The organism is Streptomyces sp. NPDC048664 (assembly GCF_040650555.1).
Classification (GTDB): Bacteria; Actinomycetota; Actinomycetes; order Streptomycetales; family Streptomycetaceae; genus Streptomyces.
On record NZ_JBEZHK010000012.1, the window covers coordinates 1 to 56,015 of the forward strand.

A 56,015-nucleotide genomic window follows, 5' to 3' on the forward strand; every position below is an offset into this window, starting at 1 on the left:
GCGGCAGGATACGGAACCAACAGGGCTCCTGTGCTGCTGAGTTGAGACGTCGAACACCTCCCTCAACGGCACGGGAGCCCTGTCCGTTGCGCATTTCGACCTCACACCGCCCTGTCACCCGATCAGTGGCCCCGCTGAAAACGCTCACTGATCCCCACCGACCGCAGCGGTGCCGATCAGCCGTACTACTCGCAGAAACACAAGAAGCACGGCATGAACGTGCAGGTCATCGCCCGCCCTGCCGGCACACCACTGTGGTTCTCCCGCGCGACACCCGGCCGCACCCACGACCTGACCTCGGCCCGCGCCCACGGCATCGTCCAGGCATGCCTGACCCGGCAGATCCTTGTGCTGGCAGACCGCGCCTACCAGGGCGCCGGCGCCACCTTCCGCACCCCGTACCACCACCACAGCGAACAGCCCGAGCACTACCAGCAGTTCAACCGCGACCACGCCCGACTCCGAGCCCCCGGCGAACGTGCCTTCGCCCGACTCAAGTCCTGGCGCATCATGCGCAGAGCACGCTCCTCCACCCGCCGCGTCAGCCGCACCGTCCAAGCCATCCACGCACTACTGACCTGCGACTATTCAGGATGAAAGAGGTTCAGTGACCGTCATCGAGCGCCAGGAGACCCACCCGGTCCCCTTCGTTGGCCTCGTAAAAGGCCTTCGTGCCCCATTCCATACGACTCACTCAGTCCCCCTCTGAACGTTCGGGGCGAAACAGGTCTTGTCGCTGTCGTGGCCGCAGTCCCCGTACACGCAACAGGCGCAGGTGCATTCCGAGACGTGGAATCCCTCGGGGCCTGGACAGTGGTACGTGAAGTCCTCGCTGTACGAGTCCATCGCGGCGTCGTAGACGTCGGTCTCCCACGTGCTTCCGCACTGGATAATGGAGATGTACGGACTGTTGCCCGGCGCGACGTGCCTCAGCGGCAAGACCGCTCCCTCTTTTTAAATTCCGTGTGTCCTTGAACGGCATCAGACCCTCGCCGGGGTGAAGTCCGACGAGGGCCTGCGAGTGGGAGGGCACCGGAATCCTGGACGGCTCTGCTAATGCCTCAGGAATTCTCGGAGAGGGCTCGACTTTTTAAATTCCTGACTGGTTCACCTCGTTGGTGTACGCCTCCATCTGGATGCGTCGGCAGTACTCCCACCGGAGCGGATCGTCGGGGTCCAGGGCCAGCATCTGGACCGCCTCAGGGTCACCCTGCTGCCGCAGCTCCAGAGCCCGCCCGGAAGCCCTCTGGAAGCCCTGCGCGGTCAGCTCAAAGCCTTCCTCGGTCTCCGTCAGGCCGTGACGGCTCAGCGCTTCCTGGCGGGCTTCAGGGTTCACGGACGCTTCTCGTAGTCGACGGGCTCACCCTCGGGTCCGCCATCGATCAGGTTCCACTCGGGCTGGAAGTCGTCGTGGTCTTCGTACGCCGTGAGGAGTCTGGCGATCACCGGGGCACGGAAATACTCAGGGACAGCGGCGATCACATCCACGACCCCCTTCTGCCACAGGTTGAGTCCATGGGCCTCCGCGTTCGCCTTCCATGTTGCCCCCTGGTTGGCCTCCACCCAGGCCACGAGTCGGCGCTTGGCCTTCACATCGGCTAGAACCCGGTTCCGCAACGCTGCCACGCCCTCGTCCTTGCCAGGCTTCACTGCGCGAGCAGAGGCCCACCCTCTTCACCAAGTCCTGACCTCGATGCCCGGAGTCGGAGTCAGGACCGCCGCCGTCCTCCTGGTCACCGTCGGCGACGGCACCGGATTCCCCACCGCCGCCCACCTCGCCTCCTACGCCGGCCTCGCCCCCACAACCAAGTCATCGGGGACCTCGATCCACGGCGAACACGCACCACGAGGCGGAAACCGGCAGCTCAAACGCGCGATGTTCCTCTCCGCCTTCGCCTGCATGAACGCCGACCCCGCCTCCCGCACCTACTACGACCGGCAAAGAGCCCGCGGCAAAACCCACACTCAGGCGCTCCTGCGGCTTGCCCGCCAGCGCATCAGCGTCCTGTTCGCCATGCTCCGAGACGGCAGCTTCTACGAGTCCAGAACCCCCACAGTCACCCTCACCGCGTGACTTTCGCAAACACCCGCATACCAGGCACCACGTCCTTGACGAACGACATAGAGACACCCCCCGGCACCGTGCTGCGCTGGTCCGACCAGACTGGTGTCTCCGGCCTCCACACCGACGTGGCCACGTACTCGGCTCCGGGCGGCAGTACTCAGCTCGCCTTCCAGATCTGGGCGACCGTGGTGACTTGGTCCACTACGGGCAACGTGCAGTTCCGGTGGGCCCAGAACGCCTCGGACACCACCGCGACCATCGTGCGGACGAACTCATACCTACAGCTCACCCGCGTCGCCTGACGAGCTACAAGCCTGTCACCATCGGGTCCCAATGGGCCCTCGGCCCCCGAAGTTCTGCGGTGTGGTTCGCCCTGGGCCATGTTCCTTGATCACCCCTGTACCTGTACTGCACACGCAGCTACCGTCCCACCATGGACGATTCCCTCTCCTTCGAAAGCTTCCTCGAAGGTGCCAAGAAGGCTGCGTACAAGGCCATGCAGGACCACGGGCACGGCGAGTACGACGAGTTCGCTCTGCACGCCGGTGTCGCCGTAGAGCGGCTCGGCAAGGCGGTGCTTGTCTCGAAGAACCCTGTGTACCTACTGGACATGAACAAGGGGAACCCAGACCTACTGCTCTACTTCGGTGGCCACCTGGAGATGGCCGCGGACAAGGTCCGCACGGTCGGCGCCAAGGACGCCATAGCGCGTCTTCGTAAATTGGGAGTGCTCCGCCCTAGCACCCAGCTCGACAAGCTGATCGAACTTCGCAATGGCACTGCTCACGCGAGCAGTGGTGACGAGGCGAAGACGCTCTTGCCTACGCTTGCCGATAACGTCGCCGACTTGCTCTCGGCAATCGGCTTGGACCTGTTCAGCTTCTGGGGGCGCTGGACGAGCGCCATCAACCTCGCCGCAGACAGGCGGCGAAGTCAGGTCGAGCGGGAGGTCCAGGTTCGCATCAGGCAGGCTCGACACCGCCTTGAAGATCGCCTTAAAGGCCTACCCCTGCCAAAGGCATTGCGCAGGCCTGAAAGGTCCGGTTTCAACTTCTTCTTCGGGACGCCCGATCCCGACGCCGACGGAGAGGTGGTGTCAGTGACGGGCAATGCAGGCTGCCCGGCATGCGACCGGCAGGCAGTCGTGGAGGCGGCCCCCGACGCGACATCGCCCGGTACCCCTCTGATCGCTGTGGCTCTCAGTTGTCCGTGGTGCCAGCTCCAGTTGAATAGTGCGGACGAGGTACGTGCCTCGGGCATCGACGTGACAGATGCCTTGGAGGTCGCGTCTCACGTCATCTACGGCACCCCACTGCCAGACGAGCAAGAGGACGACGGGACGCAGGCAAGCTGAATCCCTCCGAAAGCCCCGGCCATCGTGCCAGGGCTCTCGCATGCCCCCCACAGCGCCGGACCCTCCTGCGCACACCTCGCTAGGAGGTCCCGTTGTTACTCCCTGAGCTGCTCAGACTCGCCGCAGCCGAGGACTCGGGCCCCGACGTCGGCAAACTGATAGGCAAGTTCGCCCAGTACGGCATCGTCGGTCTGGTCGTGGTCCTGCTGATCCTCGGCGTCATCGTCCTGAAGTACGTCATGACGTCCCTGACCGCCGACCGCGACAAGTGGCGAGAGGCGTTTGAAAAGGAGCGGGAGGCGCACCAGGCAACGTGAGAGCAACTCGCCAAGGCCGAGGAGCGCGGAGACGTCGCGGTCGAGCAGGGCAAGACGCTGACCCACCTCCTGGAAGAACTCGGCCACCGTCCCGCCCTGCCCGGGAGCGCATGACATGCGGCCCTTCACACGACGTACCAAGGATCGAGGACGAGAGCGGGGCGTACTGCCCGGAGCACGGCGTGACGATGCTGTGGACACCTCCGACCTTCGACTGGGACGCACTGCTCTCGGAGCCGGGGCTCTCGCACGACGCCCAGGAAACGGCTCCCGACGACCCTCAACAAGGCCCGTGAGGAGCGCCGTGCACAGCAGCGCCTTCCCCTGGTTGAGCAGCCTGACCGACGAGCAGGCGTACGACTTCCTGGACGAGGTGGTCCAGGCGGCTCAGGACGCGGGGACTCACACCGCCTTCCTCCACGCGCTCGATGTCCTCGTGGGCCAGCACGCGCCCACCCCCATACTCCTTCGCGGCGTTTTGCCCTAGCGGCTCCCCCAGGCCCCGTGAGGGAACAGAAGAGCCCCGGTCGACTTCGGACGGTCGGGGCTCTTCTTTGTCTCGCGTGTCCCACTTCATGGCGGATCACGGAGCGCGAAGACCGCCAAAGACTGTCCTCTAAAAAATGTCGGCGGCCCCACCTCGGGGTCGTCGGGGCCGACGGGGGCGAACCGCACGCCGTAGCCGTGCAGTTCGGCCACGCGCTCGGCCCAGGCGCGGAACTCGGCGCGCGTCCACTCGAAGCGGTGGTCGCCGTGGCGGGCGTGCCCGGTCGGCAGGGTCTCCCAGCGGACGTTGTACTCCACGTTCGGCGTCGTCACGACGACCGTCCTCGGGCGGGCCGCGCCGAACACCGCGTACTCCAGGGCGGGCAGCCGCGGCAGGTCCACGTGCTCGACGACCTCGCTGAGCACGGCGGCGTCGTATCCCTTGAGCCGGTTGTCGGTGTAGGCGAGCGAGCCCTGGAGCAGGGCGACTCGGGACGCCTGCCGCTCCCCCATGCGGTCCAGCCCCAGCCGCCGGGCGGCGATGGTGAGCGCCCGCACCGAGACGTCGACGCCGACGATCTCCGTGAACCGGGGGTCCTTCAGCAGCTCCCGCACCAACTGGCCCTCACCGCAGCCGAGGTCGAGGACGCGGGCGGCGCCGGCGGCGGTGAGCGCGGCGACGATCGCCTCCTTGCGCAGCACGGCGAGCGGCGTCGGCCCGGGCTCGGTCTCCTGCTCCTCCCCGACCGCGTTGTCGATCGCGTCGACCTCGCTGTCGTCCGCCTCGGCGAGCCTGACCAGTTCGAGGCGCCGCATCGCCTGCCGGGTCAGCGCCCAGCGGCGGGACAGATAGCGGCTGGTGATCAGCTTCTGCTCCGGGTGGGTGGGCAGCCAGCCCTCACCGGCCCGCAGCAGCTTGTCGACCTCGTCGGACGACACCCAGTAGTGCTTGGCGTCGTCGAGGACGGGGAGCAGTACGTAGAGATGGCGCAGCGCCTCGGACAGCGTGCACGCGGTGGACTCCAGCACGAGCCCGACGTACCGCGAGTCGCCCCACCCCGGGAACTCGACGTCCAGCGGCACCGGCTCGGCGCCGACGGTCCAGCCGAGCGGCTCGAACAGGCGCCGCACGAGGGCGGGGCCACCGCGGGCGGGCAGCGCGGGTATCTCGATCCTGAGCGGCAGCGGAAGCGCGGCACGCTCGGGCCGCGCCCTGCACACTCCGCGCATCGCGCTGGAGAACACGGCGCCGAGCGCCACGGCGAGCAGGGAGGACGCCGCGTAGGGGCGGTCGTTGACGTACTGCGCGAGCGCCGCGTCCGGTGCGCCCCCGCGCCCCTTGCCCCGGCCCTTGCGCATCAGCGCCTGTGTGTCGACGTCCAGCAGCATCGCGACGGTGCAGCGCCGCTCGTCCGCCTCGGGGTAGACGACATGCGCCGTCCCGTACGACGTCGAGAAGGCCTGCGGGTTGTCGGGATGCTTGTGCAACAGGAAGCTCAGGTCGGTGGCCGGGGTCTTCTCGTCGCCGGTGGTGGAGATCGTCAGGAACACACCGCCGAGTATCCCCGCCCTGTCCACCGCCCGGCCACGGGGTTTCCCGCCGGTGCGCGCCGGGCCGAGGGCACGGGCCCCCCGGCCCGGACGGCTGTCCGCACCCGGGCCGCGCGCCCCCGCCCGATCGTCCCGCCCCGCTCACCGCACGCGGGACCGCACGCGGAACTACAGCTGGGACTGCACTCGGGACGAGATCAGTTCGAGGTGGTCCAGGTCCTCCAGGTCCAGGATCTGGAGGTAGATCCGGCCGGCCCCGGCCTCGGCGTAGCGGCCGATCTTGTCGACCACCTCGCCGGGCGTGCCCGCCAGGCCGTTCTCCTTCAGCTCGTCCACCTCGCGGCCGATCGCGGCGGCGCGGCGGGCCACCTCCGCGTCGTCCTTGCCCACGCACGCCACGAGCGCGGCCGAGTACGTCAGGCTGTCCCCGGCCCGTCCGGCCTCCTCGGCGGCGGCGCGGACCCTGGCGAACTGGCGGGCGCTGTCCTCGATCGACGCGAACGGGATGTTGAACTCGTCGGCGTACCGCGCCGCGAGCCGGGGAGTGCGCGTCGGTCCGTGGCCGCCGATGACGACCGGGATCCTGCCCTGGGCCGGCTTGGGCAGGGCCGGCGAGTCGGTGAGGTGGTAGTGCTTCCCTTCGAACGTGTAGGTCTTGCCGGGCTCGGTCGCCCACAGGCCGGTGACGATCTCCAACTGCTCCTCGAGGCGGGCGAACTTGTCCTTGGGGAAGGGAATGCCGTACGCCTTGTGCTCCTGCTCGAACCAGCCCGCGCCGAGTCCGAGCTCCACGCGCCCGCCGGACATCTGGTCGACCTGGGCGACCTGGATGGCGAGCACGCCGGGGAGCCGGAAGGTGGCGGCCGTCATCAGGGTGCCGAGACGGATGCGCTTGGTCTCACGGGCGAGGCCCGCCAGGGTGATCCAGGCGTCGGTGGGACCGGGCAGGCCGTCCACGTCGCCCATCTTCAGATAGTGGTCCGAGCGGTAGAAGGCGTCGAATCCGAGGTCCTCGGTGGCCTTGGCCACCGAGAGGAGGGTGTCGTAGGTCGCCCCCTGCTGGGGCTCGGTGAAGATGCGAAGATCCATGCCTCCATCCTGCACGCTCCGGCGCGCCGCGCCCCGCACCCTGCCGCTCGCGGTCCGGCCGCCGTGCGCCCGCGCCGGTCAGCCCGCCGTCTGGTGGCGCTCCCTCACCTCGCCCTCTCGCGCCGCGAGTCTGCGCAGCATCTCGGTGACCCGGTCCCTCGACTCGTCCGCCGCGTCGATCGCCTCCATGCACTGCCAGTACGTGCCCTCCTCCTCTGCCGCGCTCGCGACCGCGACCAGGGCCATCGCCAGCTCCATGAGGAGCGTGCCGAGGTCCATCAGGGCGGTGCGCGCGTCGCCCAGGTCCGTCAGCCGCGCCGCGCGCAGGTCCGCGACATCGATGGCCGGCGTGTCCAGGACGCCGCAGCCCCTTCCGGCCAGCTCCGTCAACCCCAGTGCCTCGCCTCGCAGTTCGGGCGGGCCCGAGACCGCCAGCCTGCTGCCGATCGCCTGCGCCAGGGCGTACGCCTGCCACGCCTCCGTCATGACCCTCGGTCCGTCCTCGCTCTCCTCAAGGGCACGTCTGCTCGTCACGATGAGCCGCACCGCTTCCATGGGCTGCCCCCGCTCTGTCCTGACGTGCTGCCGCACGTCTGCCCGAACTCGGCCGTTCACTACCCAGAGTGAGGTAACCGTGGACGAAAAGCCAGAGGTAGCCCGAATTCTGTGGACAACATGCGGAGATGAGACAATGTCACCACTCCGGAGAGTGACATTCGTCCCGTCTCAGGGCGCTCCGGGAGCCGGAGGCAGTCTTCCGGGGACCGGGAACCGCGCCTCGTTGCGGTCGATCTTCGCCTCCAGCGCCGCGAGCGCGTCGACCCCGAGCACCTCGCACAGCTGGAGCAGGTACGCCAGCACGTCCGCGATCTCGTCGCTCACACGGTGCGCCGTACCCGGATCGTCCATCACCCGCGCCGACTCCTGCGGCGTCAGCCACTGGAAGATCTCGACCAGTTCGGACGCCTCCACACTCAGCGCGGACACCAGGTTCTTCGGTGTGTGGTAGGGCTGCCAGCCTCGCACGGCCGCGAACTCCGCGAGCCGCCGCTGGAGCCCGGCCACGTCCAGGTCGTCGATGCGCCTGCCCTGCTCTTCGGGTGCCACCGCCGCTCGCTTCAGCTCTTCCGGTTCTTCCGTCACGGGCCCAGGTCTACCACCGTCACCCCGTCCGCCGCCCCCGCCGAGCACACCCCCTCACCCAGCGCGCCCACCAGCCGGATGTGGCCGCGCTCGCACATCCGGGCCGCGAGCGACAGCAGTTCCCGCGTCTGCCGCGGGTCCATGCCGCGGCCGAGGTCGTCCGCGACCACCGTGAGCGTCTGCAGCGCCGCGGGCACCTCCGCCACCGGATCCACGTCCAGGACGCCGGGCCCCGTGAGCAGCACGAGCGCCAGTGCCAGGTACCGCAACTCGCCGTCACCGAGCAGCCCCAGCGGGGTGCGCACCCCGTCGCCCCGGTCGAGCAGGGCGCGGACCGTTCCGGCGCCGGCCGGTTCGACCAGCAGGTCGGTGACCCGGCCCGCGCACCCGGCCGCGACCGCCGCCGTCAGCAGCGCGTGCCGGCGGGAGCACTCCGCACGGGTGCGCAGCAGCACCGCGGCCAGATTGCCGCAGCCCGGCAGCAGTCGGCCGGTGCCCGGCGGCACGGCAGCCCGCATCGAGCCGGGGCTCGGGTCACAGGGGAAGACGGAGCGCAGCGCGATCACCATCTGCTCCGCCGCGGCCAGCACCCTGCGCTGCCCGTCCGTCCTGCCGGCCACACGCAACGGCAGCAGCGGCGTGCCGAGCCGATCGTCCGGAAAGGGCGCCCTGGTCACCGGCGCGGAGCCCGCCGTGTGCCAGGCCGCCTGCACCGAACGGCGCCCCGGATCACGCAGGGCCGTCTCCAGCAGCACGACACCGCCGCACGTCAACCGCTCCCCCACGACGCGGGGCCGGGGTTCGGCCTGGATCGCGATGTCGAGTCGTACGGGCCCCTGCGGGCCGTCGGACGTGCAGCCGATCCGGAATCCCCTGCGCCCCTGGCCGTCGGCGGGCGTCCGCTCGGGGACGCAGGCCGCCAGATCCCCGAACGCCTCCTCGAGTTCCGCGCCTGCGGCGAGCCGGGCCAGCGCCTCGTACGCCCGTAGCGCCTGCGACTTGCCCGAACCGCTGGGGCCGGTGAACAGGGTCAGCGGTCCCAGGGCGAACAGGGCCCGCCGATGCCCGGCGAACGCGGCGAGGCGCAGTTCGGTGACGCACGGACGGACGGGGCCCCCGTCCGTGATCCCGGACGGGTCCGGGGTCGCGGACGGGTCCGTGGTCGCGGCGCCGGCCGGGCCCGGGTGGTTCGGTAAGGACAACGCAGACATCGCGGTCATGTCCGAGACCGTAGGCCCGTGGCGCGGGGGCGAACCGTTTTGCCCCCGCACCCTTCCCACGAACGAGCGACGAAGCGGGCCCGGCGCGGGACTACATCCCCGGAACGCCCGCGCCCTCCATCAGCCCCCGCACCTCCGTACCGGCCGGGGTCAGCAGGAACACGTTCCGGTCGACCCGGTGCATGCCGCTCGCCAGCCCGAAGACCACACCCGTGCTGAAGTCCAGCACCCGCTTGGCGACCTCGGTCTCCGCGCCCGTGAGGTCGAGGAGCACCGGCACCCCCGCCATCAGCGTCTCGGCCACCTCGCGGGCGTCCGCGAACACATTGACCCGCAGCACCACGAAGCGGCGTCGCGCCTCGGTCTGCGCCTCGGGTATCGATCGGTGTCCGACGGACGACGGCCAGGCGTCCCGGCCACGCAACGGAACGACCTGAGCGAGCCCTTCCCACTGTTCGTCGGTGACATCGTGGCTGTTCACCGGCCCTCCCCGCCCTGGCTCGTACTCAAAGTCTGCACCGGGCAATTCTTACGCATGGTCACCCGATCGGCCCAACAGCGACACGGTCGCCGACGCGTTCCGGCCGCCACTCCTTCTTCCCGCCCCCCGAACACGCCGCGTCCACCGGGCCGGCGGCCGCCCGCACGGCTGCTTCTTACCGCGCTCACACCGGGCTCTTCACCGTGCGTGGGCGGCCGTTCATCGGGCGCACATACGTTCCGGTGCGTGCACCTGGCAGAACTGAAGCCTCCGACAGGCATCCGCCGGCCCCGTCCTCTCGCCTCGCGTGACGAGCCCGGCCAGGCCCCCCAGCAGTGGCACCGCGTCCTGACACTGCTGGCGGACATCAGCCTGTTCATCGGCACCCGCTCGGTGTGGGGGTCGGCCGCCAGTCACCAACTGGTGATCGCCGCGCTCATCTCCCTGTGCTACGCGTCGATCCTGGTCACCGGCGTGCTCACCCTCGTGGTGCGGCGTGCCCGGACCCTCGCGCGCCTGGACCTGGTCGTGCTGGTGACCGCGGTGACGCTCGTCTTCTGCGCGGTCCTCGTCCAGCACGCCTTCAGCGACGAGTCGGTCCTCACCACCCAGGCGGCCCGCGAACTGCTGCACGGCCACAGCGTGTACGGGCAGGAGTGGCCGTGGCTGTTCCGCCACGGGGTCGCCTACACGCCCACGGTCACCGGCGGCTACGACTTCACCTACGGCTATCCGCCGCTGACCATGCTGCTGACCGTGCCGCTGATGTGGCTCGGGCACGGCGCGCTGCCGGAGACCCTGGCCACCACCACCACGCTGGCCGTCGGCACCGTGGTCATGTGGCGGATGCTGCCGGTGCGGTGGCGTTCGGCGGCCACCATGGTGTGCCTCGGCTTCGGGATGATCCCCTCGTACGCCCGGCTCGGCTATCCGGCGGTCGTCGCGCTCGCCTTCCTGATCCCGGTGATGGTGCGCTGGACGCGCATGGGGCTCGGCGGCAGGGCCGACTGGGGCCGGGCCGCGTGTCTGGGCGCGGCCTGTGCCGCCCAGCAGCTGCCGTGGTTCCTGACGCCGTTCCTGCTCGCCGGCGTCTACGCGGTGCGGCGCGGCGACATCGGGGCTCGGGGAGCCGCCGTCGCGGTGGGACGGATCGCCGGCGTCGCCGCGGGGACCTGGCTGCTGATCAACGCGTACTACATCGTCAGCGAACCGGTGACCTGGCTGTCGGGCATCGCGCTGCCGATCACCCAGGGTGCCGTGATCCACGGCCAGGGCCTGGTGGGCATCTCGCTGTACTTCACCGACGGCAGTGACCGGCTGGAGTGGTACTCGCACGCCAGCATGCTGCTGGCGGCGGGGCTGCTCGCCGTGTTCGTGCTGTTCGTGCGGCGGCTGGGGCCGGCGGCGGCCGTGCTGCCGTGGTGCGCGTTCTTCCTGGCCACGCGCTCGCAGGACGGCTACTACCTGCTGATGACCCCGCTGTGGCTGGCGGCCGCGGTGACCGTGCCTCCCTCCGCGTTCGCCACCGCCTGGCAGCCCCGGCTGCTGCACGGCAGGCGGACGGCCCGTGCGGCGGTGGCCGCCGCGCTGGTGGCACCGTCGCTGGTCGCCGTGGCTCTCGCGGCGACCGGGAGGCCGCCCCTGCGGATGGAGGCGGTCGCCGACTCCCGTACCCCCCTGACCGTGAGGACGCTCGCGGTCCGGGTGAGCAACACCGGTGACGCGCCGCTCGAACCGCACTTCACGGTGACCACCGGCCAGGGCATGAGCCGTTACTGGAAGACGGTCGGCGGTCCCGCCTCGCTCGCCGCCCATACGACGGCCACCTACCGGATCCAGGCGCCCGACGGCCGCTTCGCCCTGCCCAGGAAGGGCGTCCGGATCCGGCTGCGGGCGTTCACGGCGACGCCGATGACACTGTCGAGCCAGGACATCCGTCTGGAGCGGGGGCCGGTCCCGGCCCGCCGGTGACGGATCCGCCACCGGCGGGCCGGGCCTTGCTCACTCCGTGCCGGAGGTGGCGCCGCGGCGTCCGCGGGCGAGCGCGAACGCCGCCGCGGCCAGGCCCAGGACGCCGACGACCAGGCCCCCGATGCCGAGGCCGCGGGCGGTGGAGTCGCTCGCGGAGGCGGACTTCGTCGTGGTGGCGCCCGCCTCGCCCTTCGCGGTGTCGCCCTTCCCGGCGGCCGCCCCGTCGCCCGCGGGAGAGGAGCCCTCCCCCTGCGCGCCCGAGCCCTCCGCCGTGCCCTTGGCGGTCAACTGGAGGGTGGGGGCCGGGTTCTCCGGCTCGTCCTCGCCCGCCTTGGGCTCCTGGATCCAGCGGGCGACGTTTCCGTCCGAGTAGGTCTGGAGCGTCTTGAACGCCAACGCGCCGGTGTCCTCGGGAAGCTGCCCGAAGGCGACGTCGAAGTCCTGGTACTGGCCGTGCCGGATGCGTCCGCCGGTCCAGGTGATCTCGGAGACCGCGTCGGTGATGGTGCCGTCGTCCGTCTTGACCGGGGTCTTGAGCTTGGTGGTGGTGACCTGCGCGGTCCAGCCCTGCTGCGGGCTGACCAGCACCCCGAGGATCGGGTGGTCGGTGGGCAGGAACACCTGCACCTTGGTGGTCGCGGCGGTGTCCTCCTCGTTGGGGACCCGGAAGGTCAGCACGCCGTCCGTGGCGCCCTTGGGGTAGCTGCCGGGGTGGACCGTGACATGGGCGAAGGCGGCGCCCGAGGCGGCGAGGACACCGGCGGCGGCGAGAGCGGTCACGGTGGCGGCGCGGCGCAGGGTGGTACGCGTCGAGGACATGGGTGGGAGAGCTCCGTACTCGTGTCAGGGGGTGGGTGGTCAGGCGGGGTACGGGAGTCCCGGGGGTGGGCCGCGCCGGTGCAGGGCGTGGCGGAGCAGCGCCTGCCGCAGGGGACGGCGGCCGTGGGCGCGGGGGCGGGGCGGTCCGGCGTACGAGGGTAGCGGCGCCGTACGCCAGCCGCGCCACCAGGAGCTGAGTGCCGGGGCGAACGCCGCGGCCTTGCGCAGCAGCGACCACAGCGCCGCCTCGCCGCGGCGCAGGCACCAGGAGGCGGCGAGGGCGGCGGCCAGATGGGCGCCCAGGGCATGCGGGGTCATCGCGTGCGCGTGGCCGCCCAGGTGCATGCTCATGTGCATGCCGGGGGCCATGGGTGTGCCGAGGGGCATGCCCGCCCCGTGCGCGGGTGTGTCCGCGGGTCCTGCCGCGTCGAAGGCGAGATGCAGTCCGCCCTGGACGGCGAGCATGGTGACGGCGATCCCGGGCAGCGCGCACTCGCGTCCGGCGAGCGCGGCGCTCGCGGCGAACACGGGCAGGAGTCCTGCCGCGTCCACCCACAGCGGCGGCGCGGAGCCGGTGGCCAGGGTGTGCCCTGCGGTGGCCAGCAGGACGCACACGACGGCGAACACCGCCGCGCGCACGCTGCGCACCGCCCAGGACACGTCCATGGCCCGGATCCTGTCATGCCGAGGGGTGGGGTCACTTCCTTCCCTGTGGATACGGCGTGTGACGGTCCTACGTTCACGCCGGGACGGATGCGAGCGGTGTCGCGGGGCGGCCTATCGTGGCGGGCATGCAGTCCTACACAATCGGCCAGGCCGCCCGGCTGCTGGGCGTGAGCCCGGACACCGCCCGGCGGTGGGCGGACGCGGGCCGGGTGGCGACCAGCCGTGACGAGAACGGCCGCCGCGTCATCGACGGCAAGGACCTGGCGGCGTTCTCCGTGGACCTGGCGCGCGGCGACGGCGAGGAGGACGCCCCCTCCCGCACCTCGGTCCGCAACGCCTTCCCGGGCATCGTCACGGCCGTGAAACTGGGGGACGTGGCGGCCCAGGTGGAGATCCAGGCCGGTCCGCACCGCCTGGTGTCCCTGCTGACCCGGGAGGCCGTGGAGGAACTGGGTCTCGAGGTCGGGATGGAGGCCACGGCCCGGGTGAAGTCGACCAACGTGCACATCGACCGGGCCTGACGCTCACGTCCAGGGGCCGTAGCTACCGTCCACCCGTATGGTGTCGACACCGCTGACGTAGCGCGCCCCGCAGCGGTCCTGCGGGAGGACGAGCTGGGGTCCGGGGCCTTCGAGCGAGGTGTCGTCGACACGGGTCGCCAGCAGCACGGGCGCGTGACCGAAGTCGGGGTCGATCTCGGCCCAGGACAGCAGGACATGGTGTCCGTCCGCGCCCGTGACGGCGATCAGGAAGCGCAGCCGGTCCTTGCGCCGTGCCGGGTCGAACACGGGGCCCGCGGCACGGAGCACGTCGTGCAGCAGGGGGCCGGCGAACCGGTGCCGCCGCACTCCGCTGGTGGCGCGTTCGAAGCTGACCCGCACCCGGTACTGCGGCCAGGCCGCGAGGTCGGACACGGACAGCCGGACCGGGCGGGCCAGGTCCCCGGTCAGGGTGAGTTCCGCGCTCGGCACGGTGTCGGCGAGCGGCTCCGTCGAGGACGTGCCCACGGTCACCACCTCCCGCAGGAGCGGTACCCGGACGGCGGCACCGCACAAACGCACATGCCGCTCCCATCGGAAGATCGCCCAGCTCATGCGATGGCACAGAAGACTTCCCGCTGGCATCTGCGTCAGTATGATCGTCGCCATGGAGGGGTCCGCGGGATCCCTGCCGACCCGACCTAGGGAGTGGACCCCGTGATGACCCGTTCCGTGCGCCGGACCCGCCGGATGCTCCAGGTGACCGGTGCGGGGGTCGCAGCACTGCTGGCCCTGAGCGCCTGCTCGTCCTCGTCCGACTCGGGCACCTCCCCCAAGTCCAGCTCCTCGACGGCCGCCACGTCGTCCGGCTCGTCGCCGAAGCTGTCCGGCACGGTCACGGTCTTCGCCGCCGCCTCCCTCAAGGAGAGCTTCACCCAGCTCGGCAAGGAGTTCGAGAAGGAGCACCCGGGCACCCACGTCACGTTCAACTTCGGCGGCAGCGACGCCCTCGCCGCGAGCATCACCAGCGGCGCCCCCGCCGACGTGTTCGCGTCGGCCAGCCCCAAGACGATGGCCGTCGTCACGGGCAGGAACGACGCGGTCGGCACCCCCGCCACGTTCGTGCGCAACCAGCTGGAGATCGCCACCCTGCCCGGCAACCCGGACAAGGTCTTCTCCCTGAAGGACCTCACGAAGTCCGGTCTCAAGGTCGTGCTGTGCGCCAGGACGGTGCCGTGCGGGGCCGCCGCGCAGAAGGCGCTGGACGCGAGCGGCCTCAAGCTCACCCCGGTGTCGTACGAGCAGGACGTCAAGGGCGCCCTGACCAAGGTGGAGCTGAAGGAGGCCGACGCCGCGGTCGTCTACAAGACCGATGTGAAATCGGCGGGTGACAAGGTGGAGGGCGTGGAGTTCCCCGAGTCGGCCAAGGCCATCAACGACTACCCGATCGTCCAGCTCAAGAACGCGCCCAACGCCGAGGCGGCCAATGCGTTCATCGCTCTGGTGCGGTCCGACGAGGGCGGCACGGTCCTCGACCAGGCGGGGTTCCTGAAGCCGTGACCCGGCTCGGCACCCCCGACGCCGCGGCCCGCACCCTGACGGGCGGGCCGCGGCGTGGGCGTGTCCGCCTCCGCCCGGGGGTTCCGCTGCCGCTGCTGGTGCCCGCGCTGGCCGGTCTGGCCTTTCTGCTGCTGCCCCTTGTCGCGCTGCTCGTGCGGGCACCGTGGCGCACCCTGCCCGACCAGCTGACCAGTACGCAGGTGTGGCAGGCGCTCCAGCTGTCCCTGGTGAGCGCGACCGCCGCGACCGGGGTGAGCCTGGTGGTGGGCGTACCACTGGCCTGGCTGCTGGCACGCACCGACTTTCCGGGGCGGGGTCTCGTCCGGGCCCTGGTGACGCTGCCGCTCGTCCTTCCGCCGGTGGTGGGCGGTGTGGCCCTGCTGCTGGCACTCGGGCGCAACGGTGTGGTGGGGCACTGGCTGGACGCCTGGTTCGGGATCACGCTGCCGTTCACGACGGCCGGGGTCGTGGTGGCCGAGGCGTTCGTGGCCATGCCGTTCCTCGTCATCAGCGTCGAGGGCACCCTGCGGGCAGCGGATCCGCGCTACGAGGAGGCCGCCACGACGCTGGGCGCCTCGCGCTTCACCGCGTTCCGGCGCGTCACCCTGCCGCTGACGGCGCCGGGTGTGGCGGCCGGTGCCGTGCTCGCGTGGGCGCGGGCCCTGGGCGAGTTCGGGGCGACGATCACCTTCGCGGGCAACTTCCCCGGCCGTACGCAGACCATGCCGCTGGCCGTCTACCTGGCCCTCCAGGACGACCCGGACGCGGCGATGGCGCTGAGCCTGGTGCTGCTGGCGGTGTCCGTCGCGGTCCTGGCGGGGCTGCGGGATCGGTGGATGACGGCGTCATGACCGACCTCGACGACCTCGACGGCGCGAAGGCCCCCCGGGCGGCCGGCGGCGCCCGGGACGAAGGTCTGGACGCGCGCATCGTGGTCGAGCGGGCCTCGTTCCGTCTCGACGTGGCGCTCACGGCGGCGCCCGGGGACGTCGTGGCGCTGCTCGGGCCCAACGGCGCCGGGAAGACCACCGCCCTGCGCGCGCTGGCCGGACTCGTCCCGCTCGGCGGGGGCCATGTGCGGCTCGACGGCGCCACCCTGGACCGCACACCGCCGGAGGAACGGCCGGTGGGCGTCGTCTTCCAGGACTACCTGCTCTTCCCCCATCTGAGCGCGCTCGACAACGTGGCGTTCGGTCCGCGGTGCCGGGGCGCGTCCAAGGGGCGGGCGCGGGAGATCGCCCGTACCTGGCTGGAGCACATGGGACTGGCCGACCACGCCGACGCCAGACCGCGCCGGCTGTCGGGCGGGCAGGCCCAGCGGGTGGCGCTCGCCCGGGCGCTGGCCATCCGTCCGCGGCTGCTGCTCCTGGACGAGCCGCTCGCCGCGCTCGACGCCCGCACCCGGCTCGAGGTGCGGGCCGGGCTGCGGCGCCATCTCGCCGCGTTCGAGGCGGTCGCGGTGCTCGTCACCCACGACCCGCTGGACGCGATGGTCCTGGCCGACCGGCTGGTGGTGCTGGAGCACGGCGAGGTGGTCCAGGAGGGCACGCCCCAGGAGATCGCCCGGCGCCCGCGGACGGACTACATCGCACGGCTCGTGGGCCTCAACCTGTACCGGGGGACGGCGACGGGGCACAGCGTCCGGCTCGACGCCGGCCCCGCCGTCACGACCACGGAGGACCTGTCCGGCCCGGTGTTCGTGGCGTTCCCGCCCGGCGCCGTCACGCTGCACCGGGAGCGGCCCGAGGGGGCGAGCGCGCGCAATGTGTGGCCGTGCGAGGTGGCGGGTCTGGAGACGTACGGCGACCAGATCCGTGCCGACCTCACCGGCGAGCTGCCGCTGGCGGCGGACCTGACCACGGTCGCGGCGGCCGAACTCGGCCTCGAACCGGGCGCGGCGGTCTGGGCGACCGTCAAGGCCGCGCAGACGCACGCGTATCCAGCCTGACGCGCCGCGCGGTGTCGGTCCCGAATCCGTCGTCGCGGGGTCAGCATAGGAGCGGACGCTGCCCTTCCCAGGTTCCGCGAGGCGAAGATGAGCATGAGCATGAGCATCCGCAATCGGCTTCCCGGCACGGTGACGGCCGTCGACGCGGGTGAGGTGATGGCGGCCGTCAAGGTCCGGCTGACGGGAGGGCAGGAGGTGACCGCGGCGATCACCAGGGAGGCCGTCGACGACCTGGGGCTCTCCCCCGGCGCCCCGGTGCACACCCTGGTGAAGTCCACGGAGGTGGCGCTCGCCACCGAGACCCTGTCGGGCGTCTCCATCCGCAATCAACTGCCCGGCACGGTCGAGGGAGTCGACACGGGCGGGGCGATGGCGGCGGTCAGGGTCGCGGTGGCCGGCGGGGCGCTGACGGCCGTGATCACGCGGAACGCCGCGGAGGAGCTGGCACTGGCACCCGGCTCGCCGGTCGTCGCGTTGATCAAGTCGACGGAGATGTCCCTCGCGACCGGCTGATCCGGGTCCGGCCGGGCCGGGGGCCGATCGGACGTCCGGTCGCCTCCCGTCGCGTTCACCCGTTCCGGTGATCACGGAAACACCCGCCACCCGACTATCGTCTACATTACAGTAGACAGTCTACAGATTTGTAGTCAGACGCCGGGTGCCGTCCTGCCGCACCCGGCTCCCTCCGGAAGGGCTCGCGACGATGGCCACCCCCTTGTCCTCCCCACCCGTGTCCCTGGCGGCACAGCTCGCGGTGAACGTGCTGGACGCCCAGTCCCTGCTCGCCGCCTTCGGCGTCCTGGGCGTGGGTGTCGTGATGTTCGCCGAGACGGGCCTGCTCATCGGCTTCTTCCTGCCCGGGGACTCCCTCCTGTTCACGGCGGGACTGCTGTGCTCGGGCTCGAGCCGGCAAGGCGTGACGCTGTCGCTGCCCCTGCTGCTGGTCTGCGCGGCGGTGGGCGCGCTGACCGGATCGCAGTGCGGCTATCTGATCGGGCGCAGGGCCGGGGGCACCCTGCTCGCGCGCAGCCGCTCGGTCCGGCTGAGGGAAGGCGCGCAGCGCGCCGAGGAGCTCCTGGAGAGATACGGGCACGCGAAGGCGATCGTCCTCGCCCGCTTCGTCCCCGTCGTGCGCACGGTGCTCAACCCCATGGCCGGCGCCCTGCGCGTGCCCCTGCGCACCTTCACCGTCTGGCAGACGGCGAGCGGCCTCGTGTGGACCCTCGGCCTCACCCTGGCCGGGTACGCGCTCGGTTCCTCGGTGCCGAACGTCGACCGGTACCTGCTGCCGATCATCGCGGTGATCGTCGCCCTGTCCCTGACACCGTTCGCGCTGGAGGTGCTGCGCTCGCGGCGGGCGGCGAAGGAGGGGGCCGGCGGCTGACGCGCCCCGGCGCCGACGGCGCGACACCGGCCGACGGAGCGTGCGGCGGGAGGGCCGGCCGGCTCTTCGGGAGGGCGTCGACCCCGGGCGCCCCCGCGCCGTCGGCCTTGATCCCGCCAGGGCGGTGGCCCGTCCGACGTGCGGCCCCCAGCGGGCGCGACGGGTCCTGGCGGCTCGCCGCGTCCGCGTGGACCCGGCGCGCGCACTCCTCGCGGCGGTCGCGGCCCGGCGCCCACGGTCACAGAACCCTGCGTCGCACGAGCAGTCCGAGCGTCACCAGCCCGGGCAGGAGGGGCAGCCACACCGTCAGCAGCCGGTACCCGAGCACCACGGACGCCGCCGCCACGGACGGCGCCCCGGCGAGCGTCAGGGCCACGGCGAGGGCCGCGTCCAGGGAGCCGATACCGCCGGGAGTGGGCAGCAGGACGGCCGCGCTGCTCGCCACGAGATAGGCCAGGGCGACCCGTTCGGGAGCCAGCGGCAGGCTCAGGGAGCGGCTGACCGCGATCACGACCAGGCAGTGCAGCAGGGCGAAGGCCAGCGAGCCGCCCCACAGGGCCACCGCGCGACCGGGCAGCCGGTGCACGGCCCGTAGGCCGCCGAGGACCGCGCGCACCGCGCGCCGCACCGGTCGGCACAGCGTCGCGCCGAGGGCCCCGAGCGCCGACAGCCCCGCCGCCACCGCGAGCGCGGAGCCGGGCGGAAGGCGCAGCAGCCCGGGAGCGCCCAGCGCGAGCACGGCGATCAGCACGCCACGGGACAGCGCCCCGGCGGTGGCCTTGACCGCGAGGGCGGTGGCCGCGCTGGTGACGGTCAGTCCGCACCGCGTCAGGAAGCGGAGGTTGACGGCACCCGCGCCGGCACCGGCGGGCAGCAGATGGTTGGCCGCGGACGCGCCGAACTGCGCGGCCACCAGCCGCCCCGCGGGCAGCGGCTCGGGCACGGCACCCTGCTGGGCCAGCGCCGAGACGGCCCAGGTGCACAGGGCGGCCGACGCGCCCAGCAGCAGCCAGCCCGGATCGGCGCCCGCCAGTCGGACGGCACCGGAGGCGATGACCGGCCAGTGCCGCACGGCGAGCAGGGCGCCGCACCCGAGCACGGCGAGACTCACCGCCGCGCGCCAGGGGAACCGGGCACGCGGATCCACCCGCCGGGCGGCCGGACTCCGCGCCGTGCCGCGTACCTCCCGCCCCGCCCGCTCCACCGGCGTGCCGGCCGCAGGCGTCATCCGCGCCCCTTCCCGGCCACCCGGGGTGCGACCCGGATGCGTACGCCCTCGAAGGGATGGGCGATCCACGCTCGCGCGTAGGACGGCGGCCGGCTGTCGGGCGTGCCCAGGTGGGCGACGGGCATGAGGGCGGCGGTGCGGGTGATGGCGGCCGGGGTGCTGTTGGCGTTGCTGCCGCTGGTGGCGGCCGAGGAGCAGCCGGCGTAGAAGGCGATCGGGACGGCCTGGTCGCCGGTCAGCAGGCACGGGGGCCGCACGCCGAGTCGGCGCAGTTCGGTGGCGGTGCGGGACCAGGCGCGGTGGTCCGCGGCGGTCCGCTCGACGGTGGTGTGCAGCACCGTGAACTGCACGGCCAGATGCGCGGCGAGCGCGAGCGCCACGACCGCCGCGGCGATCGGCCGCAGGCGGCCGTACGGCTCCGTGACGAGGTGGAGCAGGGCGTGGGCGACAGGGAGGGCGAGCAGGGCGTAGGCGGGCAGCAGGAAGCGGGGCGCGGCGTATCCGATCAGGAACAGATAGGGGAAGGCCGCCGTCGCCGCGCAGGCCAGCGGCACCAGGGTGCGGGCGGGGCGCGGTGGGCGCTGGGCCAGGAAGGCGACGCCGACGGCGAGCAGGGCGAGCAGCGGGAGCACGAACCACCAGGCGGTGACCGCCGGGTTCGGCAGGGGGCCGGTGCAGGGCCGGCACAGGGTGTGCCCGGCCAGGCCGCGCACCTGGTCGCCGAGGGGGACGTGCCAGCCGAGGCCGCCCTGGATCCGGGAGCCGTCGGACAGGCGGCGCAGGAGTCCGCCGTAGTCGCGGTACGCCTCGACGATCCACTGGGCGGCGCCGGCCGCCAGCCCGCCCACGAGCGCCACCACCAGGGACAGGCGGCGCCGGGGGCGCGCGAACAGCGGCAGGACGAGCAGCGGTGCCGCGGCCCACACCGCGTCGGTGGGCCGCATCCAGGTCATGAACGCCGCGCTGACGGCGACGCCCGCGAGGGCCCCGCGGTCGGCGCCGTCCTCGAGGACGCGCAGGAAGCAGCCGGTGCACGCGAGGGCGCCGATCGCGGCCCAGTAGTTGGGCATGGCCTGCGGGCCGTAGAACAGGGTGATCCACAGGCTCGCGAACAGCGCGCCGCCCAGGGCGACGCAGCGGGCGGAGAAGAGCCCGCGCCAGGCACGCAGGGCGAGGAACAGCGCGAGGCCCGACAGCACCGCGAGATAGACCCTGAGCATCGCGGTGGAGGAGGTCCAGGAGGCGACGGGGGCCACGAGCAGGGAGATGCCCCGGGAGCGCGGCGCGCTGAAGTAGGAGGCGGGGGCGTGCGCGCTGACCTGGCTGACGTAGACCGTCTCGTCCCAGCCGAGGCCCATGTGCGGCCCCACGAACAGCAACTGAAGGAGGGTGAAGGCGCAGGCGACGAGGGCGGAGAGGCCCTGGCCCCGGTCGCGCCAGGAGGTACCGGCCACGGTGAGGCCGTCCAGCCGGTGGACCCCGGCCAGGGCGGTGTTCGCGTTGGAGGCCATGCCCCTCCCTCATCCCCTGCGCGCCGTAGGGGCGTCACGCCTCGCGCCGCGCGGGGCGGGCGGTGGAGAGCGGGAAGCGACCGGCGGGAACGCGGGACAACGAAATCGGTGAAAACGTAGATCACGGACAAGTTAGCGCGATCATCCCGGTGGTGCGGTCCGGGACCGGCGCCCGTCCGGCAACCCGCGGCCACGGTTGCGCCAACCGGGTGGACGCTCCGGGCCGCCCGGACCGGACAACCGGCTCTGTCCGGGCCGCCGTCCGCTCCTCTCGCCGCCCTCGGCCCGTTCCCCTACGCGCTGTAAGGTTGCGGGCATGGCTGGCACAGGCGCGCAGGGCAGGGCTGAACGGCGCAGCGCCGGCGAACTGGAGAGCGAGGTGCTGGCGACGCTGTGGGCCGCCCCGCGGTCGCTGACCCCGGCCGAGATCCAGGCCGCGATCAACGGCGGCCTCGCCTACAACACCGTGCACACCATCCTCAGACGCCTGACCGACAAGGGACTTGTCCTGCGCGACGTGGACGGGCGGCGCGGCGCGTACCGGCCGGCGAAGAACGCGGCCGAACTGACGGCCGAGACCATGCACGAGGCCCTGTGCCGCGGCCCCGACCCGACGGCCGCGCTCCAGCACTTCGTCGGCCGCCTCAGCCCCGAGGAGGAGCAGACCCTTCGCGACCTGCTGTGCGGGAACCCGCGGACCGGCGCGGACCTCGGCGGGTCCCGGGGAGGGCACGCCTGAGCGGCACCGCGGTGCCGGGCCCCGTCGGGGTCAGTGCTCGTGCGGTCCGGGCCGGTGGACGGGGCCGTGGGCTTCGTCGCAGTGCTCGGGCCGCTCCGCGGGGGGCGCGCTGATCCGGAGCAGTCCGTCGTCGCCGAGGTCCTCGCCGAGGTGGTCGACCTGGAGCGTGGCGTGGCTGATGCCGTGCGCGTCGCGCAGCAGCCGGTGGAGCCCCCGGCGCACCGCGTGGCAGTCGCCGCCCGGCTCGACCAGGACGTGCGCGGAGAGGGCGGGCTGACCGGAGGTGATGGTCCACACGTGCAGGTCGTGGATCTCCACGACGGAGGGCTGTGCGGCGAGTTCGTCCCCGATGGCGTCGGGGTCGAGGCCGGCCGGGGCGGCTTCGAGGAAGATCCGGCCGGAGTCGCGGACGAGCCCGAACCCGGCCTTGGCCATGAGGACGACCACGACGAGGGTGGCGATGGCGTCGGCGCGTGCGAAGCCCGTCAGCACGACGACGAGCGCGGCGACGGCCGTACCGATGAAGGCGAACAGGTCGTTGAGGATGTGCTGGTAGGCGCCCTCGACGTTCAGGGAGGTGCGGTTGGCCCGGGAGATGCACCAGGCGGCGGCCACGTTGACGACGATGCCGGCGAGCGCGGTGGCCAGCATCAGTCCGCCCTCGACCGCGGGCGGACTGATCAGACGCCGTACGGCCTCGAACGCCAGCCAGGCGCCCAGCAGGAGCAGGGTGAGGCCGTTGGCCTGGGCGGAGAGGATCTCGGCGCGCTTGAGGCCGTAGGTGAAGCCGCCGCGGGCGGGGCGGGCGGCGAGCCGCATCGCGACGAGGGCGAGCACGATCGAGGCGGCGTCGGTCAGCATGTGCGCGGCGTCGGAGATGAGTGCCAGCGACCGCGCGATGACTCCGGCCGTCACCTCGGCCGCCATGAACACGGTGATCAGGGCGAGCGCGCCCGCGAGCCAGCGGCGGTCCGCGTCGGCCGACACCCCGTGCGCGTGGCCGGAGTGCCCGCCCGCGCCGTGGTCGTGGTCGTGCCCGTGATCGTGACTGTGGGTGCTCATGGGTGTGCGCCCTCCCCCTGCTGACGAATGCCTCGTTCCGCAGTCAAACCCATAGGTGAGCACATCGGCAAAGGTTGCACCGGTGACCGTTGTCATCTTCGGTAACGGCCCGCTGACCTGCGGTCCTCCACCGCCGCGCGAGAGTGGGGCGGTGAGGGCGGGGAGCCCCGCGGCGTCAGGCCGTCCAGCCGTGGCCGCCACCGCTGTGGAAGAGGGCCATGACCGCGGTGGTCACCACGAGTCCCTGGGTGACGCGCCGCCCCTGCGGGAACATGGCCGCGAGCGCCCAGGCGAAGGCCGCGTACCACGGCATGGACCAGGGCGCCGTCAGGATCCACGCGAAGGCGAGCGCGAACGGCACGGCACCGGCGGCCGGGGTGGCCGCTGGGACGCGGCGGCGCAGCACGGCGGCGAGCACGAGCATCAGCGCGGGCCACAGCAGGCCGATGAGCGCCGTGCACGCGCCGTGTCCGAGCAGCGCGGTGGCGTACCGCTCGAACACGGCCCACGCCGAGGGCCTGGAGACCTGGTGGGAGGCTGCGGAGAGCGGGGCGAGGGCGTGGGTGCCGTAGCAGCCGTAGAGAAGCAGCAGGGTCAGTGCGGCCGCGGCCGTCCGACGGGCCAGTCGCCCCCAGACACGGGAGCGCAGCAGCGGCCAGGCCAGTCCGACGCCGAGCAGGGCGGCACTGATCTTGACGCCGCAGGCCAGACCGACCAGCACCCCGACCAGCAGGTCGTGGCGCCGGGAGGTGGCGCGCGTGGCGAGGCGGACCGCGCAGACCGCCAGGCAGGCGACGAGGGTGTCCAGGTGCCCGCCGGCGACCATCAGGCCGATCAGGAGCGGGTTGGCGCTCCACAGCAGCGCGGCACGCACCGGATCGTCGGCGGTGCGTATCAGCAGGTGTCCGGTGGCCAGGAACACGGCCGCGCCCGCGAGCATCAGGACGGAGATGGTCAACCAGGGCCGGTCGCCGCCGACGGACGCCGCCGCCTCCTGCCACCAGGTCGCGACCGGTCCGTACACCGAGGGGGCGTCCCGCCACGCGACACCCACCAGGGCGGCGTAGGGGCCCCCGAGGTCGGCGGGGGTGGTGAGATAGGGGTCCTGGCCCAGGGCCGCGATCCGGCCGTAGGCGGCATAGCTGGCGGTGTCGGAGGAGCCGACCGGGGTGAGGAGGGCGATGCCCGCCGTCGCCACGGCACCGGCGAGGAAGAGCCGCCGCGGGCTGGGGTTCCAACCTCTCTGGCGCGCCCTGAGCAGGAGGAGGGTGCCCAGGCACGCGAGCGCGACGGCCGTCAGGGTGGCCGTCACGGACACCACGCCCGGCAGATGCGGCAGGCTGGGCGGGCCCAGCACGCGAAGCGGGCTCGTCGACGCCCGGAGCGTGTTGTTGTTGGGAGCGAGGGCGCCCACGAGCGCGAAGAGGACGAGTCCGGCGGCCGACATCCACACGCCCGCCCGCGGGGCGGGTACCACCCCGGTCTCCTGGGACTTCGGGGCGCTTGTCCTGACGTCGCCCGGGGAGCGCGGGGCTCTCTCGCCGTCGTCGGTCGTCAAGGTCACTGTTCGCCCCGGGCTGTCGCTGCTTCGGCCTGCCGCCGCCACGCTACCGCGCGCGGTACGGGGGAGGCCTCCCGCGCCCGTTCGGCAGGGGTTGCGCGCGACGCCCGCGTCAGGACAGGATCAGTCCTTCGTGAGCCAACACTTCGATGTCCTTGTTCTGGGAGCGGGCCCCGGCGGCTACACCGCGGCGGTCCGAAGCGCGCAACTCGGCCTGTCCACCGCGATCGTGGAGGAGCGCTACTGGGGCGGTGTCTGCCTCAACGTGGGCTGCATCCCCTCCAAGGCCCTGCTGCGCAACGCGGAGTTGGTGCAGTTCGTCACCCACGAGGCCAAGGCGTACGGGATCAGCGTGGGCGACGACGTCTCCGCGGACTACGGGGTCGCCCATCAGCGCAGCCGCAAGGTCGCCGACGGCCGGGTCAAGGGCGTCCACTTCCTGATGAAGAAGAACGCCATCACCCAGTTCGAGGGGCGCGGCGCCTTCACCGACGACCACAGCCTGACGGTGACCCGTCCGGACGGCGGCACCGAGACGGTGACCTTCGACCACTGCGTCATCGCGGCCGGCGCCACCCCGCGGCTGCTGCCGGGCACCGCGCTGTCGGACCGTGTGGTCACCTACGAGAGCCAGATCCTCAGCGAGACGCTGCCCGACAGCATCGTCATCGCGGGCGCCGGGGCGATCGGCGTGGAGTTCGCCTATGTGCTGCGCAGCTACGGCGTCGAGGTGACCGTCGTCGAGTTCCTGGACCGCGTGGTCCCCCTGGAGGACGAGGAGATCTCCAGGGAGCTCGCGAAGCAGTACCGCAAGCTCGGCATCGAGGTGCTCACGGGCACCGCGGTCGTGTCGATCGACGAGTCCGGCCCGCGCCTGCGCGTCACCGTCGACAAGGGCGGCGAGCGGCGGATCCTGGAGACGGACAAGGTGCTCCAGGCCATCGGCTTCGCCCCCAACGTCCAGGGCTACGGTCTGGAGAACACCGGGGTGCGGCTCACCGAGCGCGGCGCCGTCGACGTCGACGGGCGCTGCCGCACCAGCGTGCCGCACATCTTCGCGATCGGTGACGTCACCGCCAAGCTGATGCTGGCGCACGCCGCCGAGTCGATGGGCGTCGTGGCCGCCGAGACCATCGCCGACGCGGAGACCATGGAGCTGGACTACACCATGATCCCGCGGGCCACCTACTGCCAGCCGCAGGTGGCGAGCTTCGGCTACACCGAGGCGCAGGCGCGCGAGCGGGGCTTCGACGTCCAGGTGGTGAAGTTCCCCTTCTCCGCCAACGGCAAGGCGCACGGCCTCGGGCACCCCGTCGGCTTTGTGAAGATCATCAGCGATGGCACCCATGGCGAGCTGCTCGGCGCCCACCTCATCGGGCCCGAGGTCACCGAGCTGCTGCCGGAGCTGACGCTCGCGCAGCAGTGGGACCTGACCGTCCACGAGGTCGCCCGCAACGTCCACGCGCACCCCACGCTCGGCGAGGCGGTGAAGGAGGCCGTCCACGGCCTGGCCGGACACATGATCAACATGTGACGCCCGGAGGGCGCCGTCAGGGGGACCAACCGCCAACCAGCAATGCAGCGCCACGATCACGGTCGTCGACGGTCGTTGCTGGTCGTCGTTGGCCCCCTTCTGACGGCCCACAGACGGCCCAGCCTGACTGAGGACGCGACAGATTCACAGTGAGCCCAGGTCACCCCCTACGGCCTGCAGCTTTCCCAAGCTAGCGGCCGCCGGGGGAAGCAGAGTACCGAGTGGCTTGGCCGTGTGAGTACATCAGTTTGGGAAGCTGCGGGCATTCGGGGCCGGTTCGGGCGCTGACCTCGGCGAACGTTGGCGGGGTGGCCCCGTCGGGCTCGGCTGCTGTCACCGTGGTCCCCCGCTGTTCCCCGCCGGATCTGGTGCGCTTGTGGTGCGCGGAAACTCCGCAGCTGGATCAGACTGACTCATCAGGTAAGTCAACTCCGCTTCGGTGGCCTCAGGTCGGAGACGAACGTCGAAGGTATAGCCCTCGTCGCAGAACACCACGTCAAGGTGAGCCGGAGCGAGTCTGCGGAACACGATCGCCAGCCACACGGCGTCCGCCCGCCAGAGATCCAGGTACAGGCAGGTACCGTCCTCATGTAGGTATGCCCCGCCTGGGCCGTTCTCCGTCTCGAAGGACCAGCTGAAGCTTCGTGCACCGCTACGGTGAGTCGGGGCGATCTCAACGGGTGCCCATCGAGACCGCATCGCTGTCGTCAGTGCCTCAGCGTCGACTCGCCATGTGCCCGCCTCGCTGTCGGCAAGTGCCATGAACTGCGCCATGGCGGCTGTCTATCACCCGGGCAGCGGCCGACGGGCCTTGCCCCTCGTTGCACTCCGGGGTAGGCGCACGCTCTTCGCAGGGGTTCGGGGGACAGGTCAGACGGGGTACGCGTACGTCCATGAACGGTGGTAGCCGTGGGTAGACTGGACAAGGACCAGGACAACGAGTCCACCGATACCTGCTTTAGGGCCCGTAAAGAACAACCTGCTCTTCCCCGGGCACCCGCCAGGTCGTCCTGATCAACTGCCGCCGCACCGACTGCAGGCCCGGCAAGACCACGATCACCACCGTCTGCGCAGTGACCAGCCGGACCCCCGAGCAAGCCACCCCGCTCAGCTTGCACGACTGATCTGGGACCACTGGAAGATCGAGGCGCTGCACCACGTCCGCGACACGACCTTTGCCGAGGACGCCTCCCATCTGCGAACCGGCAACGCTCCACGCGCGTTGACGACCCGGTGTAATCTCGCCGTCGGCGCTCTCCAGCTCAGCGGCGTGAAGAACATCGCCGCCGGGCTCCGGCACAACGCGTGTGGCGCCCGCCACCCATCGAACTCCTCGGCCTCGCGTGATCACAATCGGACATCCGCCGACTACGCCGGAGTCTTGGGCTCCTCCGCCCCTGTTATAGTGCTCACGACCACCTGACTTACTGATCAGTAGCTAAGTTGCCTTTCCGGCACGGGGAATTGAAGCCGGTGCTCCGAACGATATTTGCGCGCGCCGGTCAAGGAATGCATGCACAACAATTTCAGATCACGGATCGCGGCGTTCTTCGTCGCCCTGGCCGTCACCCTCACGGGCTGCGTGGGTTCCGCGGCCAGCGCCCAGGCCGCGGAGCAGGGGCGAGTGGAACGGCTCGCGGAGATCGTCCGCAAGGTGGCCCAGTATGCGAACTGCGACCGTCTGCCCCTGCTTGAACGGCCCGTGTGCCTAAAGCAGTTCGCGGGCAAGGCCATCGCGCTGGGCGTCGGGGTCGGGGTGTTCCTCTACACCACGCAGGACGCCATGAAGGACCACGGAGCGAGCTTCAAGGACCTCGACAAGAACATCAAAGCAATTGAAGCCCTCAAGCCGCTGAACCTCGTGGATCCCAGCAAGTCACCGGATCCCGCGGAGCAGCTGAAGCTTCTGGAAAAGGCCGTCCAGACCTTCAAGAGCGCCCGGCCGCACCTGGACAAACTCCGGGAGAACCTCGCTAAGGCGGACTCCCTGCTCGGGACCCAGAACGACTCCCTGCTCGCCCTCACCTTCCTGACCGTCGCGCTGGGTGAGTACTTCCCCGAGCAGAAGAAATACCCGGAGGCGAAGCCGGTCTTCGACTTCGAGAAAGAGCTGAACGAGTTCAACGAGACGCTGGACCAGATCAACGCGGGTCTCGGCAAGATGAGCCGCGCCCTGGACACGATGAACTCGGGCGTCCGCGATGTCAACAAGGGCCTGGCCGAGGCCAACAAGGGCATCGACCAGGCCAACAAGGGAATGAAGGAGCTCAACGAGGGAATCCGCCAGGCCAACAAGGGAGTCGACGAGGCGAACAAGCACGTACCCGGCATCAAGAAGGGCGCGGAGAAACTCCGTGACATGTCGGGGCTCGACTTCGACTTCTCCGGCCTCGGGGACACCTGGGCCTCCGGAAAGTCCCTCCTGGACGACGCCGAGCAGCAGCGAAGGATGTCACTGCTGCTGGACCTGCTGCCCGGGGTTGGCGACGGCAAGGGCGTGGTCGAGGCGCTCGTCGGCAAGGACCTGGTCACCGGCCAGAAGCTGACCACCGAAGAACGCTTGCTCGGCGGCGCGTCCGTGCTGAGTTGGCTACGGACCGGCGACCGGCTGCTCACGGCGGACCAGATACGCAAGGCCCGCAAGGGTGAACAAGCCGTCACCTGCAACAGCTTCCCCAACGGCACCAGGGTACTGATGGCGGACGGCTCTCAGGTGCCCATCGAACAGGTCCGGGAAGGGGATCGCGTCCTGGCCGCCGATCGCGACACCGGCCGCCGGCAGCCCGAGCCGGTCACGGATCTGATCACCGGTCAGGGCGAGAAGAACCTCGTCGACGTCACCCTGCAGACCGACCAAGGGCCTGCCACGGTCACGGCCACGGACGAACACCCGTTCTGGGTGGACGACCTCGGAGCCTGGGCGACCGCAGACCAGCTGCGACCGGGAGCCTGGCTCCGAACCAGCGCGGGTACCCGGGTGCAGGTCGGCGCGGTGAGAGCCTGGACCGCTTCCGACCAGAAGGTCCGCAACCTCTCCGTCGATGATCTGCACACCTTCTACGTCATGGCCGGCAGCACATCGCTGCTGGTTCACAACACCAACGGCTGCGGCAAGTGGAAGGCCGAGTTCGACGCTCTCCCCAACGGCAAGCAGAGTCATGTGAAGGAGATCTCGACCGCCGCGGAGCTCCGCAAGACCTTCGAGCGGTGGACCGAGGACGCCAAGCGGCTGCCCGCCCGCGGACCGAAGATCCCGGATGTGTACCAGCTCCCCGACGGCACGATCATCCAGTGGCGTGCATCATCGGCCTCGGGTGGCGAGACCATCGATATCTTCCCCGTCACAGGCAAGGGAAAGAAGGTGCACCTGCCGTCATGAGCATGGAGTTCATCATCGGCGAGCTGCTGGAGGAAGGGCTGGACGACTGGGTGCCCATCGACCGCCTGATCGGGCTCGCACAGGAGACGGCCGAACAGTCCGGCCGCGATTTCCGGGTCGTGGCCGTGGAAGTACTCACTGAGTTGCTGAGCGGTGGGCTGATGGCCGTGGGAGACCTAGGCCACAGCGGTTTCGAGGCGTGGAGCGGGAGCCCCGAGGCTCTGGTGCGGCGGGTCGTCGCCATGCTCGACGGATTCGACTGGCGACCCCAGGGCGGTGCCTGCTGGCTCGCCAACACCCCACCCGGCACCAGCGAGGGGCGCCGCCAGCGCGTGTAACTCTGACGGGCTGGTCAGTTGATCGCATGTGCCTGTCCGATCAGTGAACCTCTTTCATCCTGAATGGTCGCAGGTCAGTAGTACGTGGATGGCTTGGACGGTGCGGCTGACGCGGCGGGTGGAGGAGCGTGCTCTGCGCATGATGCGCCAGGACTTGAGTCGGGCGAAGGCACGTTCGCCGGGGGCTCGGAGTCGGGCGTGGTCGCGGTTGAACTGCTGGTAGTGCTCGGGCTGTTCGCTGTGGTGGTGAGGCAGGTCGAGTGCGGCAGGATACGGAACCAACAGGGCTCCTGTGCTGCTGAGTTGAGACGTCGAACACCTCCCTCAACGGCACGGGAGCCCTGTCCGTTGCGCATTCCGACCTCACACCGCCCTGTCACCCGATCAGTGGCCCCGCTGAAAACGCTCAGTGAGTAGTGGAACAGGGCAGCGTCCGCTCCCACGAGATCGTAGATCTCTATGGCTTCGCCTTGCGCTACGACCTTGTTCGGTCGGATCGAGTAGTACCCGAAGAAGGCGTCTTCCTGATTGATCACGTAGAGCTTGAAGAACTGTGTCCCGCTGTGGACACGACACGCACGCTGACCTTCGCTTCATTGACCAGTCCGAGCACGCTGAGCTCGTGCATGGTGTTCGCGATGCTGCGGGTGAAGCTGACCATCATGTCGTGCATGCGGGCCCGAAGCCGCGGGTCGTCGCTGCCGTCCTCGCGCCGGACCGGCGCGGCCTGGGGCACTGACATGTCTGGCATCAGGATGCGGATGTTGATGGTCGACGGGGTCAGGCGGCCGATCCGAATCTTGTCGATCGGCTCTTGAAGCGCGCCGTGCAGCGTCTCACTGGAGAACCCCGCGAAGTCGATCGACACATTCTCGCTGGCGAAGGCCTGTTCCACGTGCGGCCGCAGACCCGCCGGCCGTTCGGTGCGGTTGCGTACGTACACGCCACTGCCCTTGCGAGAGACGATCAGGCCCTCGTCCTCCAGCTCGCGGAGCGCACGTTGGATCGTGGCACGGGCGAACCCGTACGCCTCCGTTAGTTCCTTTTGCGACGGGATCTTGTCGCCGCGACCCAGCTTCCGGGTCCGGATGGCGGCACTCAGAGTGATCGCCACCTGCTCGTACGGCGGCCGGTCATCGTCCGGGTCCAAAGGTTCGGGCGTGGAGAACATCAAGGCTGTCAGCGAGTACCTGGGACACGCTGACCCCACGATGACACTGAGGGTGTATGCGCACCTCATGCCCAGCAGCCAGGACCGAGCCCGGCGAGCCTTCGATACGGTGTTCCGGAACGCCGCGGAGAACGCCTGATGGCCCGTGGGCGGCCCACAGAGGCGGGGAATTCTCCGGCTAGCGGCATCACCGCTGGTCAGAGACTCCCCCCGGGGTCAGCCCTCGACCCAGCCGCGCTTCTTGGCGAACTGGAGCAGCTCGCCCCGGATCTGGACGATCTGCGTGCCCGTCAGCGTGGGCGCCGCCGCGAGGAGGAGTTCCGTGACGTCGGTGGTGAAGTCCTCGGCCGGCAGCACGTCGCACAGCTCGTCGTCGTGGGCGAGCGTCCGGGGCAGGCCCACCGGTGCGCCCGAGGGCACCAGGGGGGCGACCGCGGCGTTCTGGGGCAGCCGCACGGACGCCGCCTTCGGCCCCCGCTCGCCCTCCACGATCTCGAACTCCACGAGCGTGCCCGTGCGGATGTACGCCTCGGAGATCATCATGTCGTTCGCGTGGAGGAACACGTCCTCACCGCCCCCCTCGGGGGAGATGAACCCGTAACCCCTGGCACCGTCGTAACGGATCACACGTCCAACTGCCACTGCGGAACCCCCAGACACCTCGGACCCTTTGTCCGAATCACCACCAAACGCCAGAGGGTACTACCACCCCGGCCGCCGCGCGGTCACCGCCCCCCTCGCCGCCCCGGCACCGGTGCCGGGCCCGCGTGGTAGGCGCCGTCGGCGAAGAGGAGGGCGCGGCGGGCGGTGCGGGCGTGGTGCTCGACGGCGCCCAGCAGGAGCAGATGGTCGCCCGCGGGCACGATGCCCGCGTTCCGGCAGCACAGGGTGGCCGCGGCACCGGGTAGCAGCGGCTCCTCGTGCGGCCCGGGCACGGTGGCCAGTCCCGCGAACCGGTCGCCGGGCCCCGAGAACCGTGCCGCCAGGTCCCGCTGGTCGGCGGCGAGGACATGGACGGCGAAGTGCTCGGCGGCGGTGAAGGCGGGCAGGCCGCGCGAGGAGCGGGCCAGACACCACAGGATCAGGGGCGGGTCGAGGGAGACGGAGGTGAACGAGTTGACCGTCATCCCGGCCGGCTCGCCCCCCGCTCCCCGGCAGGTGACCACGGCGACCCCGGTGGCGTAGCGCCCGAGCACGGCACGCAGCGCCCGCCCCGCGTCACCGTCGGGCCCACCGCCACCGGGTCCACCGCCGGGTCCGCCGTCGGCGGGCGCGGCGGCGCCGTCCCAGCCGCCCGGTCCCGCACCCTTCGGTGCCGGACCGGGCGCGTCCCCGGGCGCCGTCACGGCGCCCGGCACTGTGGTCACGGGGCGGCCGGGCTCTCGCGCAGCGCGGTGAGCGCGGCGGCGATGTCCGCGTCCTCCGGGTCGAGGACCGCCGCCAGTTCCAGGTCGGCGAGGGCCTCCGGCCGGCTGCCGGTCTCCCCGTACAGGAAGGCGCGGTTGTAGCGCAGCGCGGCGTCCTTCGGGTCGAGTTCGACCGCCCGGCACAGGTCCTCCAGCGCGTCCTGCGGCCGTCCCGCGTCGTAGCGGACGCCCGCGCGGCCGGACAGGGCGCTGACCAGGTCCGGGTCCCCGGCCACCGCGCGGTCGTAGGCGGCCTCCGCCCCGGCGAGGTCGCCCTCCTCGGCGAGCGCCTGCCCGACTGCGGCGTGCAGATGGGCGTTGTCGGGTTCGAGCCGCAGACCGGTGCGGGCGTCGGCGAGGGCCGCGGCCGTGTCCCCCGCTTCGAGGTGGATGCCCGCGCGGTTGATGTAGGCGTCCACGAACTCCGGGTCCTGCTCGATGACGTAGCTGAAGTCGGCGAGCGCCCCGTCCACGTCGCCCGCGCTCAGCCGCAGGTCGCCCCGGTTGTAGTAGATCTCCGGGAAGGGCGGTGAGAGGCGGATGGCGCGGGCGTAGTCGGCCAGCGCCTCCTCGGTGCGGCCGAGCCGGCGCAGCAGGTTGCCGCGTTCGAGGTAGTGCTCCGCGTGGTTGGGGTCCTCCTCGATGACGATCGCGTAGTCGGCGAGCGCGTCGTCGAGCCGGCCGAGGCCGGTGTAGACGCGGGCGCGGTTGTTCTTGAGCACGGAGCGGTGCAGCCGGTGTTCGTCGGGCGTGAGCTTCGCGTCGAGGTCGTCGACGCACTCGGTGACCAGCCGCAGCGCCTCCTGCGGATCGCCGAGGTTGACCTCCACCAGGGCGCGGCCGTTCTTGTAGAAGGCGCTCTGGAAGGCCCGCTCCACCCGGCCCTCCAGCAGGGAGGCGGTGGCGATGGCCCCGTTCAGAAGCGCCTTGGCCTTCTTCTCGTCGCGGTCGGCGGGGTCGTTGTGCCGGGTGTAGAGCATGGCGGTGGAGTAGGCGCAGGCCATGTGGACCACCGGGTCGGTCGACAGCAGCCGCGCCTCGTCGTAGACCGCCTCGGCCTCCTTGGTGCGGCTGAGGATGGACAGGGCGAGGCCGAGCTGTACGGCGAACTTCCACCACTGCCGGGTGTCGGCCCGGCCGTCCACCAGGGCCAGGCCCCGGCGGCCGTAGTCGACGACCGCCGGGTAGAAGCCGTTCACCAGGCAGTGGTCGGAGGCGGCCCACAGGGCGGCCACGGCCTCGGTCTCGGGGGCGCTGCCGCGTTCCAGGTGGTACGGGAGCGCGCCGAGGGTGAGGGTGAACTCCGCCGCCTCGCGCAGCTGCGCGGCCCGCCGGTCGTGCAGGGCGGCGCGCTCGGCGGTGGGCAGGGCCTCGTAGGCGGTGAGCGCGGCCTCGGCGTCGGGGCCGTCGAGCAGGCCGTCCGCGGCGACCCAGCGCCAGGCGGCCTCCTCCGGACCGGCCGGCGGCGCGGTGCCGGCCGCCGTCACGGGGAGCACGGTGGTGTGCCGCCCGAGCACCGGGGCCAGGTCGCCGTCGGGGTCCGGGGGCTCGGTGCCGCACAGGACGACGGTGAGGGTGCCCGGGTCGACGCGGCGCACCAGCGTGGCGAGGAACTCCTCGTCGGTGACCTCCGCGTGGTCGGTGTTCTCCACCACCAGGCACCTGGGCCCGTCGTGGCCGAGGACGGGCAGCGCGTCCCGGACGAATTCCACCAGGCCGTTGGATATACGGCGGGTACGCAGCCGGGCGTAGTAGCGGGTGCGTTCGGTGGGCAGCGCCATGGAGGTGAGCGTCTGACGGGAGTTGGGCATGATGGACGCCAACTCGGGTGCCACGGAGAGGATTTCGATGTCGTGGCGGCGCAGCAGGTCGGGGTCGCGGGTGAGCACCTCGGGGACGAGGGCGCGTACGACGGCACCGGCGGCGGTATAGGGGCCGCGCAGCCTGCGGTGGGCGTCGACGGTGGGCAGGAGTCGGGGCGGCAGGGAGCAGGTGTCCAGGGTGGCGGCCCGGTCGTGGCGGGTCGCGCCGTAGGCCCTGCGGTGGCCGGGGACGGCGGGGTCAGCCTGCTGCATGCGCGGTTTCCTTTGCGGTCGGAACGGACGGGCGGGCGCGGCGGCGCCAGGCGCGATAGGCCAGGTAGGCGGCGAAGACCGGCTCCCAGAAGTTGATGACGAGGAACGTGAGCACGTCGGCCGCGTTGACCGGGGACAGGTCCGTGCTCAGCTTGTGGACGGCCAGTTCGGTCAGGCGCACCCCGGTGGGGATGGCGGCCGTCAGCAGGGTGACGGTGAGGAAGCCGTACCCGGCGAGCATCAGCCACGAGTACCAGCGGGCGATCTGGCGGTCGCGCTCGTGCCAGGTGCTCTCGTCCACCATGCGCTCGGGCCGGCGCAGCACCCGCATCAGCCGGTTGCGCAGCATCTGGCGGGCCGTGGTCTGCAGGTCGTTGCAGCCCAGGACCGTGATGGCGAGGTAGTACAGGTCGGTGCGCAGGAAGAAGTAGAACTGCCACACCAGTCGGAGCACGACCGCGAAGGCCATCGACAGCAGCAGCCGGTACACCACTCCGGCGGCGCCGGCCGATCCGCTGAGAGCGGCGGCGACGAGGGTCAGACCGCAGATGACCAGGACGTCGCAGACCATGCCGGCGAGCATCGGCAGATAGCGCTTGCGGCGGGGCACCGCGACCAGGCCGTCCAGGGCGGTCACGAAGACCACGTAGTAGAAGCGGCGGCTGATCGACAGCGTGGAGTTGAGGCCGAGCCGGCGGCCCGCGAGGGCGTGGGCGCTCTCGTGCAGCAGGATCCACGGCAGCTGGCCCAGGACGATGCCGAGGGTGAGCAGCACCAGGGAGCGGTGGGTGAAGAACAGGTTCTGGTAGTGCGGGGCCAGTTCGGGGCGGCGGACCATGGCGACGACACCGGCCGCCGCGACCAGCGCGTACAGGACCCACGCCACCGGCGAGTAGACGGCGGCTCCCAGCCGCTGCCAGCGCACCGGGCCGGCGGGCGCGGCCACCTGCTCGCCGTCCTTGACCAACAGGTCCAGTTCTTCCAGGACTTCGAGGAACTCGCCGATGTCCACCTGCTCGCCGTACTGCTCGGTGTACCAGCGCGCCGCCTCGCTCGGCGGCACTCCCGCCTCGAGGCGGCGCAGCAACTCGGCCCCGTCGGGCGGGAAGAGGCCGTAGGAGTCGATGTCGGCACGGCCGACGGTGACCTCGTCGCCCTCCTCCAGATAGGTGAGCGGGTGCAGACGCACAGGTTGGTCCGGATCTGGGGACGGCGAAGTCGTCACTGCCTCACTCACCTCACGGGTTGGCGACCGGTGTACGGTGCGCGCCGGACCGGGGGTCCGGCGCGCACCCGCCTGGGATCAGGCGTTGGCGCCGCAGCAGTACGCGGACGCGGCGGCGGAGGTCAGACGGACGGTCCCGGCCTTGCGCACGGCGATCTTCTTCATGGGGATCTCCTTCTCTGCGAAGTGGTGCACACCGCCGCCGGGGTCCCGGACGGCGTACCCGATTGCTCGGGCGCTCATGGGAGAAGACGAGAATTAGCGCCTGAAAACACAGGCATTTCCTTTCGGAAATTCGCTCGTGTGCTGTGGAAAAACCGTGACAACAAACCGTCGACACACCTCCTGATCGACTGAAAGGCCTTTCGGAACCGCCTTCCAACGGCTCCGCGATTCCGCCCTCCAAATCGACGCTCGACAGATTTACATCCTGCGGACAGGCATGTCAACGGCCCGGGCGTGGGCGTGAGCACGCATCGACAAGCGCTCCACCAGCCCTATGAGCAAGGGGAATTGAACGTTCTGTCATGACCCCCATGGACGGTGGACATCCCTTCCCGGGCGAGCCATAGTCAGCGCGTCGCACACGGCTTCAGGCGGGCGCGCATGAATCTTTGTCTCATGTGGTCCGGCCGGTGCGGCATTAACACCGGCGCCGGGATTGGGGAATCCGGGCGCGGATTGAGGGGGCTCATGGAATACGAGCTGGCTCGACGGCTGGTACCGGACGAGATGTGGGGGGTGGTCGAACCACTGCTGCCCGGCTTCACGGGGCGGCGGCAGGGCGGGGGAACGGCGCCGCTGAACGAGCGGCGGACTTTCACCGCGGTCGTCTACGTCCTCGCCTCCGGCTGCACCTGGCGGCAGTTACCGTCCTGGTTCGCCGTCTCGGCGGCCACGGCGCACCGCCGCTTCATCGCGTGGACGCGTTCGTCCCTGTGGGACCGGCTGGAAGAGGCCGCCGCCGGGCATCCCGACGAGCCGTGGATCCACGACATCGCGACGGCGGCCCGTGCGCGAGGTGGGCCACGGGCGGATTGCGACGGCGGGTGATACCTGCCACGTGAGATGCCCGGAATGACCGACATGGCGGGCTGTGCGGCCGCCGGGGCGCACCGAGCGCGCCCCGGCACCGGCGGCCCCGGGAGACCCCCGGGGCCGCCGGCCCGGTCACCGCCCGTGACGACAGGGGGGATTCAGTCCAGCACGGCCGGCGTGAGATCGGCCTCCTCGCCCCCGGAGCGGATCAGCTCCAGGACGGCGTCGGCGACGTACTCGGCGCTGTGCGGGGCCGAGCCGCCGGGAGCGTCCGCGATCCCGCGGCCGGCGCGCAGGGTGTCGTGGAACTCGGTGGCGGTGACGAAGGGGTAGAGCGTGGAGACCGCGATCCCGTCGCCGGCCAGCTCCCGCCAGGCCACCGCGGACAGCATGTTCAGTGCCGCCTTGCTCGCGGCGTAGGCGCCGAGGCCGGGCAGCACCATCCGGGTCGTCGTGGAACTGACGTTCACCACGCTGCCGCCGCCCTGGGCACGCATCACCGGCACCACGGCCCGCATGGCCGTCAGCGGGGCGACGACATTGAGGTCCAGGACGGCCCGGAAGTCCTCGGGGGTGACCTCTTCCAGCGGTACGTGCAGGCCCTGTCCGGCGTTGTTGACCAGCACGTCGACCCGCCCGAAGCGGTCCAGGGCCGCTTGGACCACGTCCTGGACCTGGAGGGGGTCGGTGACGTCCGCCGTCACCGCGAGGGCCGAGGGAAGCCGGGCGGCCAGGGCCCGGACCCGTTCGGTGCGGCGGGCGGCCAGTACGAGCCGGGCCCCCTCCCGCGCGGCGGCGCCCGCCACGGCCGCCCCGATGCCGGAAGAGGCCCCGGTGATCAGGACGACCCTGTCGGTGATCCCACGCCGTCGCGCCCCGCGCCGTCCCCGGCACCCGGCTGATCGCCACCCTGCCCCGGCGGCTGGTGGCCCCGCACACCGGCGACCCGGAGCTGCGGCAGGTGACCGCGCCGCCGGAGATCGGGGCGATGACCTACCGCATGATCTGGCATCCGCGACTGGACGGCGACCCGGCCCAGAACTGGCTCCGGACCGCCGTCCGGTCGGTCACGGCCGCACTGCCCGGCGTCCCCGTCAGCCGCGGTAGCGGAAGATGATCCGGCCTCGGGTGAGGTCGTAGGGGCTGAGCTCGATCAGCACCCGGTCGTACGGCAGGATCCTGATGCGGTGCTTGCGGATCTTTCCGCTGATGTGCGCGAGCACCTGGTGCCCGTTCTCCAACTCCACCTTGAAGGTGGCGTTGCGCAGGCACTCCAGGACCGTGCCCTCGGTCTCGATGCCGTGTGTCGTCTTCGCCATGCTCCTCGTTTCTCTCTCATCTCTTCGGTTCGGTCGCGACGCCGTCCGGTTCGGCAGGGGGCGGGCGATCAGCGCAGGACCAACTCCACGTTCCCGCGCACCCGCTGGGCCCCGATGCCGTCGAGCAGCGCCCTGGCCGCCTGGTTGGACTCGCCGACCTCGGCCCATGCCGTCCGGACACCGCGCCCGTGCAGCTCACCCAGCACCTGGGCCAGCAACGCCCGCGAGACACCGCGCCGCTGCTGGTCGGCCCGGACCGCGACCAGGCCGAGCCGCGGCTGCCGTGCCGGCCCGGTCACCCGGAGAAGTCCCACGTAGTCACCGGACCGCACCGCCACCGCGTACCTCGACGGGTCCACCACGGACCCGGTGTCCGGGCCGGGCAGCACCTGGGCCGGCATCTCCTGCCATCCGACGGTGGCCTCCACCTCGTCGCGGATCATCCCGTACAACGCGCGCAGCGGTCCCTCCTGTGCCGCGCCGAGCGGCACGATCGTGACGCCCTGCGGTGGCACCGGGTCGAGCCCCGTCGTCCGCGGGTCGGTGGGCACGAGGCACTCCCACTCGCGGCGCCGGCTCGCGAAGCCGACGCGCTCCCAGCGGGACGCCAGGTCCGCGTCGGTCTCGTCCACCATCGTGTACAGCGGCCGAGGCAGCGCCGCGGCCATCGCGTCGGCGAGTTGGTCGAACACGGCTCCGCGCCAGGAGTCGACGCTGACGAACAGCCTGCCGTCGGGCCTGTGCCACGCGTCGCCCCGGCCGACCAGCCGGTCGTCCTCCAGCGCGTGCCACTCCCCCTGCGCGACATGCGTGACGACGGCCGGGCACCCGTCCGTACCGGACGTGAAGTCTGTGGATCGCATAGGTCTTCACCTTTCGGGATCGCCTGCTCACGGCGCTCCCGGCGACCTGTGTCAATCGCCCGACCGTGACGACGAGGGGAGCACCCACATCGATACAGCGTTCATGGGTCTCACCTCCTGCGGATCCGTCGCGGTCCCTGGCAGGCTAACAGCGCACGCGCCGTCGCTCCACCGAATTGACGCCTCTCACCTCCCGCAGGGGCGCCCGAGCGGGGTCGCGCGCCCCGACGGGGCGCGGGGAACCGCGCGACCAGCCACGACGCCGCCGCACACGAACGACGGGCGCCGGGACGGGCGCGGGGCCGCGCGCGACGACACGCCACCGCGCTCCCGGGCCACCACCCGGGTCGGTCACCCGGATGGCCGCACCGCCCGTCCGTTCCCTATGCTGCGCCACATGACCTCAGGGTTTACGCAGTTCATCACCAAGAAGGGCCGCGCCCCACTCGCCTGGGCCGCGCTGCTGGCCACCGGACTCCTCCTCACCGGCTGCAAGGACGTGCCCTCGTCCACGGGCGGCGGGTCCTCCGGTTCCGCCGCCCCGGCCCCGGGCGACGGCCGGGCCGTGAGTCCGCTGGACAATCCGGCCGGGACGAAGCCGGGGCTGGCGGCGATCACCTCGGCCGCGGACAAGTCGTCGGCCCGAGCCCTGATCGGGAAGGTGGCCACCAAGGGCCGCGGCCCGAAGACGGGGTACTCCCGGGACCAGTTCGGCTACGCCTGGATGGACTCGGCCCCCGGCGGCGTCCCCTTCGCGCACAACGGCTGCGACTCGCGGAACGACCTGCTCAAGCGCGACGGCGAGCAGGTCCGCTTCCGCGGTGGATCGAACTGTGTCGTCGTCTCGATGACCCTGCACGACCCGTACACCGGCAGGACCATCGTCTGGACGAAGGCGCACGCCGCGAAGGTCCAGATCGACCATGTGATGCCGCTGTCCTACGACTGGCAGATGGGTGCCGCCCACTGGTCGAAGGACAAGCGGGAGGACATCGCCAACGACCCGCTGAACCTCATCCCGGTGGACGGCCCGACCAACGGCGCCAAGAGCGACTCCGGTCCGGCGAGCTGGCTTCCGCCCGACCCGCGGATCCGCTGCTCCTACGCGGTGCGTGTCGCCCAGGTGTCCCTGAAGTACGGCCTGCCGGTCACGGCGCCCGACAAGGAGGCGATGCTGAAGCAGTGCGCCGGGTGAACCGCGAAGCCCTCAGCGCGTGTTCGGGCCGGTGACGACCGGCCCGTCCCGGGCGTCCACGGGGGCGGCGACGGGAACCAGGGTGACCAGGGCCGAGGCGGCGCAGCAGACGGCCAGCACGGGGAGCAGCGCACGAGCGCGCCACGACGAGAGACGCACGGGCCGCTCGATCAGCCGGTAGCCGGCCGTGGCGAGCACGACGGACGCGCAGACGGCCACGGACACCTTCACGGCCTGACTCCACTCCGGGTGCTCGACACCGAGGTAGACCCACACGGGCCAGTGCCACAGGTAGAGCCCGTAGCTGCGGTGCCCGAGCCAGACGAGAGGGCGGTACGACAACACCCGCAGCGGCCGGGCCCCGTGCGCGGCGGCGTCGATCAGCGTCACTCCCGCGATCCCCGCCAAGGGCAGCTGCCAGGCGTAGAAGGCGGCCGAGTCGAGGTCCGCGACGCACCACAGCCAGCCGAGGACCGCCACCGCCGGCGGCCAGAACCGGCGGAACAGCCCTGGGCGCACGGCGGTGGAGGCCCCCAGCAGCAGCGCCCCGGCCCGGGTGTCGGTGCCCATGTAGGCGCGCTCGAAGGCGCCGGGAACATGGAGAAGGTGCGCCAGCAGATAGCAGAGGGCGGCGGTGGCGAGCAGGAGCGTGTGCAGCGACGGACGCGGACGCCGCACCCGTCCCCTGCCCGAGGCCACGAGCGCGATCAGCAGGAGCGGCCAGACCAGGTAGAACTGCTCCTCCACGGCGAGGGACCACAAGTGGTTCAGGGGCGCCTGCTCCTGGGTCACGTCCCAGTATCCGACATGGCCGGCCACCGCATACCAGTTGGAGGTGTAGGTGAGGGCGGCCAGCGTCTGCGCGTTCACCGTGCGGTGCAGGCCCGGAGGGTCCTCCAGGAGCATCCACGCCTGGACGGACGCGACCACGAGCAGGACGGCCGGGAGCAGTCGTTTGACCCGCCGGAACCAGAAGCCGCCCAGTGCGGGGCGCGGGGTGCGGGCCTGTTCCGTCAGGAGCAGCCGGGTGATGACGAAGCCGGAGATGACGAAGAACAGGTCGACGCCGAGGAAGCCGCCGTCGAGCCCGAGCCCGTAGTGGAACGCCATGACCGCGGCGACGGCGACGGCCCGCAGGCCGTCGATCGCGTCGATCCTTCCGTGTCCCTCGTCAGGTGCCGGTCCTTCGGTTGTCGCCGGGCGCTGTTCGAGGGCCAGCGACACCTCAGACACCGCCCTTGGCGAACATGGCGTCGAGAGCCCAGTTGGCCAGCCGTGCGCGGGCGGGCTTGGTGGGGTGGGCGGTCGGGTCGTAGACCTCGGTGCCCGCGAGCACCCGAGGGCATCCGGCGTCGTTGCACAACTGCCCGCGCAGGTCGAGCAGTCGCACCCCGGGACGGGTCGCGGCGGCCGTCCTGAGCACCCGGTTCATGACCAGGGCGGAGGAGTGGTACGTCGGATTGCCCACCTGGTGCGACGTCATCAGGAACAGCGGGGTGTGACGGCGGGTCAGCAGGGTGATCGCCTGGTTCAGACGGTCGCGGAAGGCCTTCTCGTGCGCGGGCGCCGTCAGGTCCGAGGCCGTGTGCTCCCCCGCCAGCCGCTGGGGGGTGACGTCCCAGAAGCCGACCGTCAGCAAGATGGCGTCGGGCCGGTACTTCTCCACGTAGGACGGCCACTGGCTCGGCCAGCGACGGCAGGCCTGTGGCGTCTCCTCGCCCACGGGCAGCAGAATGCCGCAGCCGCCGAGCCCCGCGTTCACCACGGTGTTGCGGGCGGCGGCCACTTCGCTCATGCCCCGGCCGATGCTGGCGGACCAGGAGTCCCCCACCACCAGGACGGTCTTGCCGGTCACCGCGGAGGAGAGGACGGGCGAGCCGAGAGGGGGAACGGCGGAACCATAACGCGGTTCACCGGCACTGCCCGGGACCGCTCCCGAACGCCCCGCCGCGCCCTTCTCCGCACGTGTGTCCCGATGCGTGTCCCCCCGTGTGTCCGCGTGCGGTGCGGCGCAGCCGCACAGAACCAGCGCCATGACCGCGGCGGCACGGAGTCGACGGCTTCCCCGGCTTCTTCCTCGGCCTTTTCCTCGCACCATGCCCACCAACCGAATTCTCGCGACTTCCTGGGACCGCCCACCGGGAGACTAGCTCGCCACCCGCCGTCCCGAAGTGCTGGCACGCCCACCACAACGCCATGCCGAGGCAAACTCCCGGGCCTCTTGCGCTGATCCGGTGAAACACCGGCCGGCCGAGCCGTGCCGACCGGTTCCGCCACCGCCCGCCGGTAGGGTCCGAGGCCGTTGCGCGCATTCTCGGAAACCACTGGCGAACCGTGTGCGGATTCCACGGGGAGGGATGGGCGACATGCCTGTGCGAGAGGTACTGAAAGGCGCCTTCCTGTGCCTGACGGCTTGCGTCATGGGCTGGCCGAACGGAACGCCTTCGAGCGCGCTGGAATTCGGACCGGCGCATTCACCCATCCCCTGCTACGCCAACGCGTGCACGTTCCCCGAGAGGTCCGCCTCCCGGCGCAACATCGGTCTGCCCCCGTGGGGGTCGCCGACCCTCCTGCCGGGCGCGGAAGGGAAGAAGGTGCTGGTGGTCGGGGATTCCTGGGCGCGGGACGCGGCCACCGGGATCACGGCCTCCTTCGCCGGAAAGGGACAGGTGAAGGACGCCGCGGCGCTCGCCTGCGGCATTCGCGAGCCGTTCAACCCGCTGCCGAACAAGCACTGTCCGAAGTGGCGGACCGAGTGGCCCTCCCTGATGGAGAAGGTGCGCCCGGACGCGGTTCTGATGAGCGTTCAGTGGGATGCCGCGGAGCAGCAGATCGACCCGCGCGGAAATCCGGTGACGATTCGCGACGACAAGGCGCGGAAGAAGTTCGTCACCAACCTCGACCGGGCGATCCGCATCCTCTCCGTGAGGCGGACCCCGGTCTATGTGTTCGGGTCCACCTTCGCCCATGTTCCGGGCTCGGTGGCCGTCCTCCTGTCCGGGATTCTCCTGGAGTTCTCCAGGAAATACCCCGGGGTGCACTACCTGGATCTCTACCACCAGCTCTGCAACGACCTGAACCAGTGCCCGAGGACGATCTCCGGATTCCCGGTCTACGGCACCGATGTGCACACCAGCAAGGAGACCAAGGTGCGCCTGGGGAACTGGATTCTCAACTCGATGTTCCACCACAGCCGGCGGCACGCGTAAGACGTCCGAGGAGACGGGAGCCATGGAGATGATGGGCACGAAGCTGGCACGAGCGGCGGGCCCCGGCCTGCTGGCCGCCGCTCTGCTGACACTGCCGATGTCCGCGCACGCGGCCGGAGGCGACTTCTACTGGAGCACGTCCGGCGTCGGCGGCCAGGACGGCGTCCTGACCTCCCCGAAGCCGGGCCACTGCTACACCCTCAGGGGCAGCAACCCCCCGTTCTACGCGTCGAACAGCACCTCCCGCACGGTCCGTTCGTACCGGCGACGGGGCTGCAAGGGCGCGGTCCGCAGCAGCATCGAGCCCGGTGCCGTGGGACACGTCTACAGGTACGTGAAGTTCAGGTAGCCGAGCCCGGCCGGCGTCCTGGGACAGCCCCTGAGGCGCCGGCCCTGTGAGGCGGTGCGGAAAACGCCTGGGCAGCAAGTCGATGATCTTGGGCATCCGTAGACAGGTGAACCGTCGTCCCTGTCCCCGGAGGAAGCCAGCATGACCATACCCGTGCGCCCTGTACGACCGATACGACCCGTGGACCGTGACCGTCGTTTCGATCTGCGCACCACCGCCTGGTTCTTCCTCCTGCTGGCGATCATCCTGTGCGTGCTGGCGTTCCTCGCGCGCACCGCGGCGGGCGTCGTCGAGCGCCGCCCCGCCTGGGCGGCCGTGCTGGTGGTGCTGGCTGTCACATCGGCCCTGGCTCTTCGGCCCCGCTGGCGGCGGTTCTCCGCCGCACGCTGCGCGCGACGGGCCACCCGGGCACTGGAGGAAGCGGCTCAGAAGGCGTCCCGCAGCCTCGCCGCCCCGGCGCCCGGCCAGGTCCCCGCGTCCCCGGTCGGAGTTCCGGCCCCGCAGGCGCCCGACCCCGGCCTCCCGCTCGGCCCGGACGCGACGCAGGCCCTCACGGTGCCGCTCCACCCCGGCGGCGACGAGGCGACCGTGCCCCTGGACGACGTGCTCGACTACAGCGCGCTCGACCCCGACGGCTTCGAGCGGGCGATAGCCGACCTGTGCGCACGCGACGACTGCCGGGAGGTGGAGGTGGTGGGAGGCGCGGGCGACCTGGGAGCCGATGTCACCGCGCTCACCGCGGACGGGCGGCGCGTCGTCATCCAGTGCAAGCAGTACGGCGAGACCAACAAGGTCGGCTCGCAGGACATGCAGCGATTCGGGGGGACCTGCTTCGCCGTGCACGAGGCCGACGTCGCGGCCGTCGTCACGACGAGCGACTTCACCGAACCGGCTCTCGCGTACGCCGAGCAGTGCGGAATCCTGTGCGTCAACGGGGAGGAACTGGCCGCGTGGACGGACGGCACGGGACCGGGCCCCTGGGAGCGGGAGATCGGCTGACGCCGACGGGTGAACCGGCCCTGGCCGTCTGCCTGACGGTCGGGGCTCGGCCACCGGGGTGAGCGCCGGCGGACGCCGGTGCGGCGGTGGGGGTGGGGCTGCTGCCGGAGGCGTGGGTGCTGGGCTCGCCGTACGTGGCCGCGCGCGCCGACGGCGCGGACCGCCGGACGGCGCGCCGATCCGCCGTGCGGACCCCGGTGCCGGTGCCGGTGCGCCGGCTGGTCCTCCACGAGCTGCGCGCTCGCGTCGCTGGTGGGTGCGTCCCGGAGATGTCGCCGCCCCGTACACCGGACCGCAGACGGCGGTGACGTACGGGCAGCTCCCTGGAGCTGAGCCGGCCGGGTCGAGGCGGCCGAAAACGTGCGCGGCCGCCACCGGAGGTGGCGGCCGCGCACGGGACGGCGTTCAGGAGGTGCTGAGCATGCCCTCGCGCAGTCGGGACACGATGCGGGTGATCAGCCGGGAGACGTGCATCTGCGAGACGCCGAGGCGTTCGCCGATCTGGGCCTGGGTGAGTTCCTCGACGAAGCGCCAGTGGATGATCTTGCGGTCGCGTCCGTCGAGTTCGGCGATCATGGGGGCGAGGGCGTGGAAGTCCTCGACCAGGCCGAGCGCGGCGTCCTCGTCGCCGATGAACTCCGCCAGCGCGGCCTCACCGTCGTCGCTGCCGCCGATGGCCGCGTCCAGGGAGGCCGACCGGTAGCCGTTGGAGGCGAGCTGAGCCTCCATGACCTCGCCCTCCGAAAGGCTCATCAATTCGGACAGTTCCCTGGTCGTCGGAGTCCGGCCCAGCCGGCTGCGCAGTTCCTCGCCCGCGCGGGCGAGTTCGACACGGGCCTCCTGGAGCCGCCGGGGCACGTGCACGGCCCAGGAGGTGTCACGGAAGAAACGCTTGATCTCGCCGACGATGTAGGGGACGGCGAAGGAGGTGAACTCGACCTCGCGGGACAGGTCGAACCGGTCGATCGCCTTGATCAGGCCGATCATGCCGACCTGGACGATGTCCTCCATCTCCTCCGGCCCCCGGCTGCGGAACCGGCCGGCCGCGTAGCGGACCAGGGACATGTTCATCTCGATGAGCGTGTTGCGCGTGAACTGGTATTCGGGCGTGCCCTCCTCCAGCCCCGACAGCCGGTCGAAGAACAGCCTCGACAGCTCCCGTGCGTCCCTGGGCGCGACCTTGGAGGGGTCCGCGATGACCGGAACCTCCACCGTCCGTCCAGCAGTTCCCACGGTCGTCGTCGTCATGATGCGTCCCTCCCAGTCGCCAGGCTCGGTCCACGCCGATCCTCGTCCGTCGGCACGCGTGTACCCCGATCACCGACGGACACACCTGGCCTGAGAACTTCTTTCAGTCCTCGCCCTTGTCCCCGTGGCTTCGCACGATCTCCTTCACCTTGGCGACCGCGAACCCCCAGCCCTGCTCGACGGTCGGCTTGGCCGGGACGGCGATCTCCTCGGGGTTGGTCAGGACGTCGAGCAGGACCGGGCCGGGGCTGCGGAAGGCGCGGCGCACGGCACTCTCCACGTCCGCGGGGTCGGTGACCCGGATACCGGTGATGCCCATGGCCTCGGCCACGGCGGCGAAGTCCGGGTTGTCGAGCTCGGTGCCGAACTCGGGCAGACCCGCCTGCTCCTGTTCGAGCTTCACCATGCCCAGACGGCGGTTGTCGAAGACGACGAGTTTGACGGGGAGGCGGTACGTCTTCAGGGTCATCAGGTCGCCCAGGAGCATGCTGAGCCCGCCGTCACCGCAGAAGGCGACGACCTGGCGCTCGCGGTCGAGGCCCTGGGCGCCCAGGGCGTGGGGCATGGCGTTGGCCATCGAGCCGAGGTTGTACGAACCGATGAGGCGCCGTTCGCCGCGCATCTCGACGAAGCGCGACAGCCACACCGTGGCCATGCCCGTGTCGGAGGTGAAGACGGCGTCGTCGGCGGCGATCCGGTCGACGGCCGCGGCCAGCGCCTCCGGGCGGATGTCGTGGGCGCGGTTGTCCAGGACGGAGCGGATGCGGCCCGTGATGCCCTTGTCGTGCGACGGGTCGGCGAGCCGGGCCTGGCCCGCACGCCAGCGGTCGAACCGTGCGCGCGCCTTCTCCAGGTGCGAGCGGTCCCGGGTGCCTTCCGCCCCCTCCGGCACGACCGGGAGATGGTCCAGGAGGTCGCGTACGGTCGCGCCGGTGTCGCCCACCAGCCCCATGTCGACCGGCACCCGGCGTCCTATGTGGGTGGCCTCGGTGTCGACCTGGATCACCGTCCGGCCCTCGGGATACCAGTCCCGGTAGGGGAAGTCGGTGCCGAGCAGCAGAAGGGTGTCCGCGTCGTCCAGGGCCGAGGCGGCGGCCGGATTGCCGATCAGGCCCGTCTGCCCGACCTGGAAGGGGTTCGTGTCGCCCTCGAAGCCCGCCTTGGCCTTGAGGGTGAGCACCATCGGCGCGGCCAGCCGGTCGGCGAGGGCGAGGACGTCCTCGCGGGCGGCGCGGGCCCCTTGGCCGACGAGGAGGGTGACCCGCTCGGAGCGTGCGAGGAGTTCCGCGGCGGAGCGGACGGCGGACTCCTCCGGTCGGCTCACCGGCGCGCGCAGGGAGAACCGGGCCGGCCGGTCGGCGGTCACCTCCATGTCGCCGAGGTCGCCCGGCACGGTGAGGACGGCCACGCCCTTGCGGCCCAGCGCGGCGCGCACCGCCGTCTCCAGCATCTGCGGCAGCTGGTCCGGCGAGGTGATGGTCGCGCGGAAGACGGCCACGTCGTCGAAGAGGGAGTCGTTGTCGACCTCCTGGAAGTAGTCGCTGCCGAGTTCGGCGAGCGGCACCTGGCCGGCGATCGCGAGGACCGGGGTGTGGCTCTTGGCCGCGTCGTACAGCCCGTTGAGCAGATGGACGGAGCCGGGTCCCACGGTTCCCATGCACACGCCGAGGGTGCCGCTGAGCTGCGACTGGGCGCTCGCCGCGAACGCCGCCGCCTCCTCGTGCCGGCACCCGACCCACTCCAGGTCCTCGGTGGTGCGGATGGCGTCCGTCAGGGGGTTGAGCGCGTCTCCCACGACGCCGAACACCTGGCGTACGCCGAGGTCGCTCAGCGCGTCCACGATGAGGCGGGCAACAGTACGGGCCACGGGGATTCTCCAGTTCACACGGTGAAACGGTCAGGGTCGGCGGTCTTCCAGTCGGCCGCCCAGGACTCGGGCGGCTCCACGAGCAACTGCCCCGGCTCCAGCCACTCGTACATCTCGGCGTAGGAGCGCTCGGTGACGGGGTCGACGCGCCGGCGGAGCATGTGCGGGCGCAGGTGCGCGGGGTCGGTGACCCCCATGGAGGCCATGATCTGCAGCGCGCCGGCGACCGTCGCCTCCTGGAAGCGCTGGACGCGGGGCGCCTTGTCGCCGACGTCGAGGGCTCGGGCCCGGCGGGGGTCCTGGGTCGTCACACCGGTGGGGCAGGTGTTCGTGTGGCACCTCTGCGCCTGGATGCAGCCGACGGCGAACATCATCGCCCGCGCCGCGTTGCCGTAGTCGGCCCCCTGCACCATGCGCTTGACCAGATCGGCGGCGGTGGCGATCTTTCCGCCGGCGCCGATCCGGACCCGGTCGCGCAGCCCCGCGCCGACGAGGGCGTTGTGCACGGTGAGCAGCCCCTCGGTGAGCGGAGCGCCCACATGGTCCGCGAACTCCAGCGGCGCCGCGCCGGTCCCGCCCTCGGCCCCGTCCACCACGATGAAGTCGGGCGCCGTGCCCTCCTCCAGCATGGCCTTGCACACCGCGAGGAACTGCGCGCGCGAGCCCACGCACAGCTTGAACCCGGCGGGCTTGCCTCCGGACAGCTCCCGCATCCGTGCGATGAACCGCACGAGTTCACGCGGAGTGGAGAACTCCCGGTGATACGGCGGGGAGATGACGGTCCGCCCTTCGGGAACGCCCCGGACCCGGGCGATCTCTGCGTTCACCTTGGCGCCCGGAAGGACTCCGCCGATCCCGGGCTTGGCGCCCTGCGAGAGCTTGAGGGAGACGCACTTGACGTGGTCGTGGGCTGCCTTGTCGGCGAACTGGGCCGCGTCGAAGGCGCCTTCGTCGGTGCGGCAGCCGAAGTACCCGGTGCCGATCTCCCATATGAGATCGCCACCCGGCCGCAGGTGGTACTCGGACAGGCCGCCCTCACCGGTGTCCTGGGCGAACCCCCCGGCCGCCGCGCCCGCGTTGAGCGCGAGCACGGCGTTGGACGACAGCGAACCGAAGCTCATCGCCGAGACGTTCAGCAGCGCCATGTCGTACGGACGGGCGCAGTCCGGGCCGCCCACCCGCACCCGTGGCGGCTCCTTGGGCACCGGGCACGGCGCCATCGAGGGGACAAGGTACTCGTACCCCGAGCGGTACACGTCCCGTTCGGTGCCGAAGGGCTCCTCCGCGTCGGTGCCCTTCGCACGCTCGTAGACGATGCTGCGCACGTCCCGGTCGAAGGGGCGCCCGTCGTAGTTCCGCTCGATGAAGTACTGCTGGAGTTCGGGGCGTATCGCCTCCATGAGGAAGCGGGCATGGCCGAGGACGGGATAGTTGCGCAGCACCGCGTGCCGGCGCTGGAGCAGATCCCGGGCTCCCAGCGCTCCGACACACACGAGCGGGACGGCCGCGCACCACCACAGGGGCGACACCCCGACCGCCGCCACGACGGATCCGAGGCCGGCCACCAGGAAGAGAAGGACGATTCCAACACGAGTCACATCTCGCGCATTGCCGCGTTCCCGCCAACCATGCCCGCCCGCTTCGCACCGGGTCACGTCACGAGAGCCAGGAGCCGGCATCCTTGACCGAGGCCGAGCCCGGCTTGTTCAGCCTGCTCCATGCGTGACAGGGCCCAGGCCGGAGGGCAGACGGCGGACAGCCGCCGACACGGCCTCCTCTGCCGTCGGCGCCTCGGCCAGCGCCTCTCCCATCAGCTGGGCACTGACGGTGTACGGCTTCTGGCGGTAGGCATTCACACACAGCGGAACAACGCTGAGACGCGGACGGGTACTGGTGGAGAACCGCAGCGTCCAGTGGCTGGTGAAGGGGTAGAGCCCCCGTAGCGCCGGCTCGGCGTACGCCGCCTCGATGAGCGCGCGGTACTCGGGCCAGTCGACCTCGCCGGCTTCCGTGCGCAGGTGTTGCCACTCGGACTCGGTCAGCTGCACCGGGTCGTGGTCCGCCACCTCGAAGCGCCCGGTGAGGTGCACGAAAGGCGCGGCGCGGTGCAGGGCCGCGAGTTCCGCGCCGTCATGCCAGGCCTGTGCGGCCCGAGCGACCTGGGCCAGGTCGTCGGTGTCGCCGTCGACGAGCGTCATGCCCTGGGACGGCTCGCTCCCGCGGATCGACCAACGGCGCTCGACCGCCCAGGCGCTGATGGACAGAACCGTCCGGTGCGGGACGGTGCTCGTGACGGAGGCATCTCGCAGCGGGTCGGACTCGGAGGCGCTGAACGAGACGCCCAGGCCGTCCCTGGTCGCGACGGCCTGGAGCGCGGCGGCGAGGCTCCCCGCAGTCGCGATGTCGGGATAGAGAGTGGAGGGATCACTGGGTGCGGCCATGAGTCACGATTGTGCCCCGGCCGCCCCCCTCGGCGTAACCGGTTCGAGGAGCTTCGACGCCGGTGACAGGTACGAGCATGGCGACGAGTGCCGCGCAGCCGCAGGTGGCGCCGAGGGCGAGCCAGACCGGGTCGTAGGTGCCGAGAGCGTCCCGGGCCACGCCACCGAGAAGCGCGGCCGCACCGGCCCCGATCTGGTGGGCGGCGTTGACCCAGCCGAAGACGATGGCGCTGTCCTCGCCGTGGAAGGCGCGGCACAGGGCGATGACCGGAGGCACGGTGGCGAGGTCCAGGAGGCCGAAGGCGACCACGAAGACCATCATGGGCGGGGTGACGGTGGCCGCCATCGTCACGGGCAGGAGCGCGAGCAGGATGCCGCGGAGTGTGAAGTGGACCGCGAGCAGGCGGCGGGAGTCCATGCGGTCGGTGAGCCAGCCGGAGCCGACGGTGCCCGCGACATTGAAGACGCCGATGAGGGCGAGCAGCTCGGACGAGGTGGTGACGGCCATGCCGTGGTCGTGGGCCGCGGGGGTGAAGTGCGTCCACATGATGCCGTTGGTGGTGGCGCCGCAGATCGCGAACATGCCGGCCAGCAGCCAGAAGGGTGCGGTGCGGGCGGAGTCGCGGAGCACGGTGAGGGTGCGCCGGGCGGCCCCGGCGATCGGGGGCGGCTTGGGCACGAACTCGCCGCTGCCGTAAGGGCGCTGCCCGAGATCCGCGGGGTGGTCGCGCAGGACCAGCCAGGCGAGCGGGGCCACGGCCGACGCGGCAAGGGCGAGGGTGACCAGGGCGGGGCGCCAGTCGTAGTGGTCGATGGTCCAGGACAGAGCGGGCAGGAACACCATCTGGCCGAGGACGCTGCCGGAGGAGAGGACGCCGGTGACGAGGCCGCGCCGGGTGGTGAACCAGCGGGTGGTGACGGTGGCCCCGAACGTCATGGAGAGGGAGCCGGTGCCGAGGCCGACGAGGAACCCCCAGAAGAGGGTGAACTGCCAGGGGACGTTCATCACCGTGGTGAGCAGAGAGCCTGACGCCACGGTCGCCAGGGCCGCTACGGCCACGCGGCGGACGCCGAAGCGGTCCATGAGCGACGCGGCGAACGGCGCGGCGAGCCCGTACAGCACCATGTTCGCCGAGGAGGCGACGACCACGGTGCCGCGCGTCCAGTGGAACTCGCGCTGGAGCGGGCTCTGCAGGATGCCGGGCATCGTGGAGAAGGATCCGGCGACGACGATGGCCAGAGCCGCCACCGCCGCGACCCACCAGGCACGGTGCAGCGTGCGGCGTGGTCCGGAGTCGGGAGAACGACGGCGGTCGTGTTCCTGCCGGTGCCCGGGATGTCCGATCGTCGTGTCGTCCATGCGCTCCATCCTTCGTGCGGTGAGGGACGCATGACCATGGGCCAGATGGACGCGTAGTGAAAGAGTCCGGCCATGGCTGAGATGAAGGGGACGGAACCGCATCGCGTGGTCACCCTGGTTCGTCCAGGGTTGCTGCCGATGGAACTGGGCATCGTCCACCGCTTGTTCGGCACCGCCGTCGATGCCCGAGGCCGACCGCTGTACTCGGTGACGACCTGCGCGCCGGAGCCCGGCGAGCTGGCGACGGACGCGGACTTCACCGTGAACGTCGCCCACGGACCGGAGGCGCTCGGCGACGCCGGCACCGTGCTCGTGCCGGCCGCCGAAGAGGACTACCGGCCCCAGCAGCGGGGACGGTTGGACGAGTCCGTGCGCCGGGCGCTCGGGTACATCCGGGCGGGGACCCGGGTGGCTTCGATCTGCACCGGATCGTTCGTGCTGGCGGCGGCCGGGCTTCTCGCGGGACGGCGGGCCACGACGCACTGGAAGTCGTGCGACGAGTTGCGGAGCCTCTATCCGGAGATCGCCGTGGATCCCGATGTGCTGTACACGGACGACCGGGGCGTGCTGACCTCCGCGGGCGTCGCCGCCGGTGTCGACCTGTGCCTGCACATGATCCGGAGCGACCACGGTGCCGACGTGGCGAACGCGGTGGCACGCCGAACCGTCGTGCCACCGCACCGGGAGGGCGGACAGGCCCAGTACATCGAGCAGCCGGTGCCCGCGCCCGGGAGCAGTTCGACGGCAGCCGCCCGCGCCTACGCTCTCGGCCACCTGGGAGAGCCGCTGCTCCTGGAGGATCTGGCGCGGGAGGCGTCGGTGAGCGTGCGGACCCTGAGCCGGCGCTTTCTGCTGGAGACGGGAACGACCCCGATGCGCTGGCTGGCCGAGCAGAGGTTGCAGCACGCTCGTCGCCTCCTGGAGCGCACCGACGAGCCCGTGGACCGCATCGCCTCGGTGGCGGGCTTCGGCACCGGCACGGCGATGCGCCAGCACTTCCGGGAGACGTTGGGCATCTCACCGCGCGTGTACCGCAACACGTTCCGGGGGGCGGGTTGAGCGAGGCCAGGCTCGCACGAGCCGTTCACTTTATGTGACAACCACCAGGTGGATAGGGTACGGCGCAGCAACGAGCAGGCGACCGGACCGGGCGGATCGGGGGACGGTAGGTGGGATGGCGCGAGGAGATCGCCTCGGCACTCGGCGAGTGGATCGCCGTCGAAGGAGGCGCGGGCAAGCAGCCGCGCTGGCAGCTCGTCGGGCGGGCGGCCCGGAGCGGCGACCTGCGCCGGTACGTGGTCGATCTACGGGGCTCCGACATCGGACCCGAACAGCTGGACTCACTGAGGCTGGCCGGGCCGGACGACGACGGCATCGAGACCAAGGGCTTCGCCGTCTCCGAAGCCGTGCAGAACGGCTCCCTGCTCACCCTGCTGGCACCGAGGTTCGCCGAGATCGCCGACCCTCATCTGTGGATGCTCAAGCAGCCGCCCACCTTCCTGATCGAGGCCCTGCGTGACGGTATCGCCCAACTGGGTGAACATCCCCTCGCCACCGCTCTCGCGACCGCGACGATCGGCGGCGCCTCGGCGCACACCATCGATCCGCCGGGTTTCCATCCTGCCCAGGCGGACGCGTACCGGGCCTGCCTCGGCGAGGGCGTCCACCTGGTGTGGGGGCCACCTGGTACGGGGAAGACCACCGTCCTCAAGCGGGCCATCGGCGACCTGATCGCCCAGGGCCGGCGTGTGCTGCTGGTGTCGGCCACGAACATCGCCGTGGACAACGCCCTGCTGGGGGTGGTGCGGGAGAAGCGCCACGCGTTCGGTGACATCGTCCGGGTGGGGACACCGCACCTGCGCGAGGTGGCCGAGGACCCTTCCGTGTCCCTGCCCCTGATGGTCCGGGCACGGCTGACGGAGGCGGCGGCCCGGTGTGCGGAACTCGAGGCCGAGCTCGTCGCCATCGGGGACCGGGCCCAGCAGTTGGCAGTGCTGGAAAGCGGCCTTGCGGGCTTTGACGCCCCGTCGTACTTCGCGGCGCTGAGGTTCGTACGGACGCCCGGACAGGACGTGGCCGCGGCACAGGCCCGGGTGACCGAGGCGGAAGAGAAGCTCAGCCAGGCAGTCCGACGCCTCCACCGCCTCGGGGAGGCCGTCGGGGCAGCACGCGCGCGTCAGAAGGCCGCCGAGGCGTCGAAGGAGCGCTGGCGCGAAGTCGACGCGCTCTCGCAGGAGATCACCCGCGTGCGGGACGCGGCCGGAAACAGCGAGGCCGACGCGCTCCTCGCGGACGACCACCGCCGTTCCCTGGAGCTGAGGCTGAAGGAACTCGAGGCGAAGGGCGCCGTCAGCAGGTGGCGACAGCGCGACACGATCGCAGGCCTTCAGGACGAACTGGCGAACGCCCGACAGGCGGCCACCGACGCCCGTGTGGCAGCACAGGAGGCCCGCGCCACCGCGACCGCGCACATCGCCCGTGTCGATGCCCGAGTCGACGCGCTGGTCGAGACGATCCCGCTCAGCCGGGACCAGATCTCCCGGCTCGAAGCCGACGCCGTCTCGCTCGCGGCCGAGAGCGCACAGGCCGAGCAGCAGACGCTCACCCTCGAACAAGAGGCGACCCGGGCCTCCGAGACCGCCGTCCGCGCCCGACAGGCCCAGGACCTGGCCGAACAGGCCGCCGGACGAGGCTTGCCGGCCCAGCATGATCGGGCCGAACGGCTGCGTCCCGCCGTGGCCGCCGACCGCACCCGCCGACCGGAGCTGGAGAAGCGGTACAAGCTGGCGCAGGAGGGATACGAACGGCTCGCCCGCAACGCTCAAGGTGAGATCATCAAGTCCGCCAAGCTGGTCGCCACGACCCTGGCCCGGTTTCGCACCAACCGGACGGTCCTCGAAGGGCCGTACGACGTGGTCCTCGTCGACGAGGCGGGTGCCGCGACCCTCCCCGAGGTCCTGCTCGCCACCGGTAAGGCAGACCGGGCGGCCGTCCTGCTCGGCGACTTCATGCAGCTGGGGCCGGTGATCCCGCCGGCCCTCGGCAACAACGACCGCCCCGACATCAGACGATGGCTGCACCCGGACGTCTTCCAGCACTGCGGCATCCACGAACCGTCGGACGCCGAGGCGCACCCGTCGTGCGTCACGCTCACCGAACAGCACCGTTTCGGCCCCGCCGTCATGCGCCTGGCCAACGACCTCGCGTACGGCGGTGTCCTCACCGGCGGCCCCCAGGTGCTGCGGGAGCGGCAGGACAACGACCCCGAGATCGTCCTCATCGACACCGACGGCCTGGACGAGCTGGCTCGCGCCCACCTGACCGGCAGCCGAAAAGGATGGTGGCCCGCCGGATCGCTCATCGCCCGCGCCCTGGTGGAACTCCACCACGAACAGGGTGAAGAGGCCGGCATCGTCACGCCGTACGCCGTCCAGGCCGAGGCCACCCTCGAGGCGCTGCGCGACGTCGAAGGCGCCGGGCGCCCACTCGCGGAGGTCGGTACGGCCCACCGGTTCCAGGGCCGGGAGTTCGACGTCGTCGTCTTCGACACGGTGGAGGGCAGCGGCGACAGCCGCGAGCTGTGGATGGCCCTCGCCCATCGGCAGCCGGGAGCCGATGCCTGGCGACGCAACGGCGTCCGCCTGTTCAACGTGGCGGTGACCCGGACGAAGACCCGTCTGTACGTCGTCGCCGGCGGGGCCCGCGTCAGGAACGCCACACCCGGAACGGCCCTGGCCCGGCTTGCCACACTGATCGGGACCTCGGGCGTCCGGGTCCTGAAGGCCAAGCACCTCATCACTCCGCCGACGGCCCCGGTCCCGCTCCGCGGCGAGTTCGGCACGGCTCTGGCGGAGGTGCTGGGTCGGCACGTGGAGGTGACCGACGTGCACGACGAGACGACCTTCTACGACACCTTCGCCGAGGAGATCAACCGGGCGGAGCACTCCCTGTGGCTCTGGGCGCCGTGGGTCGCAAAGCGGCTCCGCTCCCTGTTGCCCGCCCTCGCGGCCGCCGCCGACCGGGGCGTACGCATCACCGTCTTCATCCGCGACGACACCGACCAGTTGCAGCGCAAGCCCGCGAGCCAGGCGTTGATCGCGGATCTCCGCGCCGTGGCCCACACCGTGATCCCGATGAACGTCATGCACCAGAAGATCGCGGTCCTCGACGAGCGGACCGTGCTCCTCGGCAGCCTGAACGCGCTGTCCCAGAGCTGGACACGGGAGGTGATGGTCGCGATGCGCGGCGCGTACTTCGCCCGCAAGCTGCTCGCACACGAGCACGCGGAGACCTTCGCCCACCCGCCGAAGTGCGGCCGGTGCCGGGGCACGGAGATCGAGATCCGACGGCGGAGGAACGGCAACT

56 protein-coding genes and 3 pseudogenes (1 of these 59 running past the window's edge) are annotated in these 56,015 nt (G+C 71.3%); 26 read left to right on the plus strand and 33 right to left on the minus strand.

Annotated features, from left to right (window positions below; translation table 11 throughout):
- Positions 1-144: 144 nt before the first annotated feature.
- Positions 145-597 (plus strand): annotated as a pseudogene (locus tag AB0C59_RS15425) (transposase family protein); the annotation flags it as partial.
- Positions 598-1,090: 493 nt separating this feature from the next.
- Here AB0C59_RS15425 and AB0C59_RS15430 read toward each other — a convergent pair.
- Both AB0C59_RS15430 and AB0C59_RS15435 read right to left on the minus strand, forming a co-directional pair.
- A complete protein-coding gene (locus AB0C59_RS15430; protein ID WP_363004597.1) occupies positions 1,091-1,336 on the minus strand; it encodes a hypothetical protein in 246 nt (81 codons plus the stop codon).
- On the minus strand, positions 1,333-1,626 hold the full coding sequence (locus AB0C59_RS15435; protein ID WP_363004599.1) for a DUF6221 family protein: 294 nt from the start codon (positions 1,624-1,626) through the stop codon (positions 1,333-1,335). Before AB0C59_RS15435 ends, AB0C59_RS15430 begins: the two co-directional genes overlap by 4 nt.
- 34 nt (positions 1,627-1,660) lie before the next feature.
- On the opposite strand from AB0C59_RS15435, the pseudogene AB0C59_RS15440 reads away from it, so the two are divergent.
- The 5 genes and pseudogenes from AB0C59_RS15440 to AB0C59_RS15460 form a co-directional block, all read left to right on the plus strand.
- A pseudogene (locus AB0C59_RS15440) lies at positions 1,661-2,074 on the plus strand (transposase); the annotation flags it as partial.
- Between the two features lie 35 nt (positions 2,075-2,109).
- Complete coding sequence (locus AB0C59_RS15445; RefSeq protein ID WP_363004601.1) at positions 2,110-2,367, plus strand: hypothetical protein; 258 nt, start codon at positions 2,110-2,112, stop codon at positions 2,365-2,367.
- Between the two features lie 131 nt (positions 2,368-2,498).
- The gene (locus tag AB0C59_RS15450) at positions 2,499-3,419 is read left to right on the plus strand and encodes a hypothetical protein (protein WP_363004603.1); all 921 of its coding nucleotides are present in this window, start codon (positions 2,499-2,501) and stop codon (positions 3,417-3,419) included.
- A 92-nt stretch (positions 3,420-3,511) separates the two neighbouring features.
- Positions 3,512-3,736, plus strand: a complete 225-nt coding sequence (locus tag AB0C59_RS15455) for a hypothetical protein (protein WP_363004605.1) — start codon at positions 3,512-3,514, stop codon at positions 3,734-3,736.
- A 304-nt stretch (positions 3,737-4,040) separates the two neighbouring features.
- On the plus strand, positions 4,041-4,223 hold the full coding sequence (locus tag AB0C59_RS15460; protein ID WP_363004607.1) for a hypothetical protein: 183 nt from the start codon (positions 4,041-4,043) through the stop codon (positions 4,221-4,223).
- 86 nt (positions 4,224-4,309) lie between these two features.
- Here the strand turns inward: AB0C59_RS15460 and AB0C59_RS15465 are convergent, their stop codons facing one another.
- The 6 genes from AB0C59_RS15465 to AB0C59_RS15490 all read right to left on the minus strand — a co-directional run bounded on the left by AB0C59_RS15465 (position 4,310) and on the right by AB0C59_RS15490 (position 9,706).
- Positions 4,310-5,773 carry a 3' terminal RNA ribose 2'-O-methyltransferase Hen1 gene (locus AB0C59_RS15465; protein ID WP_363004609.1) on the minus strand — a complete coding sequence of 488 codons (1,464 nt, stop codon included), beginning with the start codon at positions 5,771-5,773 and terminating at the stop codon, positions 4,310-4,312.
- Positions 5,774-5,941: 168 nt separating this feature from the next.
- Entirely contained in the window at positions 5,942-6,862 is a 921-nt protein-coding gene (locus AB0C59_RS15470) for an LLM class F420-dependent oxidoreductase (RefSeq protein WP_363004611.1), read from the minus strand.
- Between the two features lie 78 nt (positions 6,863-6,940).
- A complete protein-coding gene (locus tag AB0C59_RS15475; RefSeq protein WP_363004613.1) occupies positions 6,941-7,417 on the minus strand; it encodes a DUF6099 family protein in 477 nt (158 codons plus the stop codon).
- A gap of 171 nt (positions 7,418-7,588) precedes the next feature.
- The gene (locus AB0C59_RS15480; RefSeq protein WP_363004903.1) at positions 7,589-7,942 is read right to left on the minus strand and encodes a nucleotide pyrophosphohydrolase; all 354 of its coding nucleotides are present in this window, start codon (positions 7,940-7,942) and stop codon (positions 7,589-7,591) included.
- Between the two features lie 59 nt (positions 7,943-8,001).
- Positions 8,002-9,225 carry an ATP-binding protein gene (locus tag AB0C59_RS15485; protein WP_363004615.1) on the minus strand — a complete coding sequence of 408 codons (1,224 nt, stop codon included), beginning with the start codon at positions 9,223-9,225 and terminating at the stop codon, positions 8,002-8,004.
- A 91-nt stretch (positions 9,226-9,316) separates the two neighbouring features.
- Positions 9,317-9,706, minus strand: a complete 390-nt coding sequence (locus AB0C59_RS15490; RefSeq protein ID WP_363004617.1) for a cell division protein SepF — start codon at positions 9,704-9,706, stop codon at positions 9,317-9,319.
- A 279-nt stretch (positions 9,707-9,985) separates the two neighbouring features.
- Between AB0C59_RS15490 and AB0C59_RS15495 the strand changes: the two genes are divergently transcribed.
- Positions 9,986-11,677 carry a hypothetical protein gene (locus AB0C59_RS15495; RefSeq protein WP_363004905.1) on the plus strand — a complete coding sequence of 564 codons (1,692 nt, stop codon included), beginning with the start codon at positions 9,986-9,988 and terminating at the stop codon, positions 11,675-11,677.
- A gap of 30 nt (positions 11,678-11,707) precedes the next feature.
- On the opposite strand, the gene AB0C59_RS15500 is transcribed toward AB0C59_RS15495, so the two are convergent.
- Both AB0C59_RS15500 and AB0C59_RS15505 read right to left on the minus strand, forming a co-directional pair.
- A complete protein-coding gene (locus tag AB0C59_RS15500) occupies positions 11,708-12,496 on the minus strand; it encodes a YcnI family protein (RefSeq protein WP_363004619.1) in 789 nt (262 codons plus the stop codon).
- A gap of 39 nt (positions 12,497-12,535) precedes the next feature.
- Positions 12,536-13,162 (minus strand): hypothetical protein, encoded by a 627-nt coding sequence (locus AB0C59_RS15505; protein WP_363004621.1) that lies wholly within the window; start codon positions 13,160-13,162, stop codon positions 12,536-12,538.
- A 125-nt stretch (positions 13,163-13,287) separates the two neighbouring features.
- Here AB0C59_RS15505 and AB0C59_RS15510 point away from each other — a divergent pair, with 125 nt between their 5' ends.
- Positions 13,288-13,683 carry a helix-turn-helix transcriptional regulator gene (locus AB0C59_RS15510; RefSeq protein ID WP_363004623.1) on the plus strand — a complete coding sequence of 132 codons (396 nt, stop codon included), beginning with the start codon at positions 13,288-13,290 and terminating at the stop codon, positions 13,681-13,683.
- A gap of 3 nt (positions 13,684-13,686) precedes the next feature.
- On the opposite strand, the gene AB0C59_RS15515 is transcribed toward AB0C59_RS15510, so the two are convergent.
- On the minus strand, positions 13,687-14,256 hold the full coding sequence (locus AB0C59_RS15515; RefSeq protein ID WP_363004625.1) for a hypothetical protein: 570 nt from the start codon (positions 14,254-14,256) through the stop codon (positions 13,687-13,689).
- A 105-nt stretch (positions 14,257-14,361) separates the two neighbouring features.
- Between AB0C59_RS15515 and modA the strand changes: the two genes are divergently transcribed.
- From modA to AB0C59_RS15540, 5 genes are all read left to right on the plus strand, one after another.
- On the plus strand, positions 14,362-15,201 hold the full coding sequence (modA, locus tag AB0C59_RS15520) for a molybdate ABC transporter substrate-binding protein (protein ID WP_363004627.1): 840 nt from the start codon (positions 14,362-14,364) through the stop codon (positions 15,199-15,201).
- Entirely contained in the window at positions 15,198-16,052 is an 855-nt protein-coding gene (locus AB0C59_RS15525) for an ABC transporter permease (RefSeq protein ID WP_363004629.1), read from the plus strand. Before modA ends, AB0C59_RS15525 begins: the two co-directional genes overlap by 4 nt.
- Positions 16,049-17,149, plus strand: coding sequence for an ABC transporter ATP-binding protein (locus AB0C59_RS15530; protein WP_363004631.1), 1,101 nt, complete (start codon positions 16,049-16,051; stop codon positions 17,147-17,149). The genes AB0C59_RS15525 and AB0C59_RS15530 overlap by 4 nt, the downstream gene beginning before the upstream one ends.
- Positions 17,150-17,242: 93 nt before the next feature.
- Positions 17,243-17,662 carry a TOBE domain-containing protein gene (locus AB0C59_RS15535; protein ID WP_363004633.1) on the plus strand — a complete coding sequence of 140 codons (420 nt, stop codon included), beginning with the start codon at positions 17,243-17,245 and terminating at the stop codon, positions 17,660-17,662.
- Positions 17,663-17,852: 190 nt separating this feature from the next.
- The gene (locus tag AB0C59_RS15540; protein ID WP_363004635.1) at positions 17,853-18,533 is read left to right on the plus strand and encodes a DedA family protein; all 681 of its coding nucleotides are present in this window, start codon (positions 17,853-17,855) and stop codon (positions 18,531-18,533) included.
- Positions 18,534-18,771: 238 nt separating this feature from the next.
- On the opposite strand, the gene AB0C59_RS15545 is transcribed toward AB0C59_RS15540, so the two are convergent.
- Complete coding sequence (locus AB0C59_RS15545) at positions 18,772-19,761, minus strand: lysylphosphatidylglycerol synthase transmembrane domain-containing protein (protein ID WP_363004637.1); 990 nt, start codon at positions 19,759-19,761, stop codon at positions 18,772-18,774.
- A complete protein-coding gene (locus tag AB0C59_RS15550) occupies positions 19,758-21,272 on the minus strand; it encodes a hypothetical protein (RefSeq protein ID WP_363004639.1) in 1,515 nt (504 codons plus the stop codon). Before AB0C59_RS15550 ends, AB0C59_RS15545 begins: the two co-directional genes overlap by 4 nt.
- A 316-nt stretch (positions 21,273-21,588) precedes the next feature.
- Here AB0C59_RS15550 and AB0C59_RS15555 point away from each other — a divergent pair, with 316 nt between their 5' ends.
- Positions 21,589-22,011, plus strand: coding sequence for a BlaI/MecI/CopY family transcriptional regulator (locus AB0C59_RS15555; RefSeq protein WP_363004641.1), 423 nt, complete (start codon positions 21,589-21,591; stop codon positions 22,009-22,011).
- 30 nt (positions 22,012-22,041) lie between these two features.
- Here AB0C59_RS15555 and AB0C59_RS15560 read toward each other — a convergent pair whose 3' ends face one another.
- A complete protein-coding gene (locus AB0C59_RS15560) occupies positions 22,042-23,073 on the minus strand; it encodes a cation diffusion facilitator family transporter (RefSeq protein WP_363004643.1) in 1,032 nt (343 codons plus the stop codon).
- 175 nt (positions 23,074-23,248) lie between these two features.
- Positions 23,249-24,550 (minus strand): hypothetical protein, encoded by a 1,302-nt coding sequence (locus AB0C59_RS15565; RefSeq protein ID WP_363004645.1) that lies wholly within the window; start codon positions 24,548-24,550, stop codon positions 23,249-23,251.
- A 217-nt stretch (positions 24,551-24,767) separates the two neighbouring features.
- Between AB0C59_RS15565 and lpdA the strand changes: the two genes are divergently transcribed.
- Positions 24,768-26,168, plus strand: a complete 1,401-nt coding sequence (gene lpdA / locus AB0C59_RS15570; RefSeq protein WP_363004647.1) for a dihydrolipoyl dehydrogenase — start codon at positions 24,768-24,770, stop codon at positions 26,166-26,168.
- Positions 26,169-27,126: 958 nt separating this feature from the next.
- Here the strand turns inward: lpdA and AB0C59_RS15575 are convergent.
- Complete coding sequence (locus AB0C59_RS15575; RefSeq protein WP_363004649.1) at positions 27,127-27,489, minus strand: hypothetical protein; 363 nt, start codon at positions 27,487-27,489, stop codon at positions 27,127-27,129.
- 192 nt (positions 27,490-27,681) lie between these two features.
- Here AB0C59_RS15575 and AB0C59_RS15580 point away from each other — a divergent pair, with 192 nt between their 5' ends.
- Together AB0C59_RS15580 and AB0C59_RS15585 are read left to right on the plus strand one after the other, a co-directional pair.
- Positions 27,682-29,547, plus strand: a complete 1,866-nt coding sequence (locus tag AB0C59_RS15580; protein ID WP_363004651.1) for a polymorphic toxin-type HINT domain-containing protein — start codon at positions 27,682-27,684, stop codon at positions 29,545-29,547.
- The gene (locus AB0C59_RS15585) at positions 29,544-29,885 is read left to right on the plus strand and encodes a hypothetical protein (RefSeq protein ID WP_363004653.1); all 342 of its coding nucleotides are present in this window, start codon (positions 29,544-29,546) and stop codon (positions 29,883-29,885) included. Before AB0C59_RS15580 ends, AB0C59_RS15585 begins: the two co-directional genes overlap by 4 nt.
- 54 nt (positions 29,886-29,939) lie before the next feature.
- On the opposite strand, the gene AB0C59_RS15590 is transcribed toward AB0C59_RS15585, so the two are convergent.
- Positions 29,940-30,170, minus strand: a complete 231-nt coding sequence (locus tag AB0C59_RS15590) for a transposase family protein (protein ID WP_363004907.1) — start codon at positions 30,168-30,170, stop codon at positions 29,940-29,942.
- A gap of 247 nt (positions 30,171-30,417) precedes the next feature.
- Positions 30,418-31,056 (minus strand): winged helix-turn-helix domain-containing protein, encoded by a 639-nt coding sequence (locus AB0C59_RS15595; protein WP_363004655.1) that lies wholly within the window; start codon positions 31,054-31,056, stop codon positions 30,418-30,420.
- Between AB0C59_RS15595 and AB0C59_RS15600 the strand changes: the two are divergent.
- Positions 31,049-31,195: pseudogene (locus tag AB0C59_RS15600) on the plus strand (site-specific integrase); the annotation flags it as partial. The gene AB0C59_RS15595 and the pseudogene AB0C59_RS15600 sit on opposite strands and share 8 nt — an antisense overlap.
- A 77-nt stretch (positions 31,196-31,272) precedes the next feature.
- Here AB0C59_RS15600 and AB0C59_RS15605 read toward each other — a convergent pair.
- The 5 genes from AB0C59_RS15605 to AB0C59_RS15625 form a co-directional block, all read right to left on the minus strand.
- Positions 31,273-31,698, minus strand: a complete 426-nt coding sequence (locus AB0C59_RS15605) for a cold shock domain-containing protein (protein WP_363004657.1) — start codon at positions 31,696-31,698, stop codon at positions 31,273-31,275.
- 83 nt (positions 31,699-31,781) lie between these two features.
- On the minus strand, positions 31,782-32,402 hold the full coding sequence (locus AB0C59_RS15610; RefSeq protein ID WP_363004659.1) for a flavin reductase family protein: 621 nt from the start codon (positions 32,400-32,402) through the stop codon (positions 31,782-31,784).
- A gap of 17 nt (positions 32,403-32,419) precedes the next feature.
- A complete protein-coding gene (locus AB0C59_RS15615; RefSeq protein WP_363004661.1) occupies positions 32,420-34,537 on the minus strand; it encodes a tetratricopeptide repeat protein in 2,118 nt (705 codons plus the stop codon).
- On the minus strand, positions 34,524-35,726 hold the full coding sequence (locus AB0C59_RS15620; RefSeq protein WP_363004663.1) for a hypothetical protein: 1,203 nt from the start codon (positions 35,724-35,726) through the stop codon (positions 34,524-34,526). The genes AB0C59_RS15615 and AB0C59_RS15620 overlap by 14 nt, the downstream gene beginning before the upstream one ends.
- Positions 35,727-35,840: 114 nt before the next feature.
- Positions 35,841-36,005, minus strand: a complete 165-nt coding sequence (locus AB0C59_RS15625; RefSeq protein ID WP_363004665.1) for a hypothetical protein — start codon at positions 36,003-36,005, stop codon at positions 35,841-35,843.
- Positions 36,006-36,455: 450 nt separating this feature from the next.
- Between AB0C59_RS15625 and AB0C59_RS15630 the strand changes: the two genes are divergently transcribed.
- The gene (locus AB0C59_RS15630; protein ID WP_363004667.1) at positions 36,456-36,815 is read left to right on the plus strand and encodes a transposase; all 360 of its coding nucleotides are present in this window, start codon (positions 36,456-36,458) and stop codon (positions 36,813-36,815) included.
- Between the two features lie 143 nt (positions 36,816-36,958).
- Here the strand turns inward: AB0C59_RS15630 and AB0C59_RS15635 are convergent, their stop codons facing one another.
- Positions 36,959-37,660 carry an SDR family oxidoreductase gene (locus tag AB0C59_RS15635; protein WP_363004909.1) on the minus strand — a complete coding sequence of 234 codons (702 nt, stop codon included), beginning with the start codon at positions 37,658-37,660 and terminating at the stop codon, positions 36,959-36,961.
- Positions 37,661-37,725: 65 nt separating this feature from the next.
- On the opposite strand from AB0C59_RS15635, the gene AB0C59_RS15640 reads away from it, so the two are divergent.
- Positions 37,726-37,917 (plus strand): hypothetical protein, encoded by a 192-nt coding sequence (locus AB0C59_RS15640; RefSeq protein WP_363004669.1) that lies wholly within the window; start codon positions 37,726-37,728, stop codon positions 37,915-37,917.
- On the opposite strand, the gene infA is transcribed toward AB0C59_RS15640, so the two are convergent.
- Positions 37,895-38,119, minus strand: coding sequence for a translation initiation factor IF-1 (gene infA / locus AB0C59_RS15645; protein ID WP_363004671.1), 225 nt, complete (start codon positions 38,117-38,119; stop codon positions 37,895-37,897). The genes AB0C59_RS15640 and infA overlap by 23 nt on opposite strands.
- 68 nt (positions 38,120-38,187) lie before the next feature.
- Complete coding sequence (locus tag AB0C59_RS15650; protein WP_363004673.1) at positions 38,188-38,982, minus strand: GNAT family N-acetyltransferase; 795 nt, start codon at positions 38,980-38,982, stop codon at positions 38,188-38,190.
- Positions 38,983-39,379: 397 nt separating this feature from the next.
- Between AB0C59_RS15650 and AB0C59_RS15655 the strand changes: the two genes are divergently transcribed.
- Positions 39,380-40,177 carry an HNH endonuclease family protein gene (locus tag AB0C59_RS15655; RefSeq protein WP_363004675.1) on the plus strand — a complete coding sequence of 266 codons (798 nt, stop codon included), beginning with the start codon at positions 39,380-39,382 and terminating at the stop codon, positions 40,175-40,177.
- 12 nt (positions 40,178-40,189) lie between these two features.
- Here AB0C59_RS15655 and AB0C59_RS15660 read toward each other — a convergent pair whose 3' ends face one another.
- Together AB0C59_RS15660 and AB0C59_RS15665 are read right to left on the minus strand one after the other, a co-directional pair.
- A complete protein-coding gene (locus AB0C59_RS15660; protein WP_363004677.1) occupies positions 40,190-41,410 on the minus strand; it encodes an acyltransferase in 1,221 nt (406 codons plus the stop codon).
- Positions 41,403-42,032: an SGNH hydrolase domain-containing protein gene (locus tag AB0C59_RS15665; protein ID WP_363004679.1), complete on the minus strand. Its 630-nt coding sequence runs from the start codon at positions 42,030-42,032 to the stop codon at positions 41,403-41,405. Before AB0C59_RS15665 ends, AB0C59_RS15660 begins: the two co-directional genes overlap by 8 nt.
- A gap of 511 nt (positions 42,033-42,543) precedes the next feature.
- Between AB0C59_RS15665 and AB0C59_RS15670 the strand changes: the two genes are divergently transcribed.
- The 3 genes from AB0C59_RS15670 (at position 42,544) to AB0C59_RS15680 (ending at position 44,734) form a co-directional block, all read left to right on the plus strand.
- Positions 42,544-43,386 (plus strand): SGNH hydrolase domain-containing protein, encoded by an 843-nt coding sequence (locus AB0C59_RS15670; RefSeq protein ID WP_363004681.1) that lies wholly within the window; start codon positions 42,544-42,546, stop codon positions 43,384-43,386.
- A gap of 22 nt (positions 43,387-43,408) precedes the next feature.
- Entirely contained in the window at positions 43,409-43,735 is a 327-nt protein-coding gene (locus AB0C59_RS15675; RefSeq protein ID WP_363004683.1) for a hypothetical protein, read from the plus strand.
- 141 nt (positions 43,736-43,876) lie between these two features.
- A complete protein-coding gene (locus AB0C59_RS15680) occupies positions 43,877-44,734 on the plus strand; it encodes a restriction endonuclease (RefSeq protein ID WP_363004685.1) in 858 nt (285 codons plus the stop codon).
- A 405-nt stretch (positions 44,735-45,139) separates the two neighbouring features.
- Here the strand turns inward: AB0C59_RS15680 and AB0C59_RS15685 are convergent, their stop codons facing one another.
- The 5 genes from AB0C59_RS15685 to AB0C59_RS15705 form a co-directional block, all read right to left on the minus strand.
- The gene (locus tag AB0C59_RS15685; RefSeq protein WP_363004687.1) at positions 45,140-45,982 is read right to left on the minus strand and encodes an RNA polymerase sigma factor SigF; all 843 of its coding nucleotides are present in this window, start codon (positions 45,980-45,982) and stop codon (positions 45,140-45,142) included.
- Positions 45,983-46,085: 103 nt separating this feature from the next.
- The gene (locus AB0C59_RS15690) at positions 46,086-47,849 is read right to left on the minus strand and encodes a thiamine pyrophosphate-dependent enzyme (protein ID WP_363004689.1); all 1,764 of its coding nucleotides are present in this window, start codon (positions 47,847-47,849) and stop codon (positions 46,086-46,088) included.
- Between the two features lie 14 nt (positions 47,850-47,863).
- Positions 47,864-49,447, minus strand: coding sequence for an FMN-binding glutamate synthase family protein (locus tag AB0C59_RS15695; RefSeq protein ID WP_363004691.1), 1,584 nt, complete (start codon positions 49,445-49,447; stop codon positions 47,864-47,866).
- A 108-nt stretch (positions 49,448-49,555) separates the two neighbouring features.
- A complete protein-coding gene (locus AB0C59_RS15700; RefSeq protein ID WP_363004693.1) occupies positions 49,556-50,290 on the minus strand; it encodes a DUF6193 family natural product biosynthesis protein in 735 nt (244 codons plus the stop codon).
- On the minus strand, positions 50,274-51,659 hold the full coding sequence (locus tag AB0C59_RS15705; RefSeq protein WP_363004695.1) for an MFS transporter: 1,386 nt from the start codon (positions 51,657-51,659) through the stop codon (positions 50,274-50,276). Before AB0C59_RS15705 ends, AB0C59_RS15700 begins: the two co-directional genes overlap by 17 nt.
- Positions 51,660-51,722: 63 nt before the next feature.
- Here AB0C59_RS15705 and AB0C59_RS15710 point away from each other — a divergent pair, with 63 nt between their 5' ends.
- Positions 51,723-52,709: a helix-turn-helix domain-containing protein gene (locus AB0C59_RS15710; RefSeq protein WP_363004697.1), complete on the plus strand. Its 987-nt coding sequence runs from the start codon at positions 51,723-51,725 to the stop codon at positions 52,707-52,709.
- A 110-nt stretch (positions 52,710-52,819) separates the two neighbouring features.
- Positions 52,820-56,015 carry the 5' portion of an AAA domain-containing protein gene (locus tag AB0C59_RS15715; protein ID WP_363004699.1) on the plus strand. The gene runs 101 nt beyond the window's last position, so only the first 3,196 of its 3,297 coding nucleotides appear in the window; its start codon is at positions 52,820-52,822; its stop codon lies off the right edge, out of view.

Coding starts and splice junctions, on each gene's coding strand:
- AB0C59_RS15505 (WP_363004621.1), bottom strand. CDS start 13,162: ATGGACGTGTCCTGGGCGGTGCGCAGCGTGCGCGCGGCGGTGTTCGCC.
- AB0C59_RS15555 (WP_363004641.1), top strand. CDS start 21,589: ATGGCTGGCACAGGCGCGCAGGGCAGGGCTGAACGGCGCAGCGCCGGC.
- AB0C59_RS15535 (WP_363004633.1), top strand. CDS start 17,243: ATGAGCATGAGCATCCGCAATCGGCTTCCCGGCACGGTGACGGCCGTC.
- AB0C59_RS15530 (WP_363004631.1), top strand. CDS start 16,049: ATGACCGACCTCGACGACCTCGACGGCGCGAAGGCCCCCCGGGCGGCC.
- infA (WP_363004671.1), bottom strand. CDS start 38,119: ATGGCGAAGACGACACACGGCATCGAGACCGAGGGCACGGTCCTGGAG.
- AB0C59_RS15655 (WP_363004675.1), top strand. CDS start 39,380: ATGACCTCAGGGTTTACGCAGTTCATCACCAAGAAGGGCCGCGCCCCA.
- AB0C59_RS15560 (WP_363004643.1), bottom strand. CDS start 23,073: ATGAGCACCCACAGTCACGATCACGGGCACGACCACGACCACGGCGCG.
- AB0C59_RS15650 (WP_363004673.1), bottom strand. CDS start 38,982: ATGCGATCCACAGACTTCACGTCCGGTACGGACGGGTGCCCGGCCGTC.
- AB0C59_RS15670 (WP_363004681.1), top strand. CDS start 42,544: ATGCCTGTGCGAGAGGTACTGAAAGGCGCCTTCCTGTGCCTGACGGCT.
- modA (WP_363004627.1), top strand. CDS start 14,362: ATGACCCGTTCCGTGCGCCGGACCCGCCGGATGCTCCAGGTGACCGGT.
- AB0C59_RS15515 (WP_363004625.1), bottom strand. CDS start 14,256: ATGAGCTGGGCGATCTTCCGATGGGAGCGGCATGTGCGTTTGTGCGGT.
- AB0C59_RS15475 (WP_363004613.1), bottom strand. CDS start 7,417: ATGGAAGCGGTGCGGCTCATCGTGACGAGCAGACGTGCCCTTGAGGAG.
- AB0C59_RS15580 (WP_363004651.1), top strand. CDS start 27,682: ATGCACAACAATTTCAGATCACGGATCGCGGCGTTCTTCGTCGCCCTG.
- AB0C59_RS15710 (WP_363004697.1), top strand. CDS start 51,723: ATGGCTGAGATGAAGGGGACGGAACCGCATCGCGTGGTCACCCTGGTT.
- AB0C59_RS15545 (WP_363004637.1), bottom strand. CDS start 19,761: ATGACGCCTGCGGCCGGCACGCCGGTGGAGCGGGCGGGGCGGGAGGTA.
- AB0C59_RS15550 (WP_363004639.1), bottom strand. CDS start 21,272: ATGGCCTCCAACGCGAACACCGCCCTGGCCGGGGTCCACCGGCTGGAC.
- AB0C59_RS15450 (WP_363004603.1), top strand. CDS start 2,499: ATGGACGATTCCCTCTCCTTCGAAAGCTTCCTCGAAGGTGCCAAGAAG.
- AB0C59_RS15510 (WP_363004623.1), top strand. CDS start 13,288: ATGCAGTCCTACACAATCGGCCAGGCCGCCCGGCTGCTGGGCGTGAGC.
- AB0C59_RS15680 (WP_363004685.1), top strand. CDS start 43,877: ATGACCATACCCGTGCGCCCTGTACGACCGATACGACCCGTGGACCGT.
- AB0C59_RS15625 (WP_363004665.1), bottom strand. CDS start 36,005: ATGAGCGCCCGAGCAATCGGGTACGCCGTCCGGGACCCCGGCGGCGGT.
- AB0C59_RS15630 (WP_363004667.1), top strand. CDS start 36,456: ATGGAATACGAGCTGGCTCGACGGCTGGTACCGGACGAGATGTGGGGG.
- AB0C59_RS15615 (WP_363004661.1), bottom strand. CDS start 34,537: ATGCAGCAGGCTGACCCCGCCGTCCCCGGCCACCGCAGGGCCTACGGC.
- AB0C59_RS15585 (WP_363004653.1), top strand. CDS start 29,544: ATGAGCATGGAGTTCATCATCGGCGAGCTGCTGGAGGAAGGGCTGGAC.
- AB0C59_RS15540 (WP_363004635.1), top strand. CDS start 17,853: ATGGCCACCCCCTTGTCCTCCCCACCCGTGTCCCTGGCGGCACAGCTC.
- AB0C59_RS15485 (WP_363004615.1), bottom strand. CDS start 9,225: ATGACCGCGATGTCTGCGTTGTCCTTACCGAACCACCCGGGCCCGGCC.
- AB0C59_RS15675 (WP_363004683.1), top strand. CDS start 43,409: ATGGAGATGATGGGCACGAAGCTGGCACGAGCGGCGGGCCCCGGCCTG.
- AB0C59_RS15700 (WP_363004693.1), bottom strand. CDS start 50,290: ATGGCCGCACCCAGTGATCCCTCCACTCTCTATCCCGACATCGCGACT.
- AB0C59_RS15470 (WP_363004611.1), bottom strand. CDS start 6,862: ATGGATCTTCGCATCTTCACCGAGCCCCAGCAGGGGGCGACCTACGAC.
- AB0C59_RS15595 (WP_363004655.1), bottom strand. CDS start 31,056: ATGTTCTCCACGCCCGAACCTTTGGACCCGGACGATGACCGGCCGCCG.
- AB0C59_RS15705 (WP_363004695.1), bottom strand. CDS start 51,659: ATGGAGCGCATGGACGACACGACGATCGGACATCCCGGGCACCGGCAG.
- AB0C59_RS15500 (WP_363004619.1), bottom strand. CDS start 12,496: ATGTCCTCGACGCGTACCACCCTGCGCCGCGCCGCCACCGTGACCGCT.
- AB0C59_RS15685 (WP_363004687.1), bottom strand. CDS start 45,982: ATGACGACGACGACCGTGGGAACTGCTGGACGGACGGTGGAGGTTCCG.